The organism is Kribbella sp. NPDC026596 (assembly GCF_040638415.1).
Classification (GTDB): Bacteria; Actinomycetota; Actinomycetes; order Propionibacteriales; family Kribbellaceae; genus Kribbella.
In genome coordinates, this window is sequence record NZ_JBEZYF010000046.1 from 1 (window position 1) to 56,439 (window position 56,439).

The window sequence follows — 56,439 nt, forward strand, 5'->3', positions numbered from 1 at the left end:
ACTGGCGACGACGGGACGCAGGGAGCTCCAAGAGGTCAATCCGAAACCCGACCAGACGGTCGAATCACTCAAGGAGGACGCGAGATGGCTGAAGATCCGGAAGAGCTGAAGCGCGACATCGAGCAGACGCGGCGCAACGTCGGCCGCGACGTGGACGCGTTGACGGAGAAGGTCAGCCCGGGTCGCGTCGTCGGCCGCCGGGTCGACCGGGCCCGCGGTGGGGTCCACCGGTTGAAGGAGCACGTGATGGGCTCGGCGGAGTCCGTGGGCGGATCCGTGAGCGATACCGCGGGTTCGGCGGTGTCGACCGTGCAGGACGCGGGCAGCAGGGTCGGTGACGCTGTCGGTTCAGCACCGGACATGGCTCGGGCACGGACCCGCGGTACGCCGCTGGCCGCCGGGCTGATCGCGTTCGCGGCGGGGTGGGTCGTGGCCGCCGCGCTCCCGGCGTCGACGCGGGAACGGGACCTGGCCCAGGACACCAAGGACAAGGCGATGGAGGCCGCCGGTCCGGTGAAGGAGCAGGCAGCGCAGGTGGCGCAAGAGGTGAAGGAGAACCTCCAGGAGCCTGCGCAGCAGGCGGTCGAGAACGTCAAGCAGGCCGCATCCCAGGCAGCGACCGACGTGGCGGACGAGGGCCGCTCGGCGGCTCAGCAGGTCGCGGACGACGCGAAGGATTCGGCGGACACCGTCCGGCGGGCAGGTTCCTCGAGCTGATGAGCGACGTACGACGGCCGGACGTTCCGGGAGTGGATGCCGACAAGCCGACGGAGATTCCGGCGGCCGGCTGGTGGCAGGTGATTCGGCGGGCCTGGGCTGAGGCCAAGGCCGACCAGGTGCCGCTGCTCGCGGCCGGTGTCGCGTTCTTCGGCTTCCTCTCGCTGTTTCCGGCCGTCGTCGCCGCAGTGCTGGCCTACGGGCTGGTTGCGGATCCGTCGCAGATCCGCTTCACCTACCGGCTCGGCCCGGCTCGGGACGCGCCACTCTGGCTGACCGCGTACGCCGTACTCCTCGGAGCCGAAACCAACGCCGAAACCGAACAACAAACGGCCCGCGACACCACCAAAGGCAACCCCCGCCCCCTCGGCCAGCGAAACGCCGTCAAGGCCGACTCCATACCGGGGTCGCGGGCCGATCCCGGTCGCAGCTGAGAAACAACGGCTGGATCGCGCCGGGCTCCGGTTTGGTTGCTTGATCGGGTGGATACCGGCGGCCTGAGACAGGAGGCGATCGGATGCGGCATCACGATGTGGTGGTGATCGGCGCCGGGTCCGGGAATATGGTGGTCGGCGATTCGTTCGCGGGGCTCGACGTCGGCATCGTGGAGGAGCGCCGGTTCGGGGGGACGTGTCTGAACTTCGGGTGTATTCCTTCGAAGATGCTCGCGTACGCCGCTGAGGTGGCCGAGACCGTCCGCGAGGCTGGGCGGTACGACGTCGAGGCGGAAGTGCTCGGATTGCGGTGGACCGGGCTCCGGGACCGGGTGTTCGAGCGGATCGACGCCGATGAGGCGAAAGGTCGCGCAGGTCGCGACGAAAGCGATTTCGTGACGGTCTATCCGGGGCATGCCCGCTTCCTCGGGCCGACCAAGCTGCAGATCGAAATGGGCGAGGAGTCGGTCGCGGTGGCGGCCGATCAGATCGTGATCGCCGCGGGCGGCCGTCCGGTGGTTCCGCCGCCGGTAACCGAGTCGGGTCTGCCGTACGAGACGTCGGACACGATCATGCGGATCGACAAGCCACCGCGGCGACTAGCAGTTCTTGGCGGGGGCTACATCGCGGCTGAGCTCGCTCACGTGTTCGCGGCCGCCGGCAGCGAGATCGTCATCGTCGAGCAGGCGGAGCGATTGCTCGGACCCCAGGACGAGTCCGTGGGGGAGGCCTACACCGAGCTGGCCCGGCATCGCTTCGAGCTTCGCCTCGGCCGCGAACTGACGAAACTCGAAGGTGATCCCGGCGCGCTGCGGTTGGTGCTCGATGACGGGACGACCCTTACTGCCGACTCACTCCTCGTCGCTGTCGGGCGAACCCCTAACTCGGACACGCTCGATCTGGGCAAGGCCGGCATCAGTACGTACGACGACGGCCGCATCATCGTCGACGAGTGCCAGCGCACTGAGGTCGACGGGGTGTTCGCGCTCGGTGACGTCTGTACGCCGTACCCGCTCAAGCATGTCGCGAATCGCGAGGCCGAGGTGGTCGCACACAATCTCCGCCACCCGCGCCAGCTGCGCGCTACCGACTACGACGTCGTACCGGCGGCCGTCTTCACCTATCCGCAGATTGCGTCGGTGGGTGCGACCGAGCAGGACTGCCGAGCCGCGGCGCGGAACTATGTTGCCGCGAGCACCCGATTCGCCGATGTCGCGTATGGGTGGGCGATGGACGACACCACAGGTTTCTGCAAGCTGCTCGCCGACCGTGACACTGGGCGTCTGCTCGGCGCGCACATCATGGGTCCGCAGGCCAGCACCCTCATCCAGCCGCTGGTCATGGCGATGACACTCGACATTGATGCTCAGACTCTTGCCGAGCGCCCCTATTGGATCCATCCGGCTCTCACCGAAGTGATCAGCCAAGCGCTGCGGAAGGTTGCACTGGGTACTGATCGGGTATGAGTGCGGTCGTTGTAGAATTTTCCAACCAACGGAAATCAGTGCAATGAACGGGGTTGGGGTCGATGAGCGCAGAAGGCTCCGGTACGTCGGCCCGGCGGTGGCGTGGAGTGCACAAGGCGCTGGCCGATCCGCTGCGGATCCGGCTTCTGGAGGCGCTGTGGGAGAGGCCGCAGTCCGCCCGTGAGCTCGCCGAGCGGGCCGACGTTCCGGCTGACCGGCTCTACTACCACTTGGGTCAGCTCGAACAGGCCCGGCTGATCGAGATCGCGGAGTACCGTCCACTCGCCCGCGGCAAGGTCGAGCGGGTCTATGCGCCCGCGGTCACAGAACCCCCCGGCGATGCCGCGAGCCCGGAAGAGATGGCTGAGTTCCTCGGCTCGATCCTGGACGCCACCCGGGCCGACATCAACGCCGCCTACCGGTCCGAGGCGGCCGGCGGACGTCGGGAGGTCTCTGTGCACCGCGGTGCCCTGCGACTGACCGACGAGGCGCTCGCCGAACTGCGCGGCCACATCGAACGGCTCGCCACCCAGCCTGGGGACCGCGACGCGCCAGGGACCTGGACGCGAGTGGTTGTCGCGGTCGTCGACCTGCAAGACCGCCCGTCCCTGGACGCTGTTGCACCAGAGTCTGAGAGGTCGTCGTGAATGACAGTGAGGACTGCACGACCGACCCCAACACCCGGACGGCGATTGCGATCCGGGCCTCGGACGCCGAGCGCGATCGGGTCGGGGCGCAACTGCAACACCACTTCGCGGTTGGCCGGCTGACATTGCCCGAGCTCGAAGAACGCTTGGCCGAGGCCTACGCAGCACGAACCCGCGACCAACTCGACGCCCTCGTGATGGATCTGCCGGTCGAGGTGGAAGCAGCCGCGTCATCCACAGCTGAGATCGATACCCGCCTGCTGATCATCCTCCTGTGCGCCTCGCCACCCGCGGCCCTCGTCTACTGGCTCATCTACTACTTCCGAGAGAGGGGGTGGGGATAGGTACTGGTGGGCTTGGACAGGTTATTGCTTGTCTCAAGGCCCCAGAAGGTGTCCTTGCCCCCGCGTCCGGGCCGCCTGGCGAGTGCGTCTCGCGGTCGTTCCACCAGAGGTCGGTGATGGCGGGCGGTGGTCGGAGGGGAATCGCCTGGGTGCAGGCGGAGCTCGGTCACGATCGGGCGGTGCGGCGTACGTAGGCGGGAAGCGCGTACCAGAAGACGACGAACCAGATCACGACCACGCCGAGGATGACCAGCGCGACGGGACGGGAGAGGATCGCGTCCAGGGCGATCAGGACGCCGCCGGCGATCGCGGCGAGCAGGAAGACGAGTCCGACGCTGATCAGGCGATGGGTGATCGGGACCAGCCGGTCACGGAGTTTCTGCTGGTAGAGGATGCGGTGGAAGGAGACCGGAGCCAGGAACAGCGCGACCGCCAGCGCCGACGTGGTCAGGGTGACGGCGTACACGTAGTGCGTGAACTGGTCGGCAGCCTGGAACTGGTTCTGGAAGGCGATGGTCAGCAGGAAGGCGAACAGGATCTGCGTGCCGGTCTGGGCGAGCCGCAGCTCTTGCAGGAGTTCGCTCCAATGCCGGTCCAGCCGGGCACCGGCGCCCTCTTCGTCGCGTTCGTACGGTCGGACGGTCATCGCTTTCCTCACGTCTGGGTCCGGCGGGTACGTACCCAGTACCCCGGGACACGCGTAGTCGACCGGGAGGCGGGGTACCGGGCGGCTGAGCGAAGGGAGCGCGTGATGCCTGCAGGTTCGAGTCCGAAGCGGGAACGGCAGTACGAGCACATCAAGGCCGGGCTGAAGAAGCGTGGCCGGAGCGAGGACACCGCCGAGGAGATCGCGGCGCGGACCGTGAACAAGGAGCGGGCGCGCGCGGGGGAGTCGAAGCAGAAGAGCCGTTCCTCCACGCACGACATGTCGTCCAGCCGGCGTGGCGGCCTGCGGTCACACAGCGGCTCGAAGGGCCGCACCAAGGAACAGCTCTACAACGAGGCCAAACAGAAGAACATCAAGGGCCGCTCATCGATGAACAAGGCTCAGTTGGCGAAGGCCGTCGGCCGGTAGCTATTCGGAGCCGGGCGGGGTTGGTAGGCGGCGGTGGCGGAGGACGTACTCGGCGATTTCGCGGAGTTTGATGTTGCTGTGCTGTGAGTGGCGGCTGAGGACGTGGAACGCCAGGTCGGCGCCGATGTCGAAGCGTTGCATGAGGATGCCTACGGCCTGGCCGATCAGCTTGCGTGCCTCGACGGCGTTCAGGATCGATTCGCGATGACGTGCTTGGGCGATCGCTGCCGACGCATGTTGCGCGAGGAGTGCGGCGATCGTGAGGCGTTCATTCCCCACTCGATCGGAGTCGCTCTCGTACAGGCTGAGAGCTCCCACCGGGCTGGACTTGACCCTCAACGGCAGATGGGCGACGGCGGCAACGCCAACTGGCGGCTGCACCTGATCGTTGGAATAGTCGACGACGACCGGGTCGTTGCCGCGCGCCACGACCAGCAGCGGACTGCCCTCGGTGAGCAGGCCCCGGCAGAGCGGTCCGATGGCCGGGTCGGAGAGCGCCGCAAGCTCGACCCGGCCGGCGCGTCGGGTCAGTACAAGGCTGGCGAACGGCCAAGCAAGCGTCTGGGCAGCAAACTCGACGACCGCGGCCGCGACCTGCTCGACGCCGGCGTCGTGGAGGTCCACGGTGAGTTGGGCGAGCGCTGCCGCGACCGAAAGATCCGGCTGGTTCGGCACTGAAAGTCCCCCCGAGGACATGGGTGAAGAACCACCCACATCTCCGGAGTGCAGAGGCCAAGTTTGCGTGATTCGTCGCCGGATTACCTAATCCATCAGCCGGTGTGGCGGCTGTTTCCTGGCGGGCGTCGGTGGTGTGTGCGACATCCTTGGCGGTAGCGTGCTGCGTGGTGCGTGGCTCAGGAGGTGGGGTCGGAGATGCCGTGGTTTCCGGAGTTCAGCAGTGCGGCAGAGTTGGCGCGGCGCGAGATTCGGATCGCCGGGCAGGCTGATCCGGTCGCGCAGTACTTCACCGCGTTGAACGAAGGCAGGACCGACGCTCTCGAGGTCGTGTGGCCCGGCGAGGTGGTGATCCACGATCCACGGGCCGGAGTTGTCCGCGGTCACCGAGAGTTGCGGACCTTCGTCCAGGACAACCGCTCGTGGCTGGCTGAGCACGAGGCGCGGATCGAGATCATGGCGTCGACCGTCGTCGGTCCTCGCGCCGTCGTCGAGCTCCTGGCCCACGTGCGGTACGACGGCCGCGAGGTGCCCTGGCCGATGGCGGTCGTCGCCGAATCACCGGACGATCGCTCGGTCGTGTTCCGCACGTACTGCAGCCAGTGGCCGGTCGACGGACGACGCCACGTCAGACCTCCGGTCTTCGAGCCCGGGCACGCCGAGCCCGGTGACGTCGTCGGCCGCCATCTCGGCGCGCTCGCCTCCGGTGACACCGAATCGATCCTGAAGACCTTCGTGCCGGACGGGTACGTCGCCGAGCCGATCGGACCGGACTACATCCATCGCGGCGCCGACGAACTCCGATCCTTCTACACCGGCACCTTCAGCGAGGGAGGCGGCATCGGCCTCCAAAACTGCACCATGATCGACGACGGCGTCCGGTGCGCGCTGGAGTACAACCTCATCGCCTGGGGGACCCACGCCGTACCACCCCAGGCCGGCATCGCCGTCTACGAACGCAGCCCGGACGGCCTCCTCGCAGCCGTCCGGATCTACGACGACGTAGAACCGCCAGACTCCAGGTAGCTCGTCAGGAGTGAGCAGGGCCGTCACTTCGCCGTGAAATTTACAGCGCTGTAGACAGAAAGATTTACAGCGCTGTAAAGTCGCGGGCATGCCGACGAGCCGTCCGAACATCCTGTTGTTGATGACCGATCAGCATCGGGCTGGTTTCACGGCCGGGTCGGGGTTCGGGCTGGACACCATGCCGTGTCTGGATGGGATTGCGGCGGCGGGGGCGTCGTTCGAGCGGGCTTACACGAGTTACCCGGCGTGTGTGCCGGCGCGGACGAGCTTGCTCACCGGTCGATTCCCGACCGCGCACAGGGTGCGGCAGAACAGCAACGCGCAGCATGCGTACTACTCGGATGATCTGCTCGACGTACTTCGCGGCAGCGGCTACTCGCTGCACTTCGCGGGGAAACCGCATATGCATCGCACGGCTGAAGACTTCGATACGTTCCACGGGCCGTTCATGCACGACTGTGGCCCGGCGGCGTCTGGCACCGAGGCAGCGTTCGATCAGTGGTTGCACGGTCTCGACCACGGGGTGGCTTCGGAGGCGACGCCGTACTCGCTCGAGGCGCAACTGCCGTACCGGATCGTGTCCGGCGCGCTCGACGCGCTGGGTTCGACGTCCGCGGAGGATCCGTTCTTCCTCTGGGTCTCGTTCCCCGAGCCGCACAACCCGTATCAGGTGCCGGAGCCGTACTTCAGTCTCTTCCCCGAGGACGACGTACCCGATCGGCTGGCCGGTCCGGAGGTGATCCCGGAGCTGGGTTGGCGTTACCGCTGGCTGCACGACCTGATCGCCGGCAAGAGACCTGGGTACGACGATGCCTGGCGAAGGTACCGGGCGAACTACCTGGGCATGCTGCGCTTGATCGACGACCAGATCGCCCGCCTGCTAGACGGTCTCGGTGATCGGCTCGACGACACGCTGGTCGTATTCGTCAGCGATCACGGCGACTACGTGGGGGAGTACGGCCTGCAACGCAAGGGTGCAGGCATGTCCGATGCGCTGATGCGAATCCCCTTTGTCATCAGCGGACCGGGGGTGGAGCCGGGGCGTCGCGACGAGCTGGTGTCCATGGTCGACCTGCTCCCGACCGTGTGTGAGGTGGTCGGCGCCGACCTGCCGGACGGGGTGCAGGGCCGAAGCCTCGCGCCACTGGTCGCCGGCGAAGAGGGACCCGAGGCCGAGTTCGGCAGCATGTACGCCGAGCTCGGGTACGGCGGTGTGTCGTACGACGAGCAGGACCGCCCGGAACTGCATTTCCCCTACGACGGCTCGACGTACGACGAACTGAACAGCGTCACCCAGAGCGGTGGCGAACGCATGCTGGTCAGCGGTCACCACAAGTTGATCGTGGACGACCGTGGCCGGCGAAGGCTGTTCGACCTCCGTGCCGATCCGGCCGAGCTGGTCGACCTGTCCGACGACCCCGTCCACCATGACGTGCTGGACGCGTTGCAGGCCACGTTGGTGCGGTGGATGATCCGCGTCGCCGACGACCTGCCGGCCGGGGCCTATGTACCGAAGACCACCAAGCACAACTGGCGCTGGGCCTGACCCGCGCGGCGCTGCCGACCCCTGGAGGCGCACCATGGCAGGAATCACTCGACGGACCTTGCTCGGGTTCGGGGCGGCGGCCGCGACGGCCGTCTCCCTGCCCGGCTGTGGCGGAGGTGGCGAAGGATCGTCCGACGGCCTCCGGGTCGCCTGGTACGGCGGCGATCCGGTGCACAAGGCAATGGATGCCGCGCTGGCCGCGTTCGGCACCGACCACAGCGGTACGAAGCTCACCACCGAGCGGGCCGCGTTCGCCGACTACTGGGACAAGCTCGCGACACAGACCGCCGGCCGGAAGAGTCCGGACGTGTTCCGGATGTCGATGAGCTACTTCTCCGACTACGCACAGCGCAAGGCATTGCTGGATCTGACCGGCAAGCCGATCAACCTCGACGCGTTGGACAAGGACGTCGCGGAGAGCGGGAAGATCGACGGCAAGCTGATGGGGATCGGGCAGTCGTCGATCACGCATGCGACGTTCCGCAACCCGCATCTGGTGGAGAAGGTTGGCGGGAAGCTGCCGGAGCAGTGGAGCTGGCAGACCTTCGCTGCCTTCGCCAAGGACTTCGCCGCCGAGGCCGGGCCGGGTTCGTACGGCACCAGTGATGCCGGCGGCAACTTCCAGATCTTCGAGGTCTGGGCGCGCGAGTACGGATCCGAAGTGTTTGCCGATGGCAAGCTTGCCGTCGGCAAGGAGGTGCTCGAGGGCTGGTTCGAGTACTGGCAGGATCTGCGGAAGGCCAAGGCGGCGCCGCCGGCCGACGCGTCCGCGGAGGGCGGCTCGTTCGAGACGTCCCAGCTGTCCAAGGGGAAGTCGCCGGTCGAGTTCGGCTGGGTCCAGCAGGTCACGTTCTACCAGCCCTTGGTCAAGAACGCCGAGCTGGTGGTCGGCGCCGTACCGGGTCGGGAGCCGGGGTCGCTGCGCGGTCAGTTCCTCAAGGCGCTCGACTTCTGGTCGGTCTCCGCGAGTACGAAGAACGTCGACGCGGCCGTCCAGCTGATCGACTTCCTGATCAACGACGACCGTGCGGTCAAGGCGATCGGGCTGACGCTCGGCGTACCGCCGTCGAAGAAGTCCCGCGATCTGATCGCCGCGCAGCCGAACACGGCGGCGGGCCGCGCGATCGCGTACGTCGAGACGATCGAGCAGCAGGTCGGTCCGTCCCCGCAGCCCTGGCCGAAGGGGTACGGCGAACTGCTGAGCGTCTTCACCCGGCTCAACCAGGACATCGGCTTCGGCCGTACCAACCCGGCCGCGGCGGCGGACAAGTTCGGGTCCGAGGCGACCCGGGTCTTGAGCGCATGATCAGCCGGACCCTGCCGGGCAAACTGCGGGAGAGCCTGCCGGCCTACGCCTTCCTGGCGCCCTGGCTGGTGGGTCTGGTCGGGCTGACGATGGTGCCGATGGTGCTGTCGCTGTACTACTCGTTCACCGACTACAGCCTGCTCGCCCCGCCGGTCTGGGAGGGTCTGGCGAACTACCAACGGATGCTGTCCGACGACCGGTACCAGCACTCGCTGGTCGTCACCTTCACCTACGTGCTGCTGTCGGTGCCGCTGGAGATGGTGTTCGCGCTCGCGGTTGCCGTCGTACTCAACCAAGGGCTGAAGGCGGTCGCGTTCTACCGGGCCGTGTACTACGTGCCGAGCCTGCTCGGGGGCAGTGTCGCGATTGCGATCCTGTGGCGGCAGATCTTCGGCGCGGACGGACTGGTGAACCACCTGCTCAGTTCGGTCGGGGTCGACGGGCCCAGCTGGATCGCTTCGCCTGACACGTCGCTGCTCACGCTCGTGCTGCTTCGGGTCTGGCAGTTCGGTGCGCCGATGGTGATCTTCCTGGCCGGGTTGCGGCAGATCCCGGGCGACGTACTCGAGGCCGCCGAGGTGGACGGGGCCGGGCGGGTACGGCGGTTCCTGCACATCACGTTGCCGCTGCTGTCGCCGATCGTGTTCTTCAACCTGGTACTGCAGACCATCGGCGCGTTCCAGGCGTTCACCCCGGCGTTCATCGTCTCCGGCAGCGGCGGGCCGTCGGACTCGACGCTGTTCTACACGCTGTACCTGTACCAGAAGGCGTTCGGCAGCTTCGAGATGGGCTATGCCGCGGCGATGGCGTGGGTGCTGTTGCTGATCATCGCCGGCTTCACCGTGGCCAACTTCGTGATGAGCCGGCGCTGGGTCTTCTACGCCGACGAGCGGGAGGCACGATGAGTACGACGTACCGCGCGCGAGCGACCGGATTGCTGTCCCGCCGGACGATCGCGCACGCGGCGGTGATCCTGATCGGGCTGGTCATGCTCTACCCCTTGCTGTGGATGGTGAGCAGTTCGCTGGAGCCGAACGACCAGATCTTCGGCTCGGGGTCGTTGCTGCCGCATTCGCCGAGTCTTGCCAACTACCGTGACGGCTGGACCGGTCCGGGGTCGCCGTTCAGCGTCTACCTGCTGAACTCATTGCTGATCTGCGGACTCACGATTGCCGGCAACGTGCTGTCGTGCTCGTTGGCGGCGTACGCGTTCGCACGGATGTCGTTCGTGGGACGGCGGGTGCTGTTCGGGTTGATGCTGGGCACGATCATGCTGCCGCAGCACGTGACGCTGATCGCGCAGTACTCGATCTTCCGTGACCTCGGCTGGGTGGACACCTACCTGCCGCTGGTGGTGCCGAAGTTCCTCGGCACGGAGGCGTTCTTCATCTTCTTGATGGTGCAGTTCATCCGCGGGCTGCCGCGGGAGCTGGACGAGGCGGCCCGGATCGACGGGTGCGGGGTGTTCCAGATCTATCTGCGGATCGTGCTGCCACTGCTGCGGCCGGCGCTGGTGACGACGGCGATCTTCTCGTTCATCTGGAGCTACAACGACTTCTTCACCGCGCTCATCTACATCTCCGATCCGAGCAAGCTGACCGTGCCGCTGGCACTACGGACCTTCCTCGACGCATCCGGTCAGTCCGAGTGGGGACAGATGTTCGCGATGAGCATCGTCACGATGGTGCCGGTGCTGGCGGCGTTCGTGTTCTTCCAGCGCCGGATCGTCGAAGGGCTCGCCACCTCCGGCCTGAAGTAGTCTGGCGACCGTGACCACCAGACCGCGGCTGGCTGACGTGGCCGCTCGGGCCGGCGTCTCGATGAAGACCGTCTCGAACGTGATCAACGACTTCCAGCACGTGTCGCCGCAGATGCGGGCCCGCGTCCAGGCCGCGATCGAGGAGATCGGCTACCGGCCGAACCTGTCGGCGCGCAACCTCGCGCTCGGCCGGGCCGGCATGATCGCGCTCGTCGTTCCACAGTTGGACATGCCGTACTTCGCCGCGCTCGCCGGTCAGGTCCTGGAGGCGGCGGCGCGGAGCAACTGGGTGGTGCTGATCCAGCAGAGCGGCGGTGATCCCAAGGTCGAGCGGGATGCGCTGGCCGGTCACTTCCCGCAGCGGATGGACGGACTGATCTTGAGCCCACAGCGGATCGGCCCGGCCGACCTGCGCGATCGCACGGACGGGACTCCGCTCGTGATGCTCGGGGAGCGGAACTACCAGGGCATGGTCCAGCATGTTGCGATCGACAACGTCGCGGCTGCCGAGACCGCCGTACAGCATCTGATCGACATCGGGCGGCGGCGGATCGCGCTGATCGGCTCGAGCCCCACCGACCGGCGGCACCCGAGGCTCCGCGGCTACCGCCAGGCGTTGCGTGCGGCCGGACTGCCCGAGCGGACGGAGTGGATCAAGCCGATCCGGAGCAACCTCGGTGAGGAGGGGGAGCGGCAGATGGCGGAGCTCCTCGCCGAGAATCCCGGCGATCCACCGGATGCGGTGTTCTGTGTGACCGACTGGGTCGCGCTTGGGGTGATCCGGGCGTTGCAGACGCGCGGGTTGCGGGTGCCCGACGACGTCGCGGTGATCGGCTTCGACGACATTCCATACGGACGCGCCGCTACTCCGACGCTCACCACGATCTCTCCGGACCGTACGGCGATCGCTCAGCTGGCCGTTTCCTCACTGGAGGACCAGATGGGGGCTCTGGCCGCGGGTACGCCGTACGAAGTCTCCGACCAGCAGGCCTCCTTCCGCCTCATCGTGCGGGAGAGCACTGGCCAGTAGGTTCGGTGGTGACGCAGCCTGGTGGCAGGCGGTGGACTGCGGATGTCTTCCAGGCGCTGATCCGCGACCGTCCACATCGCCCTGCGTTTTCGACGACCGCGGCGGCAGGCGTCGTACCGGCGCAGGCGCGTGCGGGCCTGCTCGATCCCGACGCCCTCCTCCAGCAGCTAGGCGCGGCTCGCTGACTCGGCACCGACGGGTGCGTAGGCCGACTTCGGTAGGAGGCGCAGGCCGGAGTGCACGGTCAGCAACTCGGGGAGCGCGTACTTGCTGGAGCGGGTGGTGTTGATGCCGTGGGTGCCGAATGTCATGGTGACCGAGCATTCGGCTGGGCTCAGGCCCACGAGGCGACCCCTCTGGACAGTCAGCAGCAGGGCATCCAGCGTGTAGAGCAAGGTGAGATCGAACCTGATGGTCATTGGAGACTGTGCGTCGACGGTCACGTCCACCTCGGGGTGATGGTCCGACGAGATCTTGTGGCTGGCCAAGCTGACATGCTCGGGAGTCCCGGCACTTGCCAGTGTGGCTCTCGCCGCCTCCTTGAGGTCGCGGTGTGTCCGCCAGGCCCACAGGATGGGCGCACCGAGGTCCTCATCGAGCACCTTGGCGAGCGCGCCGGCCACGGGACCCGAGACCAGCGGACCGACTCGGGGCACGGCCTTGAGAACTCCGCTGCGCGTGACGATGTTGTTGAGTTCCGTGGACGCGTCGTGACTGGCCTCGGTGAAGAGAGAGACGATCGTGACGCGGTGGTTACTTGTGTTCATCGCTTGTCCTCCTGCAGGTACTGCTGCCCGCGGTCAAGGCGAGCCTTCACGCTGATGCGGTGCGACGGGCCGGACTCCTGCATGCTCGGGCTCGTCGGGGTGAGAGGCCGTCCGACCGCTGTGATCTGAGGTAGCAGACGGCCGTCCGTTTGTCCTCGCTTGTGTACGCGCGCGGCTTTTCCGGCTGCGAGGACGCCGGCTCCGATGAGCAGCGGCAGCAACCACGACGGCCAGTTCGACTCGTCGGCTGCCAGCTCCACGGTGACGGTCGTTCCCTCAGGGACCAGCTCGCCGGCGCTTGGTGTCTGGCGAGTCACATGCCGCGATCCACCCGGCGAATCACTCCCGCTGATCAGCTCGAACAGCAGCCGGCCGCGTTCGACCGCGCTGCGCGCTTCGTCCTGACTGCGATTGAGCAGGTCGGGAACCGGTACGAGCTCCCGTGTCGGCTCGCGGTTCAGATCGACAGTGACGACAGTTCCGACGTCGACTTCGGTGCCGGCCGCCGGGCGCTGGTTCACGACGATCCCAACTGCCGTCCCTGGCTTGACGATGCGGGGCTGGAACTTCAGGCGAGCCGCCCCGATCGCTTTCTGTGCCGCGGCTTCGCGATTGCCAACGACGTCTGGCACGACTGTCCGTACTGGCACCGGCGGTGCGGGGGCGCGCTCGATCTCGACGGCAATCACGGTGCCCACCGGAACCTGACCATCGCGCGGCGACTGCCGGACGACCCGTCCAGTTCCGGGACCGTCCTTGACGATCCTCGGATCGAACCCCAACTTGGCGTTCTCGATCGTCTTGCGCGCCGTCGTTTCGAGCTGGCCGACCACGTCGGGCACATCGACCAACGTGACTGCCGGCTCTCGGCGGATGTCGGCGGTCACCTTGGTGCCCGCGTCCACCGACTCGCCTGCCTGCGGCTCCTGGCTCACCACCCGGCCAGGGCGCTTGCCGTCCTGGACGATCTTTGGGACGTAGAGGAGCTCGGCGAGCTTGCACAGCTCTTCCGCCTCGACTTCGGAATGACCAACGAGATCTGGCACCTTCTTCGGCTGGACAGGTTTCTCCAGGACGAGTTCGACCGCCTCGCCGAACACCCCGTACGCGCCGGCGGCAGGATTCTGCCGGCCAACGATCCAGTCCGCTTTCGCCGCTCTGGGGGACGTTCGTACGACGAGGCCGAGCCCGTCCGCCACCTCGCGTGCGGCGCCGAGCTTCTGCCCGACCAGGTCAGGCAGCACGACGCCAAGCCAGAGAGCCACTACCGGAAAGGCACCGTCGGGGTCTTGCATGCTGCGCACTGCTTGCTGGGCGATCACGACCTTGTTCTCGTCGACCGCCGACGGCTTGTCGTTCATGAGCATGCAGGTGAATTCGTCGGACACGAGGCGTTTGACAGCAGCGTCTACCGACGATCCGAGCACGTCGGGAGGGGCGAGGGGTGAGCCTGTCCACTCGTTCGTGTCAGCGCGTGACAGACAGTCCGGGTGCCCGTTCCCGGCGTCGGCCGGGAGCGTCGGCAGCACCGTGAAGAACAGAGCGACGAAGAATCCAGCACCGACGATCAGCCGCACTACGCGATGAGTCACGCAAACCTCCCCCCGAGGTATCACACTTGTCTGACCCTGCGGCAGACGAGTTTGATACCGACCCGTGAGGACGTTCTCCGCGAGTCGGACCGAGGACGGTGGCTCGGGCCGGCTCGCGGTAGCCCTGCTGTCGTTCGGGGTCAGCGGGTGACGTCGTAGACCAGTTTCTGGATTCCGTTGGAGAAGGACTCGCTCTCGACGAGCGTGAGGCTCTGCTTGTCCTTGTCGGTTTCGCTGAACAGTCGCTTGCCTGCACCGAGCAGGACCGGGAACACCAGCAGGTGGTAGCGGTCGATCAGGCCGGCGTCGGACAGGTTGCGGTCCAGGGTGGCGCTGCCGTGGAGGATGATCGGGCCGCCGTCGGTCTCCTTGAGTGCGGCGACGTCGTCGAGGGACCGCAGGATGGTGATGTCGCCCCAGTTGGTTACCAGGTCCTCGTCCTTCAAGGTGGTCGAGACGACGTACTTCGGCATCGTGCGGTACAGCGGGAAGTCTTCGGTCATCGTCGGCCAGACCGGCGAGAAGGCCTCGTAGCTGACCCGGCCCATCATCATGGCCGCCGCCTCGGTCTGCTCACGGCCCTTGAGTTCGTAGGCGGCCTCGTCGAACGGGATGTCCTTGAACGTCCAGCCCGAGTTGCGGTAGCCCGGCTCGCCGCCGGGGGAGTCGACGACGCCGTCGAGTGAGACGAACGCGGTGGCGATCAGAGTACGCATCGGATGCTCCTTGGCTGCTGTGCTCGAAGTGCTGTCGTCAGTGCATCGAACAACACCACCCGAACTCGACATCCCCTACACCGAGCCCAATGTGACGCCGGTCACACTTTGGTCAGCAGTGCTTAGGCCTGCACTCGCAGTCGCATCTGGAATGGCAGGGCTCGCGCGGAGTGCCGCAAACCTGGTGTGGCAGCAGCACTGGGCCGACTCCCGGCACAGCCTGGCTACGGGCCAAGCGCAACAGTGCTTCCGCGGCGATGGGAGCGTTCTCTCCTGTCGCGGACATCCGCGCCGCGATCATCCCGGCCATCAGCGGCGCCGAGAACGACGTCCCACTCCAGCTCGCGATCCCCGCGAAGCGTCGTACCTCATGGGGCTCATCGTCTTCGAAGCAAACGTAGTCACCGACCGCGAACGCGTTCACCAGGTCCTCGCCGAGGGCGTAGACGTCGACCCACCCGCCGTAGTTGGAGAAATCCGCACGGCTGTTACCGTCCGCAGACAGTGCTCCGACTCCGATCACCCAGGAATACGCCGCCGGGAACGTCGGCAGGTTGGTCGTGTCGTTTCCGGCCGGTGCGACTACGACGGCATTCAAGTGGCGCAAACGCTTGTCGTAAAAGGCGTTGAAGGTGAGCATCGGGCGATGGAACCGGGTGATGCCGTCGAACTCACAGACGATGATGTCCGCACCCAGGTCGAGCACCTCGTCCATCCGCCGGATGATCTCGTCCTCGTACGCCATGCCCGCGTCCACGTGCCAGTCGATGGGTTCCGCTCGCTTGACGCACACCGTGGCCTTCGGTGCCGTACAGCGCACACAGCCGGCCACGAAGGTCCCGTGGCAGGCGTAGGGCTTGATGAGTTTCTTGCCAGTCACGTAGGGGTCCTCGGTGTCGCCGTCCACGCCGGCCATCCACGGCCACATCCGCGACGCGCCGTCGATCAGACCCTCGTCGACGACCCCGACCACCACGCCATGGCCGTCCCATCCGTGCGTCCCGCAACAGATTCCGCTGGTCATCGGCGGTACCGGGCCCGCCGATCCGCTCGGCACCACGGCCGGCTCCGTCGCCGGGCACGGATGCCCGTTGCCACACAACGAGAGAGCGTGGTCGGGGGTCGCCTTTCCCACACCGAGTACTTGATCCAGCCGGCGGAGAACGTTCGGCGTCGACAGTGAATCGTGATCGTTGGGCCGTTCGCCGTACCCAGCGCCGGCCTGGTCGCCACGGACCCTCCGCAGGCTCGCTCTGCCGGCCGCGTCATGGGGCATGCCATTTCGCCAGACCAGGCTGGTGACCCCGTCGATCACGGGCAACAGGCCGATCTCGACGTCTTCGGGAATGATCGGTCCGACGTCTTCACGAGGCGGCGGCTTCTGCTCGTCAGGGGCCTGCGCTTCCTGGTCATCAGGCTCGGGCGTTCGAGTCAGGGCGTCGAGCACCAGGTCAACGTCCTCCGTGCGGACGAGAAGGGTGTCCCGCCGATAGAAGTACTCGACGTATCCGAGGTTTTCCCAATCGTCTGGGTACGCGGCCGTAGTGCCACGCCACCGTTCGGGCCTGCCGTCCTCGTCCGGGTCTTTCAGGATGAGGCGTAGTGCTTCTTTGAGGCGTTGGTCTGCTGGCATTTTGGTCCCCTCCTTTGTGGTCAAGAAATTCGGAGAATGCGCGAGGCGGGGGTATTAGGATCGGAAGATGTTCGGGTAAGGGGAGGGCGGGTTTTGGCGTGGACGCGTTTGAGTTGCATGCGCTTGCACTCTCGCGGCCGGCTGAGGCCCTGAGGATGGCCGAAGAGGTACTGGCGAACTCCCCGTCGCACTCCGAGGCCGCGGCAGCTCATCAGGCGGCGGGGGTCGTCCACCGCGACTTCGGCGACATCCATCAGGCGGTGGTCGAGCTCAAGGCCGCGCACCGGCATGCTCGTCAGGCGGCCGATCGGGATCACGAGGCCGACATTCTGGCCAGCCTCGGCGTAGCCCTGGTGATGGACGGTCACACTGACCGCGGGGTGGCCGCGCTCAACTCGATCGCGCCCGGCCGGACCGGCGTGCTCGCCGGTCGGATCCTGATCCGCCGCGTCTGGGTGTGGGGCGCGGTGCTCGGCAAGTACGACGAGGCGCTGGCCGATGCCGAACAGGCAGTGGCGCTGCTGAGTGACACCGGCGACCTGGTCTGGGAGGCGCGGGCGCTGACCCACCGGGCGATGGTGCTGCTGGCCATGGGCGCGATCGACCGCGCCGACGAGGACTACGCCCGCAGCGAGGAGTTGTTCGCGAAGTGCGGCCAGCAGGTCGAGTACGCCGACACCCGGCAGGCGCGCGGTGCAGCGGCGTTCGCCCGCGGTGATCTGCCGACCGCGCTGCTGTACCTCGACGACGCACAACGGGTGGTCGACGAGCTCGGCGTCCTCGAGCCGGACTTTTTCGCCAACAAGTGTCTGGTGCTGCTGGCCGCCGGTCTGACGCGAGACGCACTCACGGAGATCAACAGCGCGCTCGAACGGATCGAACAGCAGCATGGCTCGACGGCGCGACGCGCAGAGTTGTTGTACTGCGCCGGACTGGCAGCGCACGCGGTCGGCGCTCTGGATCTGGCCGAGAGCCGCAGCCGCGACGCGCTGAAGCTGCTCCGCCGCCAGCAGCGTCCGTGGTGGGCGGCGCGTGCGGAGCTTGCACTGCTCCAGTCCCGCTACGCGGGCGGCGACCGTACGGCGCGTCTGCTGCACACCGGCCAACGGGTCAGTGCTGAGCTCGACAGGCTCGACCTGGACCTCGCCGCGGAGGCGCATCTGCTGACCGGTCGGCTCGCTCTCGCGCGGACCGACTCGGCCGAGGCCAGACGCCACCTGAAGATCGCGGCCGCAGCGCGGCACCGTGGCCTGCGGGCGCGCGGCGCCGGCTGGCTCGCCCAAGCCACGCTCCACCAAGGCGACGGCCGTTCGCGCGCGATGCTCGCCGCCTGCCGGCAGGGCCTGAGCCTGATCGAGATCTACGTGCGCACTCTCGGTGCCACCGAACTCCGCGTCCTGGCCACCGCCCAGGGCGCGGAGCTCGCCTCGATGGCGCTCCGGTACGCCGTCCAGCGCGGCAACGCCCGCCAAGTCCTCGACTGGAGTGAACGCTGGCGTGCCACTGTGCTCGCGATCCCGCCGGTCCGGCCGCAGCGCGATGACGGCCTGGTCGCCGATCTGACCGCGCTGCGGGACCTGACTCACCGTCTGGAGGCCAGCCGCGACTACCGTGCCGGATCCGGTCCGCTGCATCGCGAACGGCGGCGCCTCGAGGCCGTCGTACGCCGCCGGGTCCTGGTGACACCCGGCGCTACGGGCGACCGGCCCGACCAATTCCGCAGTACCGATCTGCTCGATCACCTCGGGGATCGCAGTCTGGTCGAGCTCACCGACGTCGACGATCAGTTGTACGCCATGGTCGCGGCGCGTGGCCGGATCCGCCTCAAGCCGGTCGGTCCCACCGCACTGGCGACTCATCGGCTCTCCCACGCGTTGTTCGCACTGCGACGCGAGGCGACCGGACGCGGCACGCACCAGCTCGACCTTGACGACATCGGGGCCCGGCTCGAGACAGCCCTGCTGGGTGAGGTCGTCAAGCATCTGGAGGACGGCCCGGTGGTCGTCGTACCGACGGGCCGGCTGCATGCGGTTCCGTGGAGTCTGCTGCCCTCGCTACGGCATCGGCCCACCTCGGTGGCTCCGTCAGCTGCAGCATGGTTGCGCGCACGGAACGCTGCGCCGCCGTCGTCCGAGCGGGTGGTCCTGATCGGTGGTCCACAGCTGTCGACAGGACGAGAGGAGGTACGGCGTCTCGCGGAGCTGTATCCGGACGCGGTGGTGCTCACCGGTGGCGATGCGACGGCCGAAGCGGTGCTGGAGGCGATGGACGGGGCGGCGTTGGTGCATGTCGCGGCACATGGCACGTTCCGGGCGGACAGCCCGCTGTTCTCGGCGCTCGAACTGGATGACGGACCGCTCACGGTGTACGACCTCGAACGGCTGGAACGGGCGCCGCACCGGGTCGTGCTGTCGAGTTGCAGCTCGGCCCTTGGCGGACCCAGCGGTGCGGACGAGTTGCTCGGTCTGGTGAGCGCATTGGTCGCGCTCGGGTCGTCAGGGTTGGTGGCGAGCGTCGTACCGGTGAGCGACCCGGCGACGGTGCCGCTGATGCTGGGTCTGCACGGCAGGCTGCGGGTCGGGGACGATCTCGCCGAAGCACTCGCCCAGGCCCGGGAGTCGGCCGGCGACGGCCAGTTGGCGCGCACGGCTGCGCAGTCCTTCATCGCCCTTGGAGCCTGAGCGCCGGTCATAGTCGCACCCAGTCGGTGACCACTCGGCCGGTGGCCGTGTCGCAGCGCAGCCGGACCGAACCAGCAGGCAGGGTCGGCAGGACGAAGAAGCCGGTTTCGTCGGCCGTGACACGGTACTCCGCGCCGTCCGCGGTCTCGATGAGGATCTCGCCCGCGCTGGGCGGGAGGATCTGGCCGACCACTTCGACCAACGTCACCTCGAGTTCCATCGACAGGGGAGCGGAGGTGAACACCAGCAGCCGGTTCTCCCCGGGCTCAGCCCGGGTCTCCGCAACCGGCTCCAGCGAGGAGTCGAAGGTCAGGATGGCCCGCAGGAGTTCCTCGTCGATCGTCCGCCACGAGAGCGCTCCCTCGGCATGCTCGGCGACCGTCCGTGCCAGCGGTGCGGTCTCCCGTAGAGCCTCCGCGAGATCCTCCAGGAGGCAGTCGTCGTCATCCCAGCGTCGCCGCGTCATGCGGATCACCTCCCGACGATTCCGAAGCTTCGACGTACGCCTTGACCGGCGGCGAGCCGCGGAGCCGCTCCAGCGCGCGCGAGCGGGTCGGCCCGATGCTGCCGACCGGAATCCCGGTGCGCTCGCTGATCTCGACGTACGACGGTGGTGGGTCTTCCAGCAGTAACAACAGCAACTCGCGCTGCCGGCGTGGCAGTTCGGCCATCCCGGCGAGCAGCACCTCGTGCCGCTCAGCCCGGCACAGGTCTTCGTCGGGTTCACCGGTGTCGGCCGCGACCGACTGGTACTCGGGATCCAGCGGATCGCTGGGCCGCAGCCGACGGTTGGTCGACAGGTACCGGATCGACTCGCGACGTGCGGTCGTGATGATCCACCCCGGGATCGCCTGCGGTTCGTGCAGGCTGTCGAGGTGCTCGACCAGCCGCAGCCACACGGTCTGTGCGACGTCGTCGGTCTCGCTCGGCGTCAGCCGGAACCGCCGGACGACGGACACCAGCAACGGCGCGTACCGCATGACGAGCTCGCGCCACGCCTGCTGCTCGCCCCCGGCCGCGGCGGTCACGAGATCGGTGACCGGTGAAACCTCATCCATCATTCCGGTTCCCCCTGTTGTTCAGGGCTCTTATTGGTACGGACCGCACCAGGGCACCGCCAGATACATCTCGGTGGCAGGTATCTGGAGGACGCCGCGCCGGGTCCGCCCGTAGAGGACTCGTTTTCGGGGGGATCCCATGAGCACACCGCCGATGTACAGACCGGCGCCGGCACCCGCGCAACAGAGGTCGACCGCGCTTGACGTCAGTGCCTTGCGCCACCCGACAGAGGGCTCGCGCTTCGCCCTCGCGTGCATCGCCAGTACGGCGGTGGTCGCGGGCGCGGTGTTCGTCTTCTTGTCGACCGGCCATGCCCTCGAGATCGCGCTGATCATCGTCATCCTCGTGCTGCTCATCCTGCTGATTCGCGTGGTGCAGATGGTGCTGCGGATTCACCTGCTCGCGAACGCGGTCCACGTATCGGCTGCGACCCTTCCCGATGTCGACGACGTGGTCCGCGAGGTCCGGGCCCGGTTGGCGTACGAGGGCCGGCTGGACATCTTCGTGGTGAACAAGACGAGCCGCACGCTAGGCGAGACGTCGGCGCCGGTCGCGATGATCAGCTTCTTCGGTGTCCGGTTCATCCTGGTCGAGGGCGACGTGATCGGTGATCTGTCGGACGACAGTCAGCGCGGGCAGTTCGTTTTTCTGCTGGCGACGTACGTCGGAGCGCTCAAGGCACGGCACACAGCCTGGTCGCTGATCCTGTCGATCCTGCGGGGTTTGGCGCTGCCACGGTTGGTCGGACCGTTCGTCGCTCCGTGGTATCGCGCGACGGTGTACACCGGCGACCGGATCGCGCTCGCCTGCTGCGGAGATCTCGATGTGAGCCTGCAGGCGTTCTACCGGGACCTGGTCGGCAAGGACATCTCGACCCGTGTGCGGCCCGGCGGCTTCGTGGCCCAGGCCCTCCACGCGCGACGTCGGATGCTCCTGCGGCTTTCCCAACTGCTCCACTTCTCGCCACACGCGACCAACAGGTACCTCGAACTGTTGTCCTTCGCGGCTCAGCGCGAACCCGCGGGGTTCGAGGCGTTTCGCAGCGAGGTGGACCCGGCCACCCGGGAGTTCGACGGAGTCCTTGCGCAGCTGGGAAGCCGGCGAGCGACCGGAGCGGCCCCGGCGATCGGTGTCGCGTTGTCCGTCCTGCTGCTCCTCGGCGGCATCTCGACCGGACTGACCGTGCGGGACACTGGCGTCGCAAACTTCGCCTACGACTACTTCAACCGGGGCGGCGGCAGCGAACCCGAACCTGTACTGCCTACCGACCCGGTGACTACCCCGAGCCCGATCCAGCCGACGCTGGACCCGGCGGATGTCTTGATCGCGAGACTGCCGGCGGACCTGCGAGCGACCTGCACTACCGGGACACCGGAGTCCGACGAGGTCGTGCTGGTGGTCGACTGCACCCCGACCGGCTCCTCGGCACCCGAGACGGTGAGCTACCTGGCTTACCCGAGCGCGGCCACACTGCGCGCGGCCTTCGAGCGGTACGTCGGCGAGATGGCAACCGGTCAGTGCGAGACCGGCTCGAACCACCGGACGACGTGGACGTCCAACAGCATCACCCGCGGATCGCTGGCCTGCTACACCGCCCGTTCGGGGAAGGCGACGGTTCTGTGGGGCACCGACGACGCGGCCCTCCTCGCCATAGCCCAGGACGAGACTCTCGAGGTCGATGACCTCTACGCCTGGTGGAAGCAGCACGCCGTGATCTCCTAGGCTTCTCGAAACTGTATTTATCGGCACCTGTGCCGCCTCTTGTGGACAGGTCGGGAGTCGTCGTTGCAGGAGGGGTCGATGGGATCTGCGGGGAGAACTGCGGTTGTGGTCGGTGGCGGGATCGTCGGCTTGGCCGTGGCGAGGGCCTTGCAGCGGCTTGATCCCGGGACGCCGGTGATCGTGCTCGAGAAGGAAGGGTCGGTCGCGGCGCACCAGACCGGGCACAACTCGGGGGTTGTGCACTCCGGGCTCTATTACAAGCCTGGCTCCCTGAAAGCGCGACTGGCAGTGGCCGGGGGAGCAGCGCTGAAGGAGTACTGCGATGAGAAGGGCATCCCGGTCGACATCTGCGGGAAGCTCGTCGTCGCGACCACCGAGGCCGAGTTGCCACAGCTCGACCGGCTCTTCGGCAACGGCCACGCGAACGGGGTCCCGGTCCGGCGGCTGACCCTCGACGAGGTCGCGGAGCGCGAACCGCATCTGCGCGTGAAAGCTGCCCTGGCGGTCGATTCCACCGGTCGGGTGGACTTCAAGCTCGTGGCGGATGCCCTGGCCGAGGACGTCCGCGCGGCCGGTGGTGAGATCCGTACCGGGGTGACGGTGACGTCGATCGAGAACGTGGGCTCCGTCGTCCGCGTGCGTACGACGGACGACGTGATCGAGGCGGATCGCGCCGCGGTCTGTGCCGGCTTGCACAGCGACCGGCTCGCGCGGGCCTCCGGACTCGAGCCAGGTGTCCGCATTCTCCCGTTCCGCGGCGAGTTCAGCGAGATCGTCCCGGAGCGTGACTTCCTGGTGAAGGGACTGGTCTATCCGGTGCCCGATCCCGACTTGCCGTTCCTCGGCGTACACCTCACCCGTGGCATCGACGGCACGGTCCACGTCGGGCCGAACGCCGTACCCGCCCTGGCCCGCGAAGGCTACTCCTGGCGGAAGATCGTGGCTCGGGATCTGCGGGAGTCCTTGTTCTACCGGGGCTCATGGAAGCTCGCGCGGCGCTACGCAAAGACCGGCGCCAAGGAGGTCATGCGCTCACTTACCGGCCGAGCGCTCGTACGCGAAGCCCAACGAATGCTGCCCGAGCTACGAGTCTCCGACGTACGACGCTCAGGCGCCGGCGTGCGCGCCCAAGCGGTCACCCGCGACGGCAAACTCGTCGACGACTTCCTCTTCCTCCGAGACGGCCGCACCCTCCACGTCCTCAACGCCCCCTCCCCGGCCGCCACCGCCTGCCTGACCATCGCCGACCGGATAGCCGAGGAACTCAGCGCCGACCGAGCCTGAGGTCAGGGCGTCGTCATCTGAGTGGTCTGCTGTGCGGCCCAGCGGGCGGCTGCCTCGGCGACCGGGATCGTCGGGTTCACCAGCCACGCGGCCTCGAGGCCGTAGCAGAACGCGATGATCTCCATGGCCTTGAGCTGCGGATCGATGTCGTCGCGCATCTCGCCGCGTTGCTGAGCGGACCTCAGGGTCGCCGTTACGCGTTCGATGGTCGTGCGGTAGCCCTCCACCAGGCGGGGGTGGAGGTCGGTGTCGGGGGAGACGTTCTCGCCGAGGACGACCGTGTTCATGCCGAGCAGGCTGTACACCTTGTCGTCGTGCTGGCTCGGCCAGCTCGCCATGTGCCGGGCGATGATGTCCACGATCTTGACGCCGGGGTCGGGCCCGTCGCCCCACAGCCATTCCTCGGTGAAGGCCAGGTGGCGGTCCAGCACGGCGTTGAGCAACGCCTCCTTGCTGCCGAAGTGATAGAGCAACCCGGTCTGTGACACACCCGCCTCGGCCGCGATGTCGGCCAGGCTCGTGCCGCGCGCTCCGTTGCGGGCGATGAAGCGTACGGCGACGTCGACGATGCGCTCGCGGGTCTCGAGGCCCTTGGCCGAGGTCTTGGGCTTCTGGGTAGCGGGCACGGTCGATCTCCCTCGCGATGGGCCGAAACGGTCGCCGCCAAGCATAGACAACCGACTGAGTACTCGGTAGCTTTTGCAAAACAGACTGAGTACTCAGTCTGGATTGAGGGCAACGAAAGGACGGTCCCGATGAGCGCAGCGTCCCCGCGGGAATCCCCGCCCCGGCCGCACGAGCAGGTCCAGGCCTTCCTGGACAGCTCCGGCTCATCACCCGACCCGTGGAGCGCCGACATCGCGACGGTGCGGGCGGACGCGCGCCAGAAGGTCCTGGCCGTGTCCGGCGAGCCCTCATCGGTCGCTTCCGTCGAGTCGATCGACGCGGGCGGCGTGCCGGGCCGGCTCTACCGACCCACCGGTGGCGAACGACAAGTGCTGATCTGGGCACACGGTGGCGGCTGGATGCACGGCGACCTCGACACCGCCGATGGTGTCGCCCGCGCTCTGGCGAACCGGGCCGCCTGCGCTGTCTTGTCGGTCGACTACCGGCTGGCTCCCGAGCACCCCTTTCCGGCCGGTTTCGACGACACTTGGACCGCCATCACGTGGGCTCGACGCACCTTCGACAGCGTGGCCGTCGGTGGCGACAGCTCAGGGGGAAATCTCGCCGCCGCGGCGGCGCTCAAGGCGCGCGATGAAGGCGTCGAGTTGGCAGCCCAGTTGCTCGTCTACCCGGTGCTCGACAGCACCGAGGACACCGATTACAAGATCGGGTTCCAGCAGCGGTACGAGCGCTTCGCCGGCCGGCCGGGTTTCGGCTCGAGCAGCTATCGACGGCTCAAGCACATCTGGGAGACCTATGTCCCCGATCCAGCCGCGCGCAAGGCGTCGTACGCGTCACCGCTCCATGCCCAATCTGTGTACGGCGTCGCGCCCGCGACGATCATCACCGCCGAACACGACTTCCTCCGCGGCGAGGCCGAGGACTATGCCCGGCGCCTCCAGACGGCCGGCGTACCGGTTGAGCTGCACGAGTACGCGGGCCAGATCCATGGCTTCTTCGAGATGTTCACCGTCATGACCGACTCACATCACGCCATCGGCGTGGCCGGCGACGCCGTACGCCGTGCCTTCCAATCCATCCAGCCTTCGAGGGAGTTCTCGTGCGATCGCTGACCAAGTACCGCCTGGCCGCCGTGGTAGCGGCCACCACTCTGCTCCTCACCGCCTGTGCACCCGGCGGGAACTCCGAAGCCGGCCCGGTGCCGTCCAAGCCGGCGACCACCGGCGTCGGGACCGAGCCGGTCACCCTGAAGGTGCTCGTCAACAGCGGCGTCGACGTCCCGTTCTACACCGCGCTCGGCGAGCTGTTCCACGCCAAGTACGCGAACGTCACGGTCAAGGTGGAGAACCAGGACTACGCCACCCTGACCACGAACATCGCGCACATCCTTGCCGGGAGCAACGTGCCTGATCTCGTGCGGGTCTCGCAGCTCGGCAACCTGATCGACGACCACCTGCTCACCAGCCTCGACCCGTATGCCGCGGCGTACGGGTGGGACAAGTGGCCGCAGTCGCAGTTCAGCTCGACCCGCGTCGGGCCGGACGGCAACGAGCGGGGGACGGGTTCGCTGTACGCCGCCGGCGCCGGATTCGGCCTGACCGGGGTGTACTACAACAAGGCGCTCGCGCAACGGATCGGCATGACGCAGCCACCGGCGACCGTCGCCGAGTTCGAGCAACTGCTCGCCAAGGCGAAGGCCGCCGGGCTGCAGCCGATCATGATCAACGGCAAGGACGGCGGCAGCGTGTATCCGCTGCAGAACCTGGTGATGGCGTCCGAGGCCGACGCGCAGGCCGTCCAGGACTGGAACTTCGCCAAGCCCGGCGCGAGTATCGACAACCCGGCGACGGTGAAGGCCGCCACGACGCTGCAGCGCTGGGGACAGGCCGGATACCTGCCCGCCGACGTGAACGACATCGACCAGACCCGGGCACCGGTCGAGTTTGCCAAGGGCAACGGTGTGTTCTTCCCGAGCGGCAACTGGCAGGCGCCAGGACTGGACAAGGCCGGGGCCGGCCAGTTCGGGTTCTTCCTCTTCCCGGCCGGTGAAGCCGGCGGGCCGTCGTACGCGATGACCGCTGCCGCCAACCTCGGGATCCCGGCGAAGTCGTCCCATGCCGACGTCGCGGCCGCGTTCCTGGATTTCGTGCAGACCAACGAGAAAGCGCGGCAGGACACGGTCACCCTCGGCGGCCTGGTGCCGGCAGGCCCGTCGGACGCCGCGGCTCCGACCGCGCCCGCGGGGTCGGCGGTCGCTGCCACCGTCGGCGCGTTCCAGCAGCTGCTGAAGAGCAACGGGTTGGTCGGCTTCATGGCTGACGCGACGGCTTCGATCCACGTCAACAGCCTGATCCCGCAGACACAGTTGCTGCTGGCAAGGAAGACGACACCCGAGGCGTACGCGGCGAAGGTGCAGTCCGACTACGCACGCGACCTCGGTAGGTGATGGTGGCGAGCCGACAGCCTCGGCGCTGGAGTGCATTGCTCTGGGTTGCGCCAGGGTTCGGCATGTACGCCGTGTTCGTGCTGTTCCCGATGCTGCAGTCCGTTCAGTACTCGTTCTACGACTGGGACGGCATCGGCCGCGCGACGCCGGCCGGGCTGGACAACTGGAAGGCGATCTTCACCCGTCCGGAGCTGTTGGCCTCCGTGGAGCACGCCTTCATCCTCATCATCTTCTACACGGTCCTACCGGTCGGGCTCGGGCTCGTCGCGGCCTCGTTCATCCGCGAACTCCGGCCGGGCGCGTTCAGTACGACGGCGCGGGTGGTGCTGTTCATCCCACAGGTACTGCCGTTGGTCGCGGCCGGGATCGCCTGGACATGGATGTACTCCTCGAACGGCTTGGTCAACCAGGTCCTGCGCGCGGTCGGCCTCGATCGGCACACGCGGGCGTGGCTCGGTGACTTCACGTTCGCCTTGCCCGCGGTGGGTGTCATCGGGGTCTGGGTCATGCTCGGCTTCTGCACGGTGCTGCTGCTCGCGGGGATCGGCAAGATCGACCCGGCGCTGTACGAGGCGGCCAAGCTGGACGGCGCGGGGTGGATCAGCGAGTTCTTCGCCGTGACGCTGCCCGGGCTGCGGCGGGAGCTCGTCGTGTGTACGACGTTCACGATGATCGCGGCGTTGGCGAGCTTCGACGTCATCCAGATCTCGACGCAGGGCGGCCCCGGCTACCAGACGATGGTGCCCGGCGTACAGATCTACCGGCTGACGTTCCTGCAGCAGCACGTCGGCCAGGCCTCGGCGCTAGCGGTGTTCCTCGCCGCGCTCGTACTGGTGGTCATCTGGCCGATCCAGCGGCTCGGGAGGGAGCGATGACCCAGCGAGTCACCCGCACCGGCATCCTGCTCGCACTGATGCTGTTCGCGATCGTGCCGTTGCTGAGCATGTTCACCACGGCACTCGCGGCGCCGGGCAGCACGCCGCAGGGGCTCAGCTGGCCGAGCGATCCGCACTGGCACAACTTCGTGGACGCGTGGAGTGCGGCGAACTTCCTCGCCTTGTTCCGCTCGAGCACGCTCATCGTGCTGGGTGTCGTCCCGGCCACGGTTGCCATGGCCACGGCCGCGGGCTATGCGCTCGCCCAGCTGAATGTGCCCTTCGGTAAGGCGATCTACGGTCTGCTGCTCGTCGGGCTGACCCTGCCGTTCGAGGCACTCATCACCCCGCTGTACTACGACCTCCGGAGCATGGGATTGCTCGGGACGCGGCTGGCGATCGTCCTGCCACTCATCGGACTGCTGATGCCGTTCGGGGTCTTCTGGATGCGCGCACACTTCCTCGGTGCGGAGCCGGCGCTCACCGAAGCCGCGAAGGTCGACGGTGCGACCTCCTGGCAGACGTTCCGCCGCATCCATCTTCCACTCGCCACCTCGGCGTGGTCCGCGTTGTCGGTGCTCTTCTTCCTCGCCAGCTGGAATCAGTACCTCCTGCCGCTGGTGCTCGTCGACGACCCGACGAAGCGCACCGTGGCCGGTGGGCTGGGCGCCTTCCAGGGCCAGTACGGCACCGACATCGTGCTGCTGTGCGCCGGATCGCTGCTGATCATCCTGCCCTCGCTGGTGATCTTCCTGATCTTCCAGCGCAACTTCGTCAAAGCACTCATGCAAGGAGCCGTGAAGTGAACCACGCCCGCCACACCGTCCTCGTCGCCCCGGCGACCTCGAAGCTCGAGGAGATCGAGATCCGCACGCCCGGACCTGGCGACGTGGGGGACGGTGTCGACCCCAGCTATCGGCGACCTCGTCACCGGTCGCTGGACCTCGTCGTTCGCCGAGCTGATGGTCGTACCGGCCGAGTACGCCGTCGTCGTACCGCCCGGGCTCAGCGAGGCGGCCGGGATCGGCGAGCGCGCGAAGCCGGATGGTTTTGTCAAAGCGCTCATTGTGATGACTCTCGACGGAGGTGGGGTGGTCACGTAGTCTGCGGAAGGCGGCTAGGAGAGTCTCATGAATCAAGGCTTGCTGAACTCGTTGACGGATGCTGAGCGCATGCTGGTGGCTGAGACCGAGCGGGATGTGCTGAAGGGTCTGGACGAGGACGAGCTCCTGGATCTGCACCAGCGGATCCGGCGGGTTCGGACGAAGTACGTGAAGAACTATCGGCGCTCGGCGAGTGCCGCCGTCGCGCAGGCGGGTGGACGCGGGATGTCCTACGCCAAGAACCAGCGCGATCGCGACAAGGCGGAGCTGTTCGAGTCGGTGCTGGCGAGGGTGAGCCGGGAAGTTGCCGTGGCAGCCAATCGCGCGTCGATGCAACTGCGGAGCGAGCGGATCGAGGCGGCCAGATCCGCGAAGGCCGGCGGTCCGGCGATGAGCACGGTCGCCAAGCCGACCGTGGAAGCGGCCGGCAGGCCGCGCGCGACCAAGACCACGGGTGGATTGAAGAAGGATGCGTCCACCCGGGCCCAAGGCGCCCGCCGTCAGGCGAAGCGCGACGCTCGCTGAGCCTGAGAACGAGAAAAACTCGTCCGAATCGGGGGATCACAGCCGGGACCGCGGTCGGGTTTGCTGGTGTCCCGTATCAGCCGGGAGGGGCCGAAAGATGCACAGTGCGACCGCACGGCCGTTACGTCGAGGGCGTTTCGCCAAGGCGCTCGTGATCGGTGCTGCCCTGGTAGCGGTCGGCCTGGCGTACGGCGTACTGGTGCCGGACGGTGCGGCGGGTGCGGACGGGGCGCAGTCCCAGCAGATCGAGGAAGGCCGGAAGCTGTTCGCGGTCGGCTGCTCGAGCTGTCACGGTCTGCACGCCGAAGGTGGGACCAACGGCGACGGCGCGGTGACAGGACCATCGCTGATCGGCGTCGGCGCGGCCGCGGTCGACTTCCAGGTGAGCACGGGACGGATGCCGGCGGCACAGACGGGTGCCCAGATCCCGCAGAAGACCCCGGCGTACACGGAGGAGGAGATCGCGGCGCTGGCGGCGTACATCGGCTCGCTCGCTCCGGGACCCGCGGTGCCCGCGTCGGAGTCGTACGACATCAGCAAGGTGACGCAGGAGGACATCGTCCGGGGTGGTGAACTGTTCCGGACGAACTGCACGGCGTGTCACAACTTCGCCGGGCGTGGTGGGGCGCTCCCGAACGGCCGCTACGCGCCATCGCTGATGGAGACCACGCCGAGGAACATGTATCAAGCGATGCTCACCGGTCCACAACAGATGCCCGTCTTCTCCGACGATGTCATGCTCCCCGAGGACAAGCGCGCCATCATCGCCTACATCGTTGCACTGCAGAACGAGAAGGACCCGGGAGGTTTCGGTCTCGGGCGGCTCGGGCCCGTCTCCGAAGGCCTGTGGGGTTGGCTGCTCGGGATCGGTCTCCTGATCGTGGTGGCGGTATGGATCGGGGCCAAAGTGCCCAAGATCCACGGTCGGCGCATTAAGACAAAAGGCGACTGAAAACAAACGCATGTGAGGTCGGCCTGTTTCGCCACGTAAACACCACTGCGCGTTTGTACTCCCGCAATCGGTGCGCACCGGTTAGTCTCGTTTCTCGAGGACGCAAAAGCCGGACAACTCACCGAAAAGGGCACGCCCACCCAGAGGAGGGCGACGCGTGTGACGAGCCCGGGTTCTGGAGGAAGGGCGCGCGAGGAGTTCCAGCATTCGGCTGCCGCGAAGATCCCGCGGCCGCCTCTCACGCTGGTGACTCGCGAGCGGCTGCATTCTGCCCTCGACCTCGGCGTTCGGTCATCGCTGACCATGCTGATCGCCGCGGCCGGTACCGGTAAGACGGTGCTGCTGTCGGACTGGGTGGCGCGCCGGCAGAAGTCCGGCGAGCCGGTGATCTGGGTGTCCGGACAGGCGCCCGGCGCGCTGGGCGGCGTCCTCGCGCAGGTGATCGGCGCCGATGCCCCGGATCCGATCGTGGTCGACGACGCGCACCTGCTGCCGAAGTCAGCTGTCGCCGAGATGTCGGACGTCCTGCAGGAGTCACCCCACTCGGTCCGGCTGCTGCTCGCCAGCCGGTACGACCTCCCGCTGCCGGTGCCGGAGCTCGAGCTCCGGGGGATGGCGCTGACCTTGCGTTCGCGGGATCTGCGATTCAACGATGCCGAGGCCACCGCACTCGTCCAGGCGCACGCCCGGAACGCGACCACCGACGACATCCAGCTGTTCCAGGAGAAGACCGCCGGCTGGGCTGCCGCGCTGGTTCTCGCCGCCCGGACGCTCGCCGCGTCCGGTGACGCCGTGTGGGCCCTGGTCAATCAACGGCCGGTGCTCGATCTCCTGCTCGGCGAATCGTTGAGCACTCTCGACGAGCGGGTCCAGGCGATGCTGCTGAGCACCTTCGGAACCACCACGTTGACCGAACACCTGGCAACTGTGCTGAGCGGGGACGCCGAGGCCGGTCCGATGCTTGCGGATCTCGCGGGCAGCGGACTCCTGGTGACGGCGTACGCCGACGATCCGGCCGGCGAGCCGCTCTACCGGTACCACCCGCTGCTCCTGGAGCTGCTCCGGCGCCGCGTCGCGGTCAGCGCCGCCGACAGGCAGCTGGCCGTCGCCGGACGGCATCGATCTGCTCTCTACTTCGAGAACCGTGGTGATGGCTGCTCAGCGCTGCGCAGCGCGCTCGAGGCCGATGACGCGGCGCTGGTCGCGCGGATCCTGCTCGGTCACGGGCCGGGGATACTGGCTGCCGGTGAGTCCGGTCTCGTCGAGGCTGCCTTCGAAGCGCTGCCGGCCGGTTGTGTCGACGAGCAGTCCCGACTGATCGGTGTCCGCGGCCTGCTGCGGCGAGTGAACGGGGACGTGGCCGGGGCGGTCCTGGACGCGGCGCGGGCCGACGGCCTGGCCGCGGGGACGGGTTCGGGTACGCCGGACGACGACGCGCTGGCCGCGGACGCCGTACTGCTGCGCCTGTGGGAATCGCGCTACGGCTGGCACGACGTGCACGCGGCGATCGGCCGGGCGAGAGACCTGCTCGCCCTGGCTCCGACCGACGGCGACGGCCGGCCCCGCGCCGTGCTCGGGCCCGAGCGACTGGCCTGGCTGCTGATCGAGCTCGCGGCCGCGGAGACCTGGGCCGACGAGCTGGACGCGGCAGTCAGCCATCTGGACGAGGCACTCGTGACGGCGCGGATGGCGGGACATCATCGGCTGATCGCAGGTGGTCTCGCCCACCGGGCGGTCGTGGAGTGTGTGCGCGGCCAGATCCGGAACGCGGCCCGTTCGGCACAGGCGGCGATCGACGCGGGCGGAGAACAAGGACTTCCCGAGGAGTACGCCGTACGCGCGCAGGTCGTCCTGGGACTCGCGGCACTCAGCGAGCTCGACCTGGACACCGCATGGCACTGCCACGAGGTCGTGGCGGCCACCGACGTGGCCGGGGCGGACACAGTGGTCGTGGCGTTGCGGGCGATGTTGCGAGCGGTGCTCCTGGTCGAGCGAGGGCGCCTGGGCGAGGCGATGACCGAGCTCACCACCGACCCGGCGTCGGCCGGTCCCTTGCCGTCGTTCCTGTCCCGCGACCTGGCGCTCGTACGGTCGTGGCTGGCGACCCTGGTCGGAGACAAGGCAGCCATCGAGACACAGGTGACTGTGCTCGAGCGCACCGGGAACCCGGCCGAGGCGGAGCTGGTCCGGGCGCTGGCCACCATCGTCCAGGGGGACATCCCGATGACGCTCAAGCTGATCGACGATGTGGTCGACCGGCCCGGCCTCTATCCGCCGCTGGCCTCGATGGCCGCCTCGTTCCGAGCCGTCCTGCTGGGCCGGGCCGGTGACGAGCCGGCCGCCGAAGCCGCGCTGGTGGACACCCTGAACCGGGTCACGCCGCAACGCATGCTGCATGCGCTCACCCCGGCCGGCGACGAGCCTGCCTTCCTCGACCAGTTGCGCAAGCACGTCACCGGCCCGAACCCGCATCCGTTCGCCGCGGTCGCGCTCGAGAAGTTGTCGAGCTACCAGCCGGGATGGAGCCAGGCCGGCGGGATGACCTTGCTGGCCCGGACCCGGCTCGACGTCCACGCCCCGCCGCCGCGACGTCTCGACGCGGTGATCAACAATGCCCGGATCCGGTTGACGGCCCGCGAGGCGGATGTGCTCGACCAGCTTGCGCTCGGCAGTTCGTACACCGAGATCGCCCAGGCGCTGTTCATCACCGAGAACACCGTCAAGACGCACCTGATCTCGCTCTACCGCAAGCTGGGCGTCGAGAAGCGATCCGCGGCGCTGCGAGTGGCCCGTTCCGTCGGCCTGTTGTAGTTCATCCCCCGTACCGGGTGATCCAGCGTGACCGCCGTACGCCGATGGCTGCGCGTCGCGCGGGGCCGGGGAATTCACCCTAATCGGAGGAGGCCGGGGAGGGGCCCGATTGATGGGATGAGACGTCCCCGCGGCAACCGCGACGCGCCTGCCCCGCGGCACGGACGGGCCCTGGCGGCTGCGCTCCGACCGGAGGAGGTTTCGTGAACACGACCCCAGACGATTTCGATCCGATTCCGTCGACCAGAGTCCGGGCCAGGGTCAGTGTCGCTTCGCTGAAGCAGGCCGAGGACGAGGCGGACGCCCTCGCCGTACCGGTCGCGGCCGACGGGGACCCGCCCGACGAGCTCGGGACCGACAGGGCGGGTCTGGCGTCCGCCGGCTTCAAGGGAGACCGCGGCCAGACGCTGGTCCAGCCCCGCTCCGACGGTCCGGTGCGGGTCGCGGTCGGCATCGGTGCTCCCGGCGAGTTCGACGTCGCACTCGTGCGGGATCTGGCCGCGGAGTTCGCCCGTGCGGTGCCGTGGCACAAGCGCCTCGCGATCGAGGTTCCCGCCCGCGACGTCGGCGTGTCCGTCGCCGACTTCGCCCAGGCGGTGACCGAAGGCGTGCTGCTGGCCCGGTGGCGGTACTTCGTCGGCCGGGACGGCGACAAGCCCGCGCTGGAATCACTGCTGGTGGTGGCCTCCGAGGACCAGGTCGCAGAGGTCGAGGCCGGCGTCGAGCGCGGCCGCATCATCGCCCAGGCGTGTTCTCTGGGCCGCGATCTGGCCAACTGTCCGGCGACGACGCTGTCGGCCGTCCGGATCGCCGAAGTGGCCGCCGAGGTGGGTCCGGCGGCCGGCCTGCAGGTCGAGATCTTCGACAAGGACCAGCTGATCGCGATGGGGTGCGGCGGAATCCTCGGCGTCAACCGGGGAAGTGTGGAGCCACCCCGGATGATCCGGCTGCGCTACGAGCCTGCCGACCCGACGGGACGGATCGCCCTGATCGGCAAGGGCGTCATGTACGACTCCGGCGGCATCAGCCTCAAGCCGAGCGACGAGTCGCACGCGCAGATGAAGAACGATATGACCGGGGCCGCGGCCGTCCTCGCATCGATGACAGCCCTGCGGGACCTGGGCTGTACGACGGCTGTCACCGGCTACATGATGTGCACCGACAACATGCCATCGGGGTCGGCCATGAAGCTGGGTGACGTGTTGAAGATGCGCAACGGTACGACGGTCGAAGTGCTGAACACCGATGCGGAAGGGCGTCTCGTCATGGCCGACGGATTGGCGATGGCCGCTGAAGAGCCGGTCGACGCGATCGTCGACATCGCGACGCTGACCGGCGCCTGCCTGCGGACGTTCGGTGTCGAGATCGCCGGTGTGATGGGCAACAACTCTGCTGTCGTGGAGCAACTGAAGCGCGCGGGCGACGTGGCCGACGAACCAGTCTGGGAGCTCCCGCTGCACAAGTCCTACCGATCGCAGCTCGACTCGTCGATCGCCGACCTGACCAACATGGGCGGTGTCAACGCGGGTTCCATCACCGCCGCACTCTTCCTCGAGGAGTTCGTCGACGGCCGGCCGTGGGCCCACGTCGACATCGCGGGGACGGCCCAGCTGCCGGCGCCGAGAACCTGGCGGAACAAGGGCGCGACCGGCTTCGGCACCAAGTTGCTGATCGAGTTCGCCCGGACGTTCGCGCCGACCGGCAACGAGACGGCGCGCGCATGAGCGCCGACGCGGTCGAGGAGAAGCCCGCCAAGACCGGCGCAATGCAGAAAGTGCTCGATGGCATCGAGCGGGTCGGCAACAAGGTCCCGCACCCGGCCCTGATCTTCCTGGGGCTCATCGTCATCGTCATCGTCGCCTCCCAGATCCTGTCCTGGACCGGCGCGAGCGTCACCACCGAGGTCGCCGAGCCCAACACGGCTCAGGTCGGTCCCGAGTACCCGGGGGGAACCAGCGTCCCCGGTAACGACGCGCCGCCGGCACCGGCGATCCCCGACTTCGAGGTGCACAAGGAGACGATCACCGCCGAGAGCCTGCTGGACGGCGACGGCATCCGGTTCATCTTCACCACCGCCGTCCAGAACTTCAACGACTTCGGTGTCGTCGCGGTGATCCTGGTCGCGATGCTCGGCGTCGGTGTCGCCGAGGAGGCGGGCCTGATCGCGGCCCTCATCCGCAAGATGGTGAAGGTCGCACCCAAGGGCGCGATCACGTTCATCATCGTGCTGCTCGGCGGGATCTCGAGCGTGGCCTCGGACGCCGGCTATCTGGTCCTGATTCCGCTTGGCGCGGCGGCCTTCGCATCCCTCGGGCGACATCCGCTGGCCGGCATCGCCGCGGCGTACGCCGGTGTCAGTGCGGCCTTCTTCGTCAACATCCTGATCACCCCGGCCGACGGCATCATCACCGAGGTCACGAACGAGACGATCGGGCTGGTGGCTCCCGACGTCCACCTCAACGTCACGCACAACCTCTACTTCAGCATCGGCTCGACGCTGTTCTGCGCGGTCGTGATGACGATCATCACCGAGCGGCTCCTCGAACCCAGGCTCGGCAAGTACGACCCCGCCGAAGCACCCTCCGACGCGCCGGTCGACCATCAGCCCAGCGAGGACGAGATGGCGCTGGAGTCCCGCGGACTGCGGTGGTCGGTCTACTACCTGCTGGTCGCGGTCGCCATCATCTCGGCACTGACGTTCATCCCGGGAGCTCCGCTGCGCAACCCCGAGACCGGAGAGATCTTCGGGTCGTCGCCGTTCATGAGTAGCCTGCTCTTCATCATCTCGATGCTGTTCCTCGCCGCCGGTCTCGGGTACGGCCGGGGTTCGAAGTCCCTGACCGGCAGCACCAACGTCATCAACGCGATCGTGAAGACGTTCAACGGCCTGGGCGGCCTGATCTTCCTGATGCTGCTGATCGCCCAGTTCATCGCCTACTTCAACTACTCGAACATGTCGACGCTGGCGGCAACCGGCCTCGCGGACCTGCTCGAGCGAGCCGACATCGGTGCGCTGCCGTTGCTGATCGGGTTCATCCTGCTGGTCTTCGTCATCGACCTGATCATGCCGGGCGTGATCCCGAAGTGGGCGATCCTGGCGCCGATCTTCATCCCGCTGTTCTTCCGGCTCGGCATCGCGCCGCAGACCGTCATCGCGGCGTACCGGGTCGGCGACGGTCCGGCCAACGTGATCACCCCGCTGATGGTCTATCTGCCGTTCATCGTGCTGGTCGCCCAGCGGTACCGGAAGAAGGCCGGTCTCGGCACGGTGGTGTCGATGATGTTGCCCTACACCTTCATCGTCCTGGTCACCTGGACCCTGTTCTACGTCCTGTGGTACGTCGTCGGGATCCCGTGGGGCCCGTCCGCACCTGTGCACCTTGGTTAGGAGACGCCATGGATGACGGCACGGTGAGCCTGATCATCCTCGGGCTCGCCGTCGTCTTGTTCGTGTGGAACAAGTTGCCCGTCGAGCTCGTCGCCGTCGTCGTCGCCTTGGCCCTGTGGATCACGGGCGTTCTGGATTTCACCGCCGTACTCGCGGGTTTCGGCGACCCGGTGGTGATCTTGATCGCCACGCTGTTCGTGGTGAGCGAGGGCGTCGACTCCACCGGAGTGACCGCGTGGGCCGGCCAGACGATCGTCAGGTACGCCGGAACCACGCGGGTCCGGCTGCTGATCGCCGTCACCGGCCTGTGCGCCGTGCTGGCGGCCCTGATCACGCTCAACGGAGCGGTCGCGGCCCTGCTCCCGCTCGTAGTCATGCTCGCCATGCGGATCGGGCAACCGCCGTCGCGGATGCTGATGCCGCTCACCTTCGCGGGCAGTGCTGGATCCCTGCTGATGTTGACGGGAACACCGGTCAACATCATCGTCTCGGACGCGGCCAACGATGCCGGCGCGGGCCCCTTCCCATTCTTCTCCTTCGCGGTGGTCGGTGTTCCGCTCGTCATCGGCACCATCGCCATCTCGGTGCTGCTCGGTCCCAAGCTGCTGCCGGCCGCACGGCCTGCTCATCCGGCTGCCGACCTCGCGGTGCACGCCCAGACGCTCGATCTTCACTACGCCCTGACCGAGGGCTTCTACCGGCTGCGGGTCCGCGAACGCTCGCCGTTGCTCGGACAGGGGGTGCGCGATCTCGACTTCACGCCGTACCCGGGCGTGGAGGTCGTGGGCGTTCAGGACGGACGGGGACAGACGCGGGTGGACGCGGCGATCGATGTCGGTGACATCCTGGTGGTCACCGGTCCGTCGGAGCAGATCAGGAGCCTGACCACCGACTCGTTGCTCGCGGTCAGCATGGCGCCGACGCCGGTCGACAGCCTGATGAGCCGGGACACCGGCGTGGTCGAGGTCGTGATCCCGCCGAGGTCGTCACTCGTCGGCGAGACCGTCTTTCCGGGCATGCACCGCGGGCGTGACCTCGTCATCATCGCGGTCCAGCGGATGGGCAAGGATCGCGGCAACAAGCACACCGAGCTGGCCGAGGGCGACGCGATCCTCGTGCACGGGCCGTGGGACGCGCTCGACGAGCTCACCAGAGACCGGGACGTCCTGCTGGTGGACTCGCCGGAACTTGTCCGGCGCCAGGCCGTGCCGTGGGGACCGAAGGCGTCGGTCGCCGTCGCCATCCTCGGGGCGATGGTCGTCCTGCTCGCAACCGGCGCGGTTCCGCCCGCGATGGCGGGTCTGCTCGCCGCGACCGCGATGGTGCTGACGAGGGTGGTCGGGACGCGACAGGCCTATCGCGCGATCTCCTGGCAGATCGTCGTACTGATCGGTGCCTTGATCCCGTTGTCCGGCGCGATCCAGTCCAGCGGAGGCGCCGACCGGATCGCCGACCTGATCATCGACGCGGTCGGGTCGGGCCGGCCGTATTTGTTGCTGCTGGCACTCTTCGCACTGACCGCCGCCCTGGGGCAGATGGTCAGCAACACCGCGACGGTGCTGATCGTCGCGCCGATCGCGGTCGCGGCGGCCGAAGGGACCGGGACGTCGGTCAAGCCGGTCCTGATGCTCATCGCCGTCGCCGGCGCGGCGGCGCTGCTGACTCCCATCTCCACACCCGCGAACATGATGATCATGAGCCCGGCGGGCTACCGCTTCGGGGACTACTGGAGGCTCGGCCTCGTGGTGATGGCGTGGTGGTTGCTGACGGCACTGGTCATCATCCCGCTCGTCTGGCACTTCTGACATGTCGACCGCCGACAGGTACATTTCGACCGGCGGTCTGCCTGAGGTGGCAGCCGTCGCCGAGCTGGTTCAGACGGCGTACGAGCGCTTCCGTGGCATCCGCGACGGTGCGGCGTCGGACGTGTACCCCGCCTTGACCCGAGTCGATCCGGACTCCTTCGGGATCTGCGTCGAGGCGATCGACGGCCGCCAGTTCGAGGCGGGGGAGTCCCGTCGGCCGTTCACCATCATGAGCGTCGCCAAACCGTTCGTGTTCGCGCTGACCTGTCAGGCGGTCGGTGTCGATGCGATCCGCTCCCTGGTGGGGGTGAATGCGACCGGGCTGGCTTTCAACTCGGTGCAGGCGGTCGAGCAGTCCCAGGCGGGACGGACGAACCCGATGGTGAATGCCGGGGCGATCGCGACGACCAGCCTCACGCCTGGCGGCTCGGTGGACGAGCGTTGGCAGTTCATCGTCGATGGTCTGTCTCGATTCGCGGGACGCGAGCTCCGGTTGGATGCCGACGTACTCGCGTCGGCCTTGGCCACGAACCACCGCAACCGCGCCCTCGCCGCGCTGCTCAAGAGTGTCGGCGGCCTGGTCGGTGATCCCGATGAGGCGACCGACCTCTACACCAGGCAGAGCTGTCTGAGCGTCGCGGCGACCGACCTGGCGGTGATGGGCGCGACGCTGGCGGACGGCGGGATCTGCCCGCTGACGCAGGAACGGGTCATCGATCCGGACGTCGCCCGGGTGACGCTGGCGGTGATGACGATCGCCGGCCTGTACGAGACCTCCGGTGACTGGTTGCTCGACGTCGGCGTTCCGGGCAAGAGCGGGATCGGTGGCGGCATCGTGACGGTCTCACCCGGAAAGGGCGCGTTGGCAACCTTCGGGCCGCGGCTGGATCAGGCCGGCAACAGCGTCAACGGCCAGCTGGCCACACAGTTTCTCGCCCGCCGGCTCGGGCTCGACCTGCTCGCCTCGCAGCCGGTCCCGCCGACGTGATCTATGGGGCGCCCAGCGTGAGGGTGGTGGTGGCCGGGGCCGCCGTACCAGGCCGCAGGTAGGTCAGTTCGATGGTGTCTCCGACCTTGCGGGTCAGGGTGGCGACCACGATCTGCTCACTGCTGACGGCCGGCGCGTTGTCGACCTTGGTGATGATGTCGCCCGCCTTCAGCCCGGCCTTCTCACCCGGTCCACCGGCGTCGACCGCGAGTACGAAGAGTCCGGTCGGGGTGCCCGCTGCCTCGGCGACCGAAGGCGGTATCTCCTGCACCTGCAGGCCGGTGGTCGGATGTCCAGGCTCGCCGGTTCGGATGAGCTCGTCGGAGATCGGTTTGGCCAGGTCGATCGGGATCGCGAAGCCGAGACCGACGCTTCCGCCGCCGCTGACACCGGCTTCGTTCGGGACCGTCGCGATCGCCGCGTTGACGCCGACCAGTTGTCCCGCGCAGTTGACCAGAGCGCCTCCGCTGTTGCCGGGGTTGATGGCCGCATCGGTCTGGATGGCGCCGATCAGATGGTGGGTCACGCCGTCGCCCGGCACCGGCACGTACCGATCCAGTGCGCTGACGATGCCGGAGGTCACCGTACTGGCGAGTCCGAGCGGAGCACCGAGGGCAACGACCGGCTGACCGACCTGTACGGACGCCGACGATCCGAAGCCGATCACGGGAAAGCCTTTCGCGCTGTCGGCGGCCTTCAGCACCGCCAGATCGGTACTCGGATCACGGCCGACGATGACCGCGTCGGAGCGATGACCGTCGCTGTACAGGACGGACACAGTGCCGCCACCCGCGGCGACCGAGATGACGTGGTCGTTGGTGAGGATGTAGCCACCGTCTTTGATGATCTGCCCCGACCCGGTGCCGGCCGCGGCGCCCCGGCTCGCCGCGATCGTGACGATCGACGGCAGGACCTGGTTCGCCACCGGGATCGCGGGGCACATCGCCGTACCCGGGTCCGCGTTGCCGGCCGCGTCGACCGTGCTGTCGTCGCGTTGCGCGATGACGAAGATCAGCGCGGTGATGAGCGCGCCGACGACGAGGCCGGCCGCGATCGCGAGGGCCAGCGGGCGTCCAGGGACGAAGCGCCGCCAGCCGGTCGGTGGGGTAGCTGCCGGCTCCGGCATTTCGCCGTCGGCCTGGACCATCTCGGCCTCCTCTGGTCCGCTCAGGAGTCGGAACGCACCGATGGCAGGTCGTGCTCGACGCTCCCGTCGCCATCCCGAGAATAGGTTCGGCCCGCGTCCGGCAGGTCACCCGATCCAGGTGATTCCGGTAGTGCCACGGCGCGGTCGAAGTACAGATACACGAGGGCCGTCGAAGCGACCGGCATCGCCAGGGCGAAGAGGATCGACGACGTGACGTTGACCAGCGTGGCCGGCAGATCCGTGCCGAGCAGCAGGGCGATCCCGGCGATCGGCCCCGCCGCCAGGCCGAGCCCGATGATGATCGCGAGTGGGCCGGCGGTGCGCCACCATCGTCCCCTGACCAGCGTCTTGCTGCGGCTGAGCGCTGCACGCCCGGAGCAGTGTTCCGCCATGACGGCCGGTACGGCGAACGCCCGGCTGACCGCGTAGTAGACGGCGACCGGGATCGTCGCGACGACCAGCGTCAGTACGGCGATCACGACGAAGTACACCCCGGCCGCGCGGCTCAGCGGCCGCCGGCTCGACACCACCTCGCGCAACGCGGCACCGGTTGACGGCGGCACCCCTCGGTCCAGTTGCTCGAGCATGGCCGTGACAGCGGCCAGGAGAGCGACGTACGTCGCAATGGTCAGGAGCGTGACAGCGATGGCGACCAGCGAGGCCCAGAGACCGGTCGCGTTCTCGGTCGGGGCACCAAGGTCGGTCGGAGCGTCACGTCTGGCCACTTGAAGTTTGGCCAGCACAACCGTCACCAGGCTCAGGACGACGAAGACCGCGGCGAAGCCTCCGAAGAGCCAGGGGCGCTGCCGGAACAACCGCAGCGCGGAGACGACCGCCTGACCCCACGCCCGTCGCTGCCGGGCCGGCAGCGGATCCGCGGGGCTCCAGCGCGTACGGCTGGCCGCGAACCAGATCAGCGCCACGAGCGCGGCGAGCAGCAGGCCGAGCAGCCAGGTCCGGTCGAGCGTCTCGCGGACCAGGTTGGATCCGGTCGCGACGGCCGTACAGAAGACACCGGTGCTGCTCGGACCGAGCAAGGTGCCGGCCGGCACGGTACTGCTGTCGTCGCGCCAGGTCGCCTCCGCGTCCTGGATGGGCGTGGTCCACGAGTCCTTCATGTTCGGCCCGGTCGGCCCGTCGAAGAAGGACCGCTGCCGTTCGCCCCACCGACCCTCGAAGGCCAGCCATGGGTACTGCTGGACGTAGTCCGCGCGGGCCATCGGCACATAGGCGACGCGAGGTCTGAGCTCGGATGCCGGATTGGTCGTGTCGTCACAACCCAGTCCTTCCGAACCGCGGCCGAGGTACAGGCGCTGGCCGTACTTGTTGGCGTGCGAGCCCGCGGCCGGGTAGACGACCGGATGAGTGCCGTCGACGATCTGGAGCTTGGCGTCGCCCCACCGTGCTCGCTCGGCTCCACCATGCTGGCTGAACCCGACGGCGGTCGGGCTCATGGTCAGCGCAGCCGCCGGTGTGGCCGCCTTGAAGACGAGCTGGATCGATTCCCAGTCGCCTTCGTGGGTGTTGTTGTAGTCGTTGAAGACGTAGAAGAACCAGTACTCCAAGGAGATCTGATCGGGGAACTCGGGGTCACGGACGACATGGGCGTAGACGGTCGCCGGGTGCGTCGCGTTGATGAGCGCCGACCACTCGGCATAGTCGCAGCCGGGGCGCAGGGGGTCGCCGGGAAAGTCCAGGAAATGGCCTGGGAAGCCGTGACCGAGGTCCGTGCCTTCCGGCTGCGGCTTGACGAGGTCGGGCGGTCGCCACGGCCCACGGAGCGCGACCTGCTGATCACCCAGGACGGCTTCGACGTCGGTGGGCTGGAACTGCTCGCCGTCCTCGCACCTCGCCGAAGCCTTCTGCAGTTTGACGACGGGGGAGTAGCGCTCGGCCAGCGCCTGTGCGGCGGGATCCTCGGGCGAACCCGCGGCGGCGGCCGGCTCTGGCAGGCAGAGTACCGTCACCGTGGCCAGAGTGGACATGACCAGTGGCAGAGCTCTCATGGCAGCAGCATGGGCTTGCCGACCTGATCCCGACACCCTCCGGCTCGACCCCATTCATGCCGTGTGGGTCACCCGATCCGGGTGATCCCTTGTGCGCTGCCTCGGACTGGCTAGCCGGCCGGCGGGGCGGTGGCCTCTGAGCGTCGCCACCAGGCGATCGTCAGCAGGCCGACGATGACCGGCACGACCTGTACGGCGACCCGCCAGACGAGCAGCCCCGCCACGAGATCCGTCGCCTCGACCGTGCTGTGGTTCGAGACGAACGCCGTGTAGGTCGCATCCAGTACTCCCGCGCCCATCAGCGGGAGACAGGTCATCGGATAGATGACCATGAAGCTGCACACCAGGAGGAGAAAGTGGGACCGTCCATGGGGACGCCGACGAAAGCCAGGCAGAGAACCAGGACGCCGGCCTCCACGAAGATCAAGAGGAACTGGCTGAGCGAGGCAAGCCATCCACGCTGGTGCATCCGCTCCGCGCTGTGCAGCTGGAACGACACCAGTCGCTGCTCCCAGACCGCCGGCCCCTGACTCGTCGGTCGTACCCGCCGGAACAGCCGTCCGATGAGACGGCCGATGGTGGCGGCGGTGCGCTCGGCGCGCAAGGCGTAGACCAGGCCGACCAGCAGCACCGCGACCTGCCAGGCGCTCAGGTGGGTGAGCGCCTAGTCCACCTCGTACCAGTCCACTCCGCGAACCAGCCGCAGGAGTAACCAGCCCACGCCCAGGACGAGGAGGAGCCGGACAAGCCACAGCACAGGCTTCGGGATCTTCCGCCGTCCAGCGCTGTGGATCGGTACCACCGGCTGGGGCGCGGGCGACTCGGCCACGTCTCCCAGCCTGCTGATCGGACGCGAAACGACCATCCCCCGATCCAGGGGACCAGGCGATGGGCCGATCGAAGACCTTCCCGCGACGTACCAGATCGCCCCGGTCGCCCAGGAAGGGTGATGTCCCGGAGTGCCCGAGGCAGCAGAGTCGTTGGCGACGGGTCGTGAAAGGGGCGTCCCATGGGCCACTACGTCATCCGCGTGAAGGGAACCCTGTCGCGCGACCTGACCGACGCGTTCCCCACACTGACCGCCGATGAGGAGCCTGCGCAGACTGTCCTCCACGGGTATCTTGACGACCAGGCAGCGCTGGCCGGCATCCTGAACCACCTCGACATGCTGGGAATCAACATCCTCGAAGTGATGCAGGTCCCTCCGGCCCCGCCACCGGATCCACCGCACTCTTCATCGCCATCGCCTCCCTGACAGTCCTCACGCCACTGCTGGCAATCGCCCTCATCGGCCCCGAAAGTCCGCCCGAACCCTGAAATCCCTCGAAACCTGGCTCCTGACCAACCTCAACACCATCACCGTCATCCTCCTCACCATCCTCAGAGGCCACGGCCTGGACCTCTTCCGCTGACCCGTTGAGGTACGGTCGCCTTTCCGGTGTTGAGTGGAGGAGTGGGCGTGGCTGGTGAGGTTCGGCTGATCGTTCAGGGTGATGACTTCGGGATGTGTCATGCCGTTAACGTCGGGACGGTGCAGGCGTTTCGGGAGGGGATCCTGACGCAGGCGTCGACGATGGCGGCGTGCCCGTGGTTCACGGGGGCTGCGGCGCTGGCGCGCGAGTACGGGATTCCGCTCGGCGTTCATCAGACGCTGACGTGCGAGTGGGACTTTCTGCGGTGGCGGCCGCTGACCGATGGGCCCTCGCTCGTAGGGGAGGATGGGACGTTCTTCCGGACGGTGGCCGAGGCACGGGCTTCCATCACCCAGGCCGACGCCGTACGTGAGCTGTCAGCTCAGGCCGCGAAGTTCGCCGCGGAAGGGCTCACTGTCGACTACCTCGACGTTCACATGGGCCAGTCGGCGTCGGAGCAGGCGTACGACGAGGTCTCGAACGCGGTCGGCAGGCCGTTCATCTACGGCCCGGTCGAGTCGCAGCGGTTCGGCTCGATCGAGACGCTGAGCGACCGGGACGCGGCAACCAAGAAGGACTGGGTTCTCGACCACATCGCCGGCCTGACGCCCGGCGTACACCTGCTGGTCACGCACTGCGCTGTCGCTGGACCCGAGCTCGGTGCGATGCACGCACCTGGAAGCGAGACCTATCGCTGGGCCGAGGAGTACCGGCTCTCGGATCAGGAGATCGTGACCGACCCGGAGGTCCGCAAGGCGATCGAGGAGCGCGGCATCGAGCTGGTGTCGATGCGCAACGCCTTCATCGACTGACGGCCGCCGCGGGAAGGGCTGGATTGCGGCCGTGCCCGAAATGTGGCCGACGGAAAGGAGCGCGTTGTGAAGGTGTTCTTGTCGACCGACATGGAGGGTACGGCGGGGGTCGTCGACTGGAGTCAGTGCCGCGGGCCGGGTCAGGAGTACGAGTACTACCGGGGCCAACTGCAGGCGGAGGTCAACGCGGCGATCGACGGCGCACTCGCCGCCGGCGCGACCGAGTTCCTGGTCAACGACTCACACTCGACGATGCAGAACCTTCGCCCGGACGAGCTCCACGGCCGCGCGAACTATCTGTCCGGGAAGCACAAGCCGATGTACATGATGGAAGGTCTCGACGACTCCTTCGATGCGGCGTTCTTCATCTCGTACCACGGGTCGGCGGGCGCAACGTCGTCGGTGCTGCACCACACGTACAACCCCCGCGCCATTGCCGAAGTACGTCTCAATGGCGCGATCGCCGGAGAGTCCGGAGTCAACGCGCTGGTGGCTCTCGCCCACGGGGTTCCGGTGGTACTCATCTCGGGCGATCGGGTGACGATCGATGAGGCGCAACCGTTCTGCCCTGACATCGAGTCAGTGGTCGTCAAGGAGTCGGTCTCGCACAATGCCGCCCTGTCCGTGCATCCAGAGGTGGTCCGTGAGCTGATCCGGGATGGTGCGCAGCGCGCGCTGGACCGGGTGGCCGACTTCCGGCTGCCGAGTGTCACGCTGCCGGCCGAGCTGACCATCCGGTACCACAACCGCGCGTTCGCGGAGTTGGCGTGCGCACTGCGCGGCGTCGAGCAGGTCGAGGAGAAGGTCGTTGCCCTGCGCAATGACGACCCGCTGCAACTGTTCCGCACGTTCATCGCCGCCGTACTCCTCAGCCGCGGCGTGAGCGAATAACCGAACCCCAGCGCAACATTCGGTGGCTCCCCTGCATCAAGGCAGATAGGGAGTTTCTTCGACGACACCGGCGGTGAGCGGACCACCTACGCGGCGGGCCGCGGGCTCACCGTCGGCAAAGGCGTACCTGGCAGCCGGGGGGCATGGCCAGCACGTGCGCCGGCAAACAGCTGCGTGCCGTCGCCGGTGTCCGGCGACGGCGGGGGAAGGACAACGTCATGCGATTCACGAGCACGGCCGGGGTGGCCGTCGGGATCGCCGCTCTGGTGCTGGGGGCGGGAGCGGCAACAGGAACAACTCGAACGCCGGCGGCGGGGCCCGGCATCACGATCGTACCGGGGCCGGAGGGCCCGGACGAGGCACAGTTCGTGCCCGGCGGCAGCAATGTCGTACCGGCGTCCGCGCCGGCCGCCACGGACATCGGGAAGAATCAGATCCGGTCGCTGGCGGCGCCGTTCTACGCGTGCCCGGGCTTCAGCGGCATCGAGAAGCCGAACCCGTTGGCGAACCTTTACCGCGATGTGTACACCTGGGGACCCTTCGCGCCGTACAAGGTCGGCAACGGCGGCGGAAACATCAACTGGGCGGCGAACCCGTACAAGAACACGAGCTGGTACATGTGGTTCCACTCGCTGCGCTGGCTCGGCCAGGGCATCATCGCGGCGGGCCAGGGCGATCTGACCGCACTCACCCGGGTGAACACCATCGCGTGGGACTGGTATCGCGACAACCCGTATTCGTGGAAGGGCAACGTCGGTGCGTGGGAGTCGACGATGCACCGGACGAACGTACTGATCTGCCTCCGGCAGGCGATCCTGACCGGGCTGCAGGTGACCACGGTGCCGACCCGCTACGCCTGGGTCGACACGGCGCTCCTGAACCACGCGAGATTCCTCACGAACTACTGGAGCGGCGCCTGGAACCACGGCACCGACGAGAGCATCGCGCTCTTCGGAGTCGGCTGCACCTTGAACCGGACCGACTACAAGAACCTGGCCCAGCAGCGTCTGGGGGCCGCCATCACCACCTCGATCGACTCCCAGGGGGCGACCAACGAACAGTCGACCGGGTACGCCGCGTTCAACTACTCGCTCTGGGGTCGCGCGACGGCCGTGATGCAGAACTGTGGTGTCGATCCCGGTACGACGATCGCGACCCGGCGCGCGTTGCTGGCGAAATGGCTCGCGCTGGCGACGAACTCGCTCGGCAACCTGCACCAACTCGGTGACACCGAACTGCGGGCGACGTATCCGTACGCCGGGACGCCGATGGAGTACGCCGGTTCGCACGGTACGAAGGGTGTGGCGCCGCCGTGGCGAGTCGGGGTCTACTCGGCCGGCTATGTCTTCGGCCGCACTGGCTGGGGCACCGATCCGGCCAGGGGATTCGCGGGTGAGTCGACGTACAGCATCAGGTACGGGCCGGCGCGGGCACTCCATGGGCACAGCGATCACACGAGCATCACCTACACGGCCCGGGGCCGCGAGATCGTCATCGACAGCGGGTCTGCGGCGTACTCGGCGGGCGCGTACCGCACCTGGGTGATGAGCCCGAGCGCCCACAGTGTGTTGGCGACGCCGCTGTCGAAGGATGTGAACCCGGTGACGAGGCTGACTGCCTACTCGGTCAAGTCGAACGCGGAGGCATACCAACTCACCGATGTGCCGGGGAGCGGGATCAGCCGCGTCCGGTCGGTTCTGGTCCTCAAGGGTCCGGACCTGCTCGTCACCTGGGACCGTGCGTCGGCGACCACTGCGCAGTCCTTCCGGACCCTGTGGCACCTGCCGCCGGGCCAGCGGGCCACCGTCCTCTCCCGGACCACCGCGGTCTCGATGGCGCCGGGTGACACGACCAAGACGGTCGTGTTCCAGGTCCCGTTCAAGCAGGCGCTCCCGGCCGGCGCGACGCTGATCAACCAGGCCCAGACGAACCCGATCCAAGGCTGGTACTACCCCAGCATCTTCGTCCGCAAGTCCGCACCGACCGTGCTGCTGGCCCGCGCCGGCAAGAGCGCGTCGATCCTGTCGTTCGTCGTACCCATCCGTGCCACCGGCTCAGTCAGCTACACCACCCGTCAGTCCGGCGGCACCTTCATCATCAACCTCAACGTCGGCGGCCAGCGTGCCGTGGTAGCCGTCTCACCCGGCGGCTCCGTCTACCGAGCCGGCTGACCCGACTCGTGTCATCGCCGCCGGCGGTCTCGGCCGGCGGCGATGCCGATGACAACTTGTACGGCGGCCAGGACGGCGAAGACGATGAGTGTCGCATCCCGGTTGCCGGTGCGCTCGGCGAGGTACCCCGCGATGACAGGCCCGGTGGCGGCGAGGAGGTACCCGACCGACTGCGCACCGCCCGCTCCATCCCGAGCCACCGGGACGCGCGATGGACCAAGGGAGAGGCGAGCGCGAACGCGACCAGCGGAAGCGCGCCCAGCACCCCCTGAGCTCCTTCACCGAGCCCTTCGTCGACCCCGATCTGCGGCAGCAGCGGACCCACGGCAGTCAGCGCCGGCCGCAAACACAACGCAACGAGAAACACGCTCGCGGCAATCAACGCGGCCCGCCGCCCCCGAGTCGACGCCCCGCCTGTCGCTGCCACGCAAACCCGCCCTCACTCTGGTCGACTCCTTACAGTTCCACAACTGTGCCTCAGCGGCCGTCCCAGCCGCGGCGGGGGGAGTGGGTGGGGGTCTGGGGGGCGCGGCTTCGGTAGACGATGTAGGGCCTGGTGAGGTAGCCGATCGGTGCGCTGAAGACGTGGACGAGGCGGGTGAAGGGCCAGAGAGCGAAGAGGGCCATCGCGACCAGGCCATGCAGTTGGAAGGTGAGGGGAGCTTCGGCCATGAGTTCGGGATGGAGGTCGAAGCGGAAGATGCCGCGGAACCAGACAGAGAGGCCCTCGCGGTAGTTGTAATGGCCGAAGATGTTCGCCGCCACCGTGTTCACCAGGCCGAGCACGATCACCGTGGCGAGGAACAGGTACATGACCTTGTCCATCCGGGTCGTGGCGGAGAACACGGGTCCGACCGTGCGGCGGCGGTAGATGAGGATGGCCAGGCCGGCCACCGTGGCAAAGCCGGCGAGCGCGCCGATCGAGACGGCGAGGAAGTGGTAGAGGCCCTCCGAGATGCCGACGGCCTCGGTCCAGGACTCTGGCACGCCGAGACCGATCACGTGCCCTAGGAACACTCCGAGGATGCCGAAGTGGAACAGCGGGCTGCCCCAGCGCAGCAGCCTGTTCTCGTACAGCTGCGAGGAGCGGGTGGTCCAGCCGAACTTGTCGTACCGGTACCGCCAGAAGTGCCCGACCACGAAGACGGTCAAGCAGATGTAGGGAACGACCACCCACAGGAACTCGTTCATCGGCGTGCTCCGGGGAACGTTGGCATCGGCAACGACTGTGTCGCCGGATCGAAGGCAGGTGTCGCGTACGGCGTGAGTCCGACCTCCTCCTGCGGTGGGCCTTCGGCGGCCAACCGGTCGATCGCGGCGCGTTCGTCGCCGGCGAGCGGTGGCAGGGTCGCGGTGATCGCCCGTACGGCGCCGTGCCAGGCGGACCCGGCCTCCGCGAGAGCCAGCCGGAGCAGTTCGAGGCCCGCGCGGTGATCGAGCAGGAGGCGCCAGCCGAGGTGCCGGTCAACCGTTGCCGCGTACTCCAGCACCACGCAGAGGTGATCGGGCAGTTTGCTGTCGTCCAGCACGAAACCGGACCGCAGGTAGGTCTGCTTGAAGCGCAGTAGTGCGACTCCACGACGCCTGGTGTCTCCGTGGGCGAAGTACGTCAGGTAGAGGTTGTGCCGCCGCCGGTTGTCGAACGTGTCGACGTACCGCTGCTGGAGCACAGGTAGGTCAACGGACCCGAGCTCGTGCGCCGTGGCGCGTAGTGGATCCGCGAGTGCCGCCGGCAGTTCGGCTGCTGCACGGTTGATGAGGTCCAGTCGGGTGATGAGTGCTTCGTCGGGGTAGTCGAGCAGCAAGGATGCGGCCTGCCAGGTGATCGTCAGCTGGTGCACGGGCAGCGTCGGTTCGGCGTACTTCGTCATTCTTCATCGCCTTTCGGCGGGAACAACCCCGGTGGTGTGCCTTTGCCATCCCAGTTGAGCAGGTTGACGCGGTCCGAGGTCTGCCGGTCCTTCAGCATCTGGAAGTTCTCCACGGCGATAGGGGTCGGTACGCCGGAGCCCTCGCCGAACGGACCCGATCCACCCATGCCCGGACCACCTTCGTAGTCGAGCGAGCAGGCAAGTTCCTCGAGTGCGTGCGCTTGCTCGGTGTGCGCGGACGGGATCACGTAGCGCTCGTCGTACTTGGCCAGTGCGAGCAGGCGATACATGTCGTACAGGTCCTCTTCGGTCATGCCGACCGCGTGCGGGATGCTGCCGTCGGGGTCGCGGCCGAGATTGATGTCACGCATGTACGAGCGCATCGCGGCGAGCTTGCGCAGCACCAGGTCGACCGGCCCGACATCCCCGGCGGTGAAGAGCTCGGCCAGGTACTCGATCGGGATCCGCAGCGCGTCGATGGCGGCGAACAGGTTCTCCCGCTGCTCGGCGTCTTCACCCGTCTCCCGCACCACATCGACGACCGGAGACAGAGGCGGGATGTACCAGACCATCGGCAACGTCCGGTACTCCGGATGCAGCGGCAGCGCGACCTTGTAGCGGTTGATCAGCGCATACACGGGCGATCGCTGAGCGGCCTCGATCCAGTCGTGCGGGATCCCGGCCCGCTCGGCTTCCCGTCGTACGTCGGGGTCCGAGGGGTCGAGGAACACATCCCGCTGGGCTTCGTAGAGTCCGTGTTCGTCCGGTGTCGACGCGGCGGCCAGGACCTTGTCGGCGTCGTACAGCATCAGGCCGAGGTAGCGCAGCCGGCCGACGCAGGTCTCCGAGCACACAGTCGGCAGCCCGACCTCCACCCGCGGGAAGCAGAAGGTGCACTTCTCGGCCTTGCCCGTGCGGTGGTTGAAGTAGATCTTCTTGTACGGGCAGCCGGAGATGCACATCCGCCAGCCGCGGCAGCGGTCCTGGTCGACCAGGACGATGCCGTCCTCGGTCCGCTTGTAGATGGCGCCGCTCGGACAGGACGCGGCGCACGAGGGGTTCAGGCAGTGCTCGCAGATCCTTGGCAGGTAGAACATGAACGTCTGCTCGAACTCGAACTTGACCTTGTCGCCCACCTTCTTGAGCACCGGGTCGCGCTCGGCCGTCGCCGCGGAACCGCCGAGGTCGTCGTCCCAGTTGGCCGACCAGGACACCTTCATGTTCTGCCCGGAGATCAACGACTTCGGCCGCGCGACCGGCGTGTGCTGCTGCGCCGGCGCGTCGGTGAGCGTCGCGTAGTCGTACGTCCAGGGCTCGTAGTAGTCCTGGATGGACGGCATCTTCGGGTTGGAGAAGATGGTCAGCAGCTTCCTCAACCGCCCGCCGGCCTTCAGCGTGAGCCGGCCGCGCTTGGTGAGCGTCCAGCCGCCCTTCCAGGTCTCTTGGTCCTCGTAGGTCCGCGGATAGCCCTGCCCCGGCCGGGTCTCGACGTTGTTGAACCAGACGTACTCGGTGCCGGACCGGTTGGTCCAGGCCTGCTTGCACGTGACCGAGCAGGTGTGGCACCCGATGCACTTGTCGAGGTTCATCACCATCGCCATCTGCGCCATCACTCGCATCAGTACGTCACCTCCTGCGAGCGCCGCCGGATCACGGTGACCTCGTCGCGCTGGTTGCCGGTCGGTCCTAGGTAGTTGAAGGCGAAGGACAGTTGCGCGTAGCCACCGATCAGGTGCGTCGGCTTGATCAGCAATCGGGTCAGCGAGTTGTGGATGCCGCCGCGCTTCTTCGACGTCTCCGCGATCGGTACGTCGATCAGCCGGTCCTGCGCGTGATGCATGTAGACCGTGCCTTCGGGCATCCGGTGCGAGACGATCGCCCGGGCCACCACCACGCCGTTGCGGTTGACCGCCTCGATCCAGTCGTTGTCCGCGATGCCGACTTTCGCGGCGTCCTGGTCACTCATCCAGATGGTCTGGCCGCCGCGCGACAGCGAGAGCATGAACAGGTTGTCCTGGTACTCCGAGTGGATCGACCACTTGTTGTGCGGAGTCAGGTAGCGAACCGTCACACCGTGCTCGGTGACCGAGCCGATCTCCGGTTCGGCGAACAGCGCGCCCATGTCCAGCGGTGGCCGGTAGACCGGCAGGTTCTCGCCGAGCTCGGCCATCCAGTCGTGGTCCAGGAAGAAGTGCTGGCGACCAGTGAGCGTGTGCCAAGGTTTGAGCCGTTCGACATTGATCGTGAAGGGTGAGTAGCGTCGGCCGCCGGTCTCCGAGCCGGACCACTCCGGTGAGGTGATGACCGGTACCGGTGCGGCCTGGGTGTCGGCGAACGTGATGCGCTTGCCCTCGTTCTCTGCGGCCAGGTCGTGCAGTGGCTTGCCGACCCGGGTCTCCAGCGTCTTGAATCCCTCGGTGGCGAGGCGGCCGTTCGTCGTACCGGAGAGGGCCAGGATCGCTTCGCAGGCGTGGATGTCGCGGAGCAGCGACGGGCGGCCGTCGGCGGGTCCGCCGCGGACAGTGCCGTTCTTTGCGCGCAGGTACTCGACGGACTCGGTCTCGTCGAACGTGACGCCCTTGGTCGTTGCGCCGAGCTTGTCCATCAGCGGGCCGAGGGCCGCCATCTTGGCCGCGACGGCGCCGTAGTCACGCTCGACCTCGACCAGCTTCGGCATCGTGACGCCGGGGATCGGGTCGCACTCGCCCGCTTTCCAGTCGCGGACGACTCCGTGCGGGTTCGCCAGCTCGTCGGGGGTGTCGTGCAGAAGGGGTACGGCGACGACGTCGCGGCGTACGCCGAGATGCTGCTGGGCCAGCTCGCTGAACTTCTCCGCGATCGTCTGCCACGCGTCCCAGTCGGTGCGGGTCTGCCACGGCGGTGCGATGGCGGGGTTGAACGAGTGGATGAAGGGGTGCATGTCGGTGGTGTTGAGGTCGTGCTTCTCGTACCACGTTGCTGCAGGCAACACGACATCGGAGAACAGCGTCGTACTGGTCTGCCGGAAGTCCAGCGTCAGCAGGAGATCGAGCTTTCCGCGAGGCGCTTCGTCATGCCAGTCCACGTCCTGCGGATGAGCACCCTCACTCGCCCGCAGCGACGATCCGGCGCCGAGGAGGTGCTCGAGGAAGTACTCGTTGCCTTTGGCCGAGGAGCCGAGCAGGTTGGCGCGCCAGATCGACAGGATGCGCGGGAAGTTCTCGGGGGAGTCGGGGTCCTCGCAGGCGAATCGGAGGGCGCCGGTCTTGAGCTGGTCGACGACGTGCTCGGCGACCGGCCGTCCCGCGGCCTGCGCCTCGTCGGCGAGGTCGTGCGGATTGCGGTTGAACGTCGGGTACGACGGCATCCAGCCGAGCCGGGCGCTGAGCGCGATCAGGTCCGCGGTGGTCTTCCCGGCAAGTTGGCCGTGTCCCGTCTTCGCCGCCAGCGTGTCCGCGCCGAACGGGTCGTAGCGGAACTGGTCGGTGTGCAGGTACCAGTACGCCGTCTGGATCATCTGGCGCGGCGGTCGTGACCAGTCCAGCCCGAACGCGAGCTGCGCCCAGCCCGTGATCGGCCGACATTTCTCCTGCCCGACGTAGTGGGCCCAGCCGCCGCCGTTCACACCCTGGCAGCCGGTCAGCGTCGTCAGCGCCAGGAACGCACGGTAGATGGTGTCAGAGTGGAACCAGTGGTTGGTGCCGGCACCCATCACGATCATCGAGCGGCCGCGGGAGTCCTCGGCGTTCTGCGCGAACTCGCGGGCGATCCGGGCGGCGGCTGCAGCCGGAACGCCGGTGATGCGTTCCTGCCAGGCGGGTGTGTACGGCGTGAGGTCGTCGTACGAGCTGGGCCAGTCGCCGGGCAATCCTGGGCGGGCGACGCCGTACTGCGCGAGCATCAGGTCGTAGACGGTCGTGACGAGGTGTCCGCCGATCCGGCGTGCCGGGACACCACGCATCAGGTCACCGGCCGATCCGTCTCCGGTGTCGAACCGCGGCAACCGGAGCAGCACGGTCTCGGCGTCCTCGCCGGCTAACGTCAACGCGGGACTGACCGAGCCCAGGTCCAGGTTCCACTTGCCCTGGCCGGCCTCGCCGAAGCGGTGGCCGAGCGAACCGTTCGGTACGACGGGCAGGCCGGTGACCGAGTCGAGCACCACGGTTTTGAAGTCGGCGTTTTCCTCCGCGTGGTCGGGGAGGTCCGCCGCGGTGAGGAACTTGCCGGGCCGGTGGACACCGTTGCCCGCGGCATCGAGCCGGATCAGGTACGGAAGATCGGTGTAGGTCTTGGCGTATTCGGTGAAGTACGGCGTCTCGCGGTCGACGAAGAACTCCTTGAGGATGACGTGGCCCATTGCCATCGCGAGCGCGCCGTCCGTACCAGGTGCCGCAGGCAACCACTCGTCGGCGAACTTCACGTTGTCCGCGTAGTCCGGTGCGACTGCGACGACTTTCTGTCCGCGGTAGCGCGCCTCGGCCATCCAGTGCGCATCGGGTGTCCGCGTCACCGGCAGGTTCGAGCCCCACATGATCAGATAGCCGGCGTCCCACCAGTCACCGGACTCGGGGACGTCGGTCTGGTCGCCGAACACCTGTGGAGACGCGACCGGGAGGTCGGCGTACCAGTCGTAGAACGACAGCATCGTGCCGCCGATCAGCGAGGTGAACCGGGCGCCGGAGGCATGCGACACCATCGACATCGCCGGGATCGGCGAGAAGCCGGCGATCCGGTCCGGGCCCCACTTCTTCAGCGTGTGCACGTAGGCGGCTGCGATGAGCTCGGTCGCCTCGTCCCAGGTCGCTCGAACGAGACCGCCCTTGCCGCGGGCAGCTTTGTACTTTTGTGCGAGCGTCGGATTGTTGACAATGTGCTCCCAGGCGGCGACCGGATCGCCGTACTGCGCCTTGGCCTCGCGATACAGCTGCAGCAGGACGCCGCGGATATAGGGGTAGCGGATGCGCGTGGGGGAGTAGGTGTACCAGGAGAACGCCGCGCCCCGCGGACAACCGCGGGGCTCGTACTCGGGCTTGTCGGGGCCCACCGACGGATAGTCGGTCTGCTGCGTCTCCCAGGTGATGATGCCGTCCTTGACGTACACCTTCCACGAGCAGGAACCCGTGCAGTTCACGCCGTGGGTGGAGCGGACGACCTTGTCGTGGCTCCACCGGTCCCGGTAGAAGTCGTCGGCGCCCCGTCCGCCGACCTTGTCCAAGGTGCGCAGGTCGTCGGAGACCCTGCCCTTGGTGAAGTAGCGGCGAGTCCGAACCAGCGCCTCGCTGAGGCCGCCGTCGAGCCCGATCTCGGTGTTGGCCGGTGAACGATCCCCAGTGTTCATGCAGTCGCCTCGCTGATCGAGTGCTCGTTGCGCTTCTGGTTCGCAGTCCTTCTCACGATGGTGACAGTCAGCAGCAGGGTCAAGGCCGCAGTCACGGACAGCAACATCAGGCCGATCCCGTACGAGTCGGTGTGGCCGTAGACGTAGCCCATGATCAGTGGCGGCACGAAGCCGCCCAGTCCGCCGGCCGCACCGACCAGCCCGGTCACGCCGCCGACCCGGGCCGGATCGGTGACCTTGGCAACGAGTGCGAACGTCGCTCCGCTGCCGCCGCCCAGCGCGGCCGCCATGGACAGGAAGGCCGCCGTACCGATGTGTTCGAGTATTGGGGTGGTGGCGGCGACCGCAGCAGCCGCGACGACGATCCCGTAACACACAGCGAGGACGGGCACTGGTCCGAAGCGGTCGGACAGCCAGCCGCCGATCGGTCGCATCAGGACGGCGATGACGACGAAGCCGGCCATCCGGTTGGCCGCGTCGGCGGCACTCAGGTCGTAGGCGGTTTTCAGGTACGACGGCAGGTACACCGAGAAGGCCACGTAGCCGCCGAAAGCGACGGCGTACAGGATGCAGGCCTGCCAGCTGATCGGGAGCTTGGCGTTCGAGACCAGCCGCGCCACGAACGAGCCCTGTGCCGGGCGCCGGCCCGGTGCGTCCCGCAGGACCAGCCACGCCAGTACGGCGTACACGGCCAGCATGCCGGCCGTGATCAGGAACGGGACCCGGTGGCCGGCGTTGCTGTACAGCTTGACGGTGGTCAGCGCGCTGATCGCCGTACCGCCCATGCCCGCGCCGAAGATGCCGACCGCCAGGCCGCGTCGCTGGGGTGGGAACCAGGCGCTGACGAACGGTACGCCGACCGCGAAGGCCGTGCCGCCGATGCCGAGGAACAAGCCGCCGATCAGGAGTGCGCCGTACGAGTCGAGGGCGAAGAAGCCGATGAACAGGATCGGCACGATGGTCGCGGCCGTGACCAGCGGGAACATCACCCGCCCGCCGAACCGGTCGGTCAGGGCTCCGACCGGGATCCGGCCGAGCGAGCCGACCAGCACCGGTACGGCGACCAGCAACGCCACGTCGGACTCGGACAGCCTGCCGAGGGTGCCCTGGGTCCGGAAGAGCGGCCCGAGCGGACTGAGCAGCGCCCAGGCCCAGAAGTTGACCGCGAACCCCACTGTGGCAACAGCGAGCATCACCCACGGCGCCCGCTGTGACGCCCGGTCCATCTCATTCATCGTCAGCCTCCGGTTGTTGTGGCGGTGGGGATGATGACCATCGGGCAGTCGGCGTGGTGGAGGACGGTTTGGCTGACCGAGCCGAGGAGCATGCCGGCGAAACCGCCGCGGCCGCGGGCGCCGAGGACGATCAGGCTCGCGTCGGCGGCGAGGCGCAGGAGGTGTTCGGCGGGGTGGCCGGTGATCTGGATGAGTTCCGCGTCGTGGCCGCCGCGTTGGCGTACGGCGTCTTGCAGCTCGGTCTCGGTGATCCGGTGCAGCTCGGTTCCCGGAGGTTGCGCGGCGACGACGCGGACAGCGTGGTCGTGGCGGCGGGCGTAGTCCAGGCCGAAGTCGAGGGCGGTGTCGCTGGCGGGCGAGCCGTCGTACCCGATCACGACGCGGCGCCCGGCCTGATTGAGATCGGGGCGTACGACCGCGACCGGGCACCAGGCGTTGGCTGCGAGATCGAGGCCGGTCGAGCCGATCAGGGCGCCAAGCATCAGGCCCAGACCGCGGCTGCCGATGACCACCACTCTGGCATCGCCGGAGGCCTTGACCAGGGCGGTCGACGGCGAACCGGTCTCGGACCACCCGTC

General features: G+C 67.8%; 53 protein-coding genes (1 of these 53 only partly in view). 32 read left to right on the forward strand and 21 right to left on the reverse strand.

Annotated elements, in window-relative coordinates; genetic code table 11:
• Nucleotides 1–84 precede the first annotated feature (84 nt).
• The 5 genes from AB0E63_RS30700 (at nt 85) to AB0E63_RS30720 (ending at nt 3,608) form a co-directional block, all read left to right on the forward strand.
• On the forward strand, nt 85–717 hold the full coding sequence (locus AB0E63_RS30700; RefSeq protein WP_360374020.1) for a DUF3618 domain-containing protein: 633 nt from the start codon (nt 85–87) through the stop codon (nt 715–717).
• Nucleotides 717–1,151, forward strand: a complete 435-nt coding sequence (locus tag AB0E63_RS30705) for a hypothetical protein (protein ID WP_360374022.1) — start codon at nt 717–719, stop codon at nt 1,149–1,151. Before AB0E63_RS30700 ends, AB0E63_RS30705 begins: the two co-directional genes overlap by 1 nt.
• Nucleotides 1,152–1,234: 83 nt before the next feature.
• The gene (locus AB0E63_RS30710) at nt 1,235–2,617 is read left to right on the forward strand and encodes a mycothione reductase (protein ID WP_360374024.1); all 1,383 of its coding nucleotides are present in this window, start codon (nt 1,235–1,237) and stop codon (nt 2,615–2,617) included.
• A gap of 62 nt (nt 2,618–2,679) precedes the next feature.
• Entirely contained in the window at nt 2,680–3,264 is a 585-nt protein-coding gene (locus AB0E63_RS30715; RefSeq protein WP_360374026.1) for a winged helix-turn-helix domain-containing protein, read from the forward strand.
• Nucleotides 3,261–3,608, forward strand: coding sequence for a DUF1707 domain-containing protein (locus AB0E63_RS30720; RefSeq protein ID WP_360374028.1), 348 nt, complete (start codon nt 3,261–3,263; stop codon nt 3,606–3,608). Before AB0E63_RS30715 ends, AB0E63_RS30720 begins: the two co-directional genes overlap by 4 nt.
• 166 nt (nt 3,609–3,774) lie before the next feature.
• Here AB0E63_RS30720 and AB0E63_RS30725 read toward each other — a convergent pair whose 3' ends face one another.
• Complete coding sequence (locus AB0E63_RS30725) at nt 3,775–4,254, reverse strand: DUF6328 family protein (protein ID WP_360374030.1); 480 nt, start codon at nt 4,252–4,254, stop codon at nt 3,775–3,777.
• Nucleotides 4,255–4,359: 105 nt separating this feature from the next.
• Here AB0E63_RS30725 and AB0E63_RS30730 point away from each other — a divergent pair, with 105 nt between their 5' ends.
• Entirely contained in the window at nt 4,360–4,683 is a 324-nt protein-coding gene (locus tag AB0E63_RS30730; protein ID WP_360374032.1) for a plasmid stabilization protein, read from the forward strand.
• Here AB0E63_RS30730 and AB0E63_RS30735 read toward each other — a convergent pair whose 3' ends face one another.
• Complete coding sequence (locus AB0E63_RS30735) at nt 4,684–5,358, reverse strand: GAF and ANTAR domain-containing protein (protein WP_360374034.1); 675 nt, start codon at nt 5,356–5,358, stop codon at nt 4,684–4,686.
• 198 nt (nt 5,359–5,556) lie between these two features.
• On the opposite strand from AB0E63_RS30735, the gene AB0E63_RS30740 reads away from it, so the two are divergent.
• The 7 genes from AB0E63_RS30740 to AB0E63_RS30770 all read left to right on the forward strand — a co-directional run bounded on the left by AB0E63_RS30740 (nt 5,557) and on the right by AB0E63_RS30770 (nt 12,210).
• Nucleotides 5,557–6,384: a nuclear transport factor 2 family protein gene (locus AB0E63_RS30740; protein ID WP_360374036.1), complete on the forward strand. Its 828-nt coding sequence runs from the start codon at nt 5,557–5,559 to the stop codon at nt 6,382–6,384.
• Nucleotides 6,385–6,472: 88 nt separating this feature from the next.
• Nucleotides 6,473–7,930: a sulfatase-like hydrolase/transferase gene (locus AB0E63_RS30745; protein WP_360374038.1), complete on the forward strand. Its 1,458-nt coding sequence runs from the start codon at nt 6,473–6,475 to the stop codon at nt 7,928–7,930.
• A gap of 34 nt (nt 7,931–7,964) precedes the next feature.
• Nucleotides 7,965–9,236: an ABC transporter substrate-binding protein gene (locus AB0E63_RS30750; protein ID WP_360374040.1), complete on the forward strand. Its 1,272-nt coding sequence runs from the start codon at nt 7,965–7,967 to the stop codon at nt 9,234–9,236.
• Nucleotides 9,233–10,141: a sugar ABC transporter permease gene (locus AB0E63_RS30755; protein ID WP_360374042.1), complete on the forward strand. Its 909-nt coding sequence runs from the start codon at nt 9,233–9,235 to the stop codon at nt 10,139–10,141. The genes AB0E63_RS30750 and AB0E63_RS30755 overlap by 4 nt, the downstream gene beginning before the upstream one ends.
• A complete protein-coding gene (locus AB0E63_RS30760) occupies nt 10,138–10,995 on the forward strand; it encodes a carbohydrate ABC transporter permease (protein ID WP_360374044.1) in 858 nt (285 codons plus the stop codon). Before AB0E63_RS30755 ends, AB0E63_RS30760 begins: the two co-directional genes overlap by 4 nt.
• Before the next feature lie 10 nt (nt 10,996–11,005).
• Nucleotides 11,006–12,025 carry a LacI family DNA-binding transcriptional regulator gene (locus AB0E63_RS30765; protein WP_360374046.1) on the forward strand — a complete coding sequence of 340 codons (1,020 nt, stop codon included), beginning with the start codon at nt 11,006–11,008 and terminating at the stop codon, nt 12,023–12,025.
• A gap of 8 nt (nt 12,026–12,033) precedes the next feature.
• Nucleotides 12,034–12,210, forward strand: coding sequence for a hypothetical protein (locus AB0E63_RS30770; protein WP_360374048.1), 177 nt, complete (start codon nt 12,034–12,036; stop codon nt 12,208–12,210).
• Here the strand turns inward: AB0E63_RS30770 and AB0E63_RS30775 are convergent.
• The 4 genes from AB0E63_RS30775 to AB0E63_RS30790 form a co-directional block, all read right to left on the reverse strand.
• The gene (locus AB0E63_RS30775; RefSeq protein ID WP_360374050.1) at nt 12,193–12,792 is read right to left on the reverse strand and encodes a hypothetical protein; all 600 of its coding nucleotides are present in this window, start codon (nt 12,790–12,792) and stop codon (nt 12,193–12,195) included. The genes AB0E63_RS30770 and AB0E63_RS30775 overlap by 18 nt on opposite strands.
• On the reverse strand, nt 12,789–14,384 hold the full coding sequence (locus AB0E63_RS30780; RefSeq protein ID WP_360374052.1) for a PASTA domain-containing protein: 1,596 nt from the start codon (nt 14,382–14,384) through the stop codon (nt 12,789–12,791). The genes AB0E63_RS30775 and AB0E63_RS30780 overlap by 4 nt, the downstream gene beginning before the upstream one ends.
• Nucleotides 14,385–14,524: 140 nt before the next feature.
• Nucleotides 14,525–15,100, reverse strand: coding sequence for a dihydrofolate reductase family protein (locus tag AB0E63_RS30785; RefSeq protein WP_360374054.1), 576 nt, complete (start codon nt 15,098–15,100; stop codon nt 14,525–14,527).
• Nucleotides 15,101–15,212: 112 nt separating this feature from the next.
• A complete protein-coding gene (locus tag AB0E63_RS30790; RefSeq protein ID WP_360374056.1) occupies nt 15,213–16,733 on the reverse strand; it encodes a S8/S53 family peptidase in 1,521 nt (506 codons plus the stop codon).
• A gap of 155 nt (nt 16,734–16,888) precedes the next feature.
• Between AB0E63_RS30790 and AB0E63_RS30795 the strand changes: the two genes are divergently transcribed.
• Nucleotides 16,889–19,414, forward strand: a complete 2,526-nt coding sequence (locus AB0E63_RS30795) for a CHAT domain-containing protein (protein ID WP_360374058.1) — start codon at nt 16,889–16,891, stop codon at nt 19,412–19,414.
• Nucleotides 19,415–19,421: 7 nt separating this feature from the next.
• Here the strand turns inward: AB0E63_RS30795 and AB0E63_RS30800 are convergent, their stop codons facing one another.
• Together AB0E63_RS30800 and AB0E63_RS30805 are read right to left on the reverse strand one after the other, a co-directional pair.
• Entirely contained in the window at nt 19,422–19,880 is a 459-nt protein-coding gene (locus tag AB0E63_RS30800) for a hypothetical protein (RefSeq protein WP_360374060.1), read from the reverse strand.
• Nucleotides 19,858–20,475 (reverse strand): sigma-70 family RNA polymerase sigma factor, encoded by a 618-nt coding sequence (locus AB0E63_RS30805; RefSeq protein ID WP_360374062.1) that lies wholly within the window; start codon nt 20,473–20,475, stop codon nt 19,858–19,860. The genes AB0E63_RS30800 and AB0E63_RS30805 overlap by 23 nt, the downstream gene beginning before the upstream one ends.
• 211 nt (nt 20,476–20,686) lie before the next feature.
• On the opposite strand from AB0E63_RS30805, the gene AB0E63_RS30810 reads away from it, so the two are divergent.
• Nucleotides 20,687–22,195: a hypothetical protein gene (locus tag AB0E63_RS30810; protein ID WP_360374064.1), complete on the forward strand. Its 1,509-nt coding sequence runs from the start codon at nt 20,687–20,689 to the stop codon at nt 22,193–22,195.
• A gap of 78 nt (nt 22,196–22,273) precedes the next feature.
• Nucleotides 22,274–23,479, forward strand: coding sequence for an L-2-hydroxyglutarate oxidase (gene lhgO / locus AB0E63_RS30815; protein ID WP_360374066.1), 1,206 nt, complete (start codon nt 22,274–22,276; stop codon nt 23,477–23,479).
• 2 nt (nt 23,480–23,481) lie between these two features.
• Here the strand turns inward: lhgO and AB0E63_RS30820 are convergent, their stop codons facing one another.
• Complete coding sequence (locus tag AB0E63_RS30820; protein ID WP_360374068.1) at nt 23,482–24,105, reverse strand: TetR/AcrR family transcriptional regulator; 624 nt, start codon at nt 24,103–24,105, stop codon at nt 23,482–23,484.
• 129 nt (nt 24,106–24,234) lie between these two features.
• Here AB0E63_RS30820 and AB0E63_RS30825 point away from each other — a divergent pair, with 129 nt between their 5' ends.
• From AB0E63_RS30825 to glsA, 12 genes are all read left to right on the forward strand, one after another.
• Nucleotides 24,235–25,218 (forward strand): alpha/beta hydrolase, encoded by a 984-nt coding sequence (locus AB0E63_RS30825; RefSeq protein WP_360374070.1) that lies wholly within the window; start codon nt 24,235–24,237, stop codon nt 25,216–25,218.
• On the forward strand, nt 25,206–26,552 hold the full coding sequence (locus AB0E63_RS30830; protein WP_360374072.1) for an extracellular solute-binding protein: 1,347 nt from the start codon (nt 25,206–25,208) through the stop codon (nt 26,550–26,552). Before AB0E63_RS30825 ends, AB0E63_RS30830 begins: the two co-directional genes overlap by 13 nt.
• 62 nt (nt 26,553–26,614) lie before the next feature.
• Entirely contained in the window at nt 26,615–27,427 is an 813-nt protein-coding gene (locus AB0E63_RS30835) for a sugar ABC transporter permease (RefSeq protein ID WP_360374074.1), read from the forward strand.
• The gene (locus AB0E63_RS30840) at nt 27,424–28,233 is read left to right on the forward strand and encodes a carbohydrate ABC transporter permease (RefSeq protein WP_360374076.1); all 810 of its coding nucleotides are present in this window, start codon (nt 27,424–27,426) and stop codon (nt 28,231–28,233) included. Before AB0E63_RS30835 ends, AB0E63_RS30840 begins: the two co-directional genes overlap by 4 nt.
• A gap of 93 nt (nt 28,234–28,326) precedes the next feature.
• Nucleotides 28,327–28,530 carry a hypothetical protein gene (locus tag AB0E63_RS30845; RefSeq protein WP_360374078.1) on the forward strand — a complete coding sequence of 68 codons (204 nt, stop codon included), beginning with the start codon at nt 28,327–28,329 and terminating at the stop codon, nt 28,528–28,530.
• A 27-nt stretch (nt 28,531–28,557) separates the two neighbouring features.
• Entirely contained in the window at nt 28,558–29,055 is a 498-nt protein-coding gene (locus AB0E63_RS30850) for a hypothetical protein (protein ID WP_360374080.1), read from the forward strand.
• Nucleotides 29,056–29,152: 97 nt separating this feature from the next.
• Nucleotides 29,153–30,007 carry a c-type cytochrome gene (locus tag AB0E63_RS30855; RefSeq protein WP_360374082.1) on the forward strand — a complete coding sequence of 285 codons (855 nt, stop codon included), beginning with the start codon at nt 29,153–29,155 and terminating at the stop codon, nt 30,005–30,007.
• A 246-nt stretch (nt 30,008–30,253) separates the two neighbouring features.
• Nucleotides 30,254–32,818: a LuxR C-terminal-related transcriptional regulator gene (locus AB0E63_RS30860; RefSeq protein WP_360374084.1), complete on the forward strand. Its 2,565-nt coding sequence runs from the start codon at nt 30,254–30,256 to the stop codon at nt 32,816–32,818.
• 203 nt (nt 32,819–33,021) lie between these two features.
• Nucleotides 33,022–34,542 (forward strand): leucyl aminopeptidase, encoded by a 1,521-nt coding sequence (locus AB0E63_RS30865; RefSeq protein ID WP_360374086.1) that lies wholly within the window; start codon nt 33,022–33,024, stop codon nt 34,540–34,542.
• Nucleotides 34,539–36,206: an AbgT family transporter gene (locus AB0E63_RS30870; protein WP_360374088.1), complete on the forward strand. Its 1,668-nt coding sequence runs from the start codon at nt 34,539–34,541 to the stop codon at nt 36,204–36,206. Before AB0E63_RS30865 ends, AB0E63_RS30870 begins: the two co-directional genes overlap by 4 nt.
• 8 nt (nt 36,207–36,214) lie before the next feature.
• Nucleotides 36,215–38,011: an SLC13 family permease gene (locus AB0E63_RS30875; protein WP_360374090.1), complete on the forward strand. Its 1,797-nt coding sequence runs from the start codon at nt 36,215–36,217 to the stop codon at nt 38,009–38,011.
• 1 nt (nt 38,012) lies between these two features.
• Nucleotides 38,013–38,999, forward strand: a complete 987-nt coding sequence (gene glsA, locus AB0E63_RS30880) for a glutaminase A (protein ID WP_360374092.1) — start codon at nt 38,013–38,015, stop codon at nt 38,997–38,999.
• Nucleotide 39,000: 1 nt separating this feature from the next.
• Here the strand turns inward: glsA and AB0E63_RS30885 are convergent, their stop codons facing one another.
• The 5 genes from AB0E63_RS30885 to AB0E63_RS30905 all read right to left on the reverse strand — a co-directional run bounded on the left by AB0E63_RS30885 (nt 39,001) and on the right by AB0E63_RS30905 (nt 43,017).
• Nucleotides 39,001–40,146, reverse strand: a complete 1,146-nt coding sequence (locus tag AB0E63_RS30885; RefSeq protein WP_360374094.1) for a trypsin-like peptidase domain-containing protein — start codon at nt 40,144–40,146, stop codon at nt 39,001–39,003.
• 20 nt (nt 40,147–40,166) lie between these two features.
• Entirely contained in the window at nt 40,167–42,152 is a 1,986-nt protein-coding gene (locus tag AB0E63_RS30890) for a hypothetical protein (RefSeq protein WP_360374096.1), read from the reverse strand.
• 110 nt (nt 42,153–42,262) lie between these two features.
• Complete coding sequence (locus tag AB0E63_RS30895; protein WP_360374098.1) at nt 42,263–42,469, reverse strand: hypothetical protein; 207 nt, start codon at nt 42,467–42,469, stop codon at nt 42,263–42,265.
• On the reverse strand, nt 42,466–42,783 hold the full coding sequence (locus AB0E63_RS30900; protein ID WP_360374100.1) for a hypothetical protein: 318 nt from the start codon (nt 42,781–42,783) through the stop codon (nt 42,466–42,468). Before AB0E63_RS30900 ends, AB0E63_RS30895 begins: the two co-directional genes overlap by 4 nt.
• A 33-nt stretch (nt 42,784–42,816) precedes the next feature.
• Nucleotides 42,817–43,017 carry a hypothetical protein gene (locus tag AB0E63_RS30905; RefSeq protein ID WP_360374102.1) on the reverse strand — a complete coding sequence of 67 codons (201 nt, stop codon included), beginning with the start codon at nt 43,015–43,017 and terminating at the stop codon, nt 42,817–42,819.
• Nucleotides 43,018–43,161: 144 nt separating this feature from the next.
• On the opposite strand from AB0E63_RS30905, the gene AB0E63_RS30910 reads away from it, so the two are divergent.
• The 4 genes from AB0E63_RS30910 to AB0E63_RS30925 all read left to right on the forward strand — a co-directional run bounded on the left by AB0E63_RS30910 (nt 43,162) and on the right by AB0E63_RS30925 (nt 47,438).
• Complete coding sequence (locus AB0E63_RS30910; protein WP_360374104.1) at nt 43,162–43,407, forward strand: hypothetical protein; 246 nt, start codon at nt 43,162–43,164, stop codon at nt 43,405–43,407.
• Between the two features lie 204 nt (nt 43,408–43,611).
• Nucleotides 43,612–44,376: a ChbG/HpnK family deacetylase gene (locus AB0E63_RS30915; protein ID WP_360374106.1), complete on the forward strand. Its 765-nt coding sequence runs from the start codon at nt 43,612–43,614 to the stop codon at nt 44,374–44,376.
• A 66-nt stretch (nt 44,377–44,442) separates the two neighbouring features.
• A complete protein-coding gene (locus AB0E63_RS30920) occupies nt 44,443–45,267 on the forward strand; it encodes a M55 family metallopeptidase (protein WP_360374108.1) in 825 nt (274 codons plus the stop codon).
• 218 nt (nt 45,268–45,485) lie between these two features.
• Entirely contained in the window at nt 45,486–47,438 is a 1,953-nt protein-coding gene (locus AB0E63_RS30925) for a heparinase II/III family protein (protein WP_360374110.1), read from the forward strand.
• An 11-nt stretch (nt 47,439–47,449) separates the two neighbouring features.
• Here the strand turns inward: AB0E63_RS30925 and AB0E63_RS30930 are convergent, their stop codons facing one another.
• The 7 genes from AB0E63_RS30930 to AB0E63_RS30960 form a co-directional block, all read right to left on the reverse strand.
• A complete protein-coding gene (locus AB0E63_RS30930) occupies nt 47,450–47,638 on the reverse strand; it encodes a hypothetical protein (protein WP_360374112.1) in 189 nt (62 codons plus the stop codon).
• Between the two features lie 277 nt (nt 47,639–47,915).
• Nucleotides 47,916–48,629, reverse strand: a complete 714-nt coding sequence (gene narI, locus AB0E63_RS30935; RefSeq protein ID WP_360374114.1) for a respiratory nitrate reductase subunit gamma — start codon at nt 48,627–48,629, stop codon at nt 47,916–47,918.
• A complete protein-coding gene (narJ, locus tag AB0E63_RS30940) occupies nt 48,626–49,309 on the reverse strand; it encodes a nitrate reductase molybdenum cofactor assembly chaperone (RefSeq protein WP_360374116.1) in 684 nt (227 codons plus the stop codon). The genes narI and narJ overlap by 4 nt, the downstream gene beginning before the upstream one ends.
• Entirely contained in the window at nt 49,306–50,928 is a 1,623-nt protein-coding gene (gene narH, locus AB0E63_RS30945) for a nitrate reductase subunit beta (protein ID WP_360374118.1), read from the reverse strand. Before narH ends, narJ begins: the two co-directional genes overlap by 4 nt.
• Nucleotides 50,928–54,626, reverse strand: a complete 3,699-nt coding sequence (locus tag AB0E63_RS30950) for a nitrate reductase subunit alpha (RefSeq protein ID WP_360374120.1) — start codon at nt 54,624–54,626, stop codon at nt 50,928–50,930. Before AB0E63_RS30950 ends, narH begins: the two co-directional genes overlap by 1 nt.
• Nucleotides 54,623–55,861, reverse strand: coding sequence for an MFS transporter (locus AB0E63_RS30955; protein ID WP_360374122.1), 1,239 nt, complete (start codon nt 55,859–55,861; stop codon nt 54,623–54,625). Before AB0E63_RS30955 ends, AB0E63_RS30950 begins: the two co-directional genes overlap by 4 nt.
• A gap of 2 nt (nt 55,862–55,863) precedes the next feature.
• On the reverse strand, nt 55,864–56,439 hold the 3' portion of the coding sequence (locus AB0E63_RS30960) for a universal stress protein (protein ID WP_360374124.1). Its footprint extends 195 nt past the window's final position; only the last 576 of its 771 coding nucleotides appear in the window; its start codon lies beyond the right edge, outside the window; it ends in the stop codon at nt 55,864–55,866.

What these genes read in the sequence shown, in the direction of transcription:
- AB0E63_RS30700 (WP_360374020.1), top strand. Translation starts at nt 85, where the DNA reads ATGGCTGAAGATCCGGAAGAGCTGAAGCGCGACATCGAGCAGACGCGG.
- AB0E63_RS30705 (WP_360374022.1), top strand. Translation starts at nt 717, where the DNA reads ATGAGCGACGTACGACGGCCGGACGTTCCGGGAGTGGATGCCGACAAG.
- AB0E63_RS30710 (WP_360374024.1), top strand. Translation starts at nt 1,235, where the DNA reads ATGCGGCATCACGATGTGGTGGTGATCGGCGCCGGGTCCGGGAATATG.
- AB0E63_RS30715 (WP_360374026.1), top strand. Translation starts at nt 2,680, where the DNA reads ATGAGCGCAGAAGGCTCCGGTACGTCGGCCCGGCGGTGGCGTGGAGTG.
- AB0E63_RS30725 (WP_360374030.1), bottom strand. Translation starts at nt 4,254, where the DNA reads ATGACCGTCCGACCGTACGAACGCGACGAAGAGGGCGCCGGTGCCCGG.
- AB0E63_RS30730 (WP_360374032.1), top strand. Translation starts at nt 4,360, where the DNA reads ATGCCTGCAGGTTCGAGTCCGAAGCGGGAACGGCAGTACGAGCACATC.
- AB0E63_RS30740 (WP_360374036.1), top strand. Translation starts at nt 5,557, where the DNA reads ATGCCGTGGTTTCCGGAGTTCAGCAGTGCGGCAGAGTTGGCGCGGCGC.
- AB0E63_RS30745 (WP_360374038.1), top strand. Translation starts at nt 6,473, where the DNA reads ATGCCGACGAGCCGTCCGAACATCCTGTTGTTGATGACCGATCAGCAT.
- AB0E63_RS30750 (WP_360374040.1), top strand. Translation starts at nt 7,965, where the DNA reads ATGGCAGGAATCACTCGACGGACCTTGCTCGGGTTCGGGGCGGCGGCC.
- AB0E63_RS30755 (WP_360374042.1), top strand. Translation starts at nt 9,233, where the DNA reads ATGATCAGCCGGACCCTGCCGGGCAAACTGCGGGAGAGCCTGCCGGCC.
- AB0E63_RS30760 (WP_360374044.1), top strand. Translation starts at nt 10,138, where the DNA reads ATGAGTACGACGTACCGCGCGCGAGCGACCGGATTGCTGTCCCGCCGG.
- AB0E63_RS30775 (WP_360374050.1), bottom strand. Translation starts at nt 12,792, where the DNA reads ATGAACACAAGTAACCACCGCGTCACGATCGTCTCTCTCTTCACCGAG.
- AB0E63_RS30785 (WP_360374054.1), bottom strand. Translation starts at nt 15,100, where the DNA reads ATGCGTACTCTGATCGCCACCGCGTTCGTCTCACTCGACGGCGTCGTC.
- AB0E63_RS30790 (WP_360374056.1), bottom strand. Translation starts at nt 16,733, where the DNA reads ATGCCAGCAGACCAACGCCTCAAAGAAGCACTACGCCTCATCCTGAAA.
- AB0E63_RS30795 (WP_360374058.1), top strand. Translation starts at nt 16,889, where the DNA reads ATGGCCGAAGAGGTACTGGCGAACTCCCCGTCGCACTCCGAGGCCGCG.
- AB0E63_RS30800 (WP_360374060.1), bottom strand. Translation starts at nt 19,880, where the DNA reads ATGACGCGGCGACGCTGGGATGACGACGACTGCCTCCTGGAGGATCTC.
- AB0E63_RS30805 (WP_360374062.1), bottom strand. Translation starts at nt 20,475, where the DNA reads ATGATGGATGAGGTTTCACCGGTCACCGATCTCGTGACCGCCGCGGCC.
- lhgO (WP_360374066.1), top strand. Translation starts at nt 22,274, where the DNA reads ATGGGATCTGCGGGGAGAACTGCGGTTGTGGTCGGTGGCGGGATCGTC.
- AB0E63_RS30825 (WP_360374070.1), top strand. Translation starts at nt 24,235, where the DNA reads ATGAGCGCAGCGTCCCCGCGGGAATCCCCGCCCCGGCCGCACGAGCAG.
- AB0E63_RS30835 (WP_360374074.1), top strand. Translation starts at nt 26,615, where the DNA reads ATGTACGCCGTGTTCGTGCTGTTCCCGATGCTGCAGTCCGTTCAGTAC.
- AB0E63_RS30840 (WP_360374076.1), top strand. Translation starts at nt 27,424, where the DNA reads ATGACCCAGCGAGTCACCCGCACCGGCATCCTGCTCGCACTGATGCTG.
- AB0E63_RS30850 (WP_360374080.1), top strand. Translation starts at nt 28,558, where the DNA reads ATGAATCAAGGCTTGCTGAACTCGTTGACGGATGCTGAGCGCATGCTG.
- AB0E63_RS30855 (WP_360374082.1), top strand. Translation starts at nt 29,153, where the DNA reads ATGCACAGTGCGACCGCACGGCCGTTACGTCGAGGGCGTTTCGCCAAG.
- AB0E63_RS30870 (WP_360374088.1), top strand. Translation starts at nt 34,539, where the DNA reads ATGAGCGCCGACGCGGTCGAGGAGAAGCCCGCCAAGACCGGCGCAATG.
- AB0E63_RS30875 (WP_360374090.1), top strand. Translation starts at nt 36,215, where the DNA reads ATGGATGACGGCACGGTGAGCCTGATCATCCTCGGGCTCGCCGTCGTC.
- glsA (WP_360374092.1), top strand. Translation starts at nt 38,013, where the DNA reads ATGTCGACCGCCGACAGGTACATTTCGACCGGCGGTCTGCCTGAGGTG.
- AB0E63_RS30885 (WP_360374094.1), bottom strand. Translation starts at nt 40,146, where the DNA reads ATGGTCCAGGCCGACGGCGAAATGCCGGAGCCGGCAGCTACCCCACCG.
- AB0E63_RS30890 (WP_360374096.1), bottom strand. Translation starts at nt 42,152, where the DNA reads ATGAGAGCTCTGCCACTGGTCATGTCCACTCTGGCCACGGTGACGGTA.
- AB0E63_RS30895 (WP_360374098.1), bottom strand. Translation starts at nt 42,469, where the DNA reads ATGACCTGTCTCCCGCTGATGGGCGCGGGAGTACTGGATGCGACCTAC.
- AB0E63_RS30905 (WP_360374102.1), bottom strand. Translation starts at nt 43,017, where the DNA reads ATGGTCGTTTCGCGTCCGATCAGCAGGCTGGGAGACGTGGCCGAGTCG.
- AB0E63_RS30910 (WP_360374104.1), top strand. Translation starts at nt 43,162, where the DNA reads ATGGGCCACTACGTCATCCGCGTGAAGGGAACCCTGTCGCGCGACCTG.
- AB0E63_RS30925 (WP_360374110.1), top strand. Translation starts at nt 45,486, where the DNA reads ATGCGATTCACGAGCACGGCCGGGGTGGCCGTCGGGATCGCCGCTCTG.
- narI (WP_360374114.1), bottom strand. Translation starts at nt 48,629, where the DNA reads ATGAACGAGTTCCTGTGGGTGGTCGTTCCCTACATCTGCTTGACCGTC.
- narJ (WP_360374116.1), bottom strand. Translation starts at nt 49,309, where the DNA reads ATGACGAAGTACGCCGAACCGACGCTGCCCGTGCACCAGCTGACGATC.
- narH (WP_360374118.1), bottom strand. Translation starts at nt 50,928, where the DNA reads ATGCGAGTGATGGCGCAGATGGCGATGGTGATGAACCTCGACAAGTGC.
- AB0E63_RS30950 (WP_360374120.1), bottom strand. Translation starts at nt 54,626, where the DNA reads ATGAACACTGGGGATCGTTCACCGGCCAACACCGAGATCGGGCTCGAC.
- AB0E63_RS30955 (WP_360374122.1), bottom strand. Translation starts at nt 55,861, where the DNA reads ATGAATGAGATGGACCGGGCGTCACAGCGGGCGCCGTGGGTGATGCTC.